The sequence below is a fragment of the Verrucomicrobium sp. BvORR106 genome (genome assembly GCF_000739655.1).
Taxonomy (GTDB): domain Bacteria; phylum Verrucomicrobiota; class Verrucomicrobiia; order Verrucomicrobiales; family Verrucomicrobiaceae; genus Verrucomicrobium.
Genome location: NZ_BATR01000044.1, coordinates 1 through 51,030, shown reverse-complemented (window position 1 = coordinate 51,030; position 51,030 = coordinate 1). Strand labels below are relative to the sequence as shown.

At 61.4% G+C, this 51,030-nt stretch carries 38 protein-coding genes; 20 read left to right on the top strand and 18 right to left on the bottom strand.

Annotation, left to right across the window (positions count from 1 at the left end; all coding sequences use genetic code 11):
• The 3 genes from BV106_RS06775 to BV106_RS06765 all read left to right on the top strand — a co-directional run.
• Nucleotides 1-3,963 (top strand): hypothetical protein (locus BV106_RS06775; RefSeq protein ID WP_038162402.1); only part of this gene is annotated, 3,963 nt, incomplete at its 5' end.
• Nucleotides 3,960-4,538 (top strand): hypothetical protein, encoded by a 579-nt coding sequence (locus BV106_RS06770; protein ID WP_038162400.1) that lies wholly within the window; start codon nucleotides 3,960-3,962, stop codon nucleotides 4,536-4,538. The genes BV106_RS06775 and BV106_RS06770, both read left to right, overlap by 4 nt.
• A gap of 63 nt (nucleotides 4,539-4,601) precedes the next feature.
• Nucleotides 4,602-5,288, top strand: coding sequence for a metallophosphoesterase family protein (locus tag BV106_RS06765; RefSeq protein WP_038162396.1), 687 nt, complete (start codon nucleotides 4,602-4,604; stop codon nucleotides 5,286-5,288).
• Here the strand turns inward: BV106_RS06765 and BV106_RS06760 are convergent.
• Nucleotides 5,280-6,191, bottom strand: a complete 912-nt coding sequence (locus BV106_RS06760; protein ID WP_038162393.1) for a LysR substrate-binding domain-containing protein — start codon at nucleotides 6,189-6,191, stop codon at nucleotides 5,280-5,282. The genes BV106_RS06765 and BV106_RS06760 overlap by 9 nt on opposite strands.
• A 126-nt stretch (nucleotides 6,192-6,317) precedes the next feature.
• On the opposite strand from BV106_RS06760, the gene ilvD reads away from it, so the two are divergent.
• Nucleotides 6,318-7,994, top strand: coding sequence for a dihydroxy-acid dehydratase (gene ilvD, locus BV106_RS06755; RefSeq protein WP_038162390.1), 1,677 nt, complete (start codon nucleotides 6,318-6,320; stop codon nucleotides 7,992-7,994).
• A 469-nt stretch (nucleotides 7,995-8,463) separates the two neighbouring features.
• On the opposite strand, the gene BV106_RS06750 is transcribed toward ilvD, so the two are convergent.
• The 8 genes from BV106_RS06750 to BV106_RS38145 all read right to left on the bottom strand — a co-directional run bounded on the left by BV106_RS06750 (nucleotide 8,464) and on the right by BV106_RS38145 (nucleotide 15,977).
• Nucleotides 8,464-9,840 (bottom strand): aminopeptidase P family protein, encoded by a 1,377-nt coding sequence (locus BV106_RS06750; protein ID WP_038162387.1) that lies wholly within the window; start codon nucleotides 9,838-9,840, stop codon nucleotides 8,464-8,466.
• A 175-nt stretch (nucleotides 9,841-10,015) separates the two neighbouring features.
• Entirely contained in the window at nucleotides 10,016-11,020 is a 1,005-nt protein-coding gene (locus BV106_RS06745; protein ID WP_038162384.1) for a patatin-like phospholipase family protein, read from the bottom strand.
• A gap of 203 nt (nucleotides 11,021-11,223) precedes the next feature.
• A complete protein-coding gene (locus tag BV106_RS06740) occupies nucleotides 11,224-12,507 on the bottom strand; it encodes an SGNH/GDSL hydrolase family protein (RefSeq protein ID WP_051945277.1) in 1,284 nt (427 codons plus the stop codon).
• A gap of 148 nt (nucleotides 12,508-12,655) precedes the next feature.
• Nucleotides 12,656-13,048 (bottom strand): hypothetical protein, encoded by a 393-nt coding sequence (locus BV106_RS06735; protein ID WP_038162381.1) that lies wholly within the window; start codon nucleotides 13,046-13,048, stop codon nucleotides 12,656-12,658.
• A gap of 152 nt (nucleotides 13,049-13,200) precedes the next feature.
• Nucleotides 13,201-13,671: a hypothetical protein gene (locus tag BV106_RS06730; protein WP_038162378.1), complete on the bottom strand. Its 471-nt coding sequence runs from the start codon at nucleotides 13,669-13,671 to the stop codon at nucleotides 13,201-13,203.
• Nucleotides 13,655-14,503: an RHS repeat-associated core domain-containing protein gene (locus BV106_RS06725; protein ID WP_038162376.1), complete on the bottom strand. Its 849-nt coding sequence runs from the start codon at nucleotides 14,501-14,503 to the stop codon at nucleotides 13,655-13,657. The genes BV106_RS06730 and BV106_RS06725 overlap by 17 nt, the downstream gene beginning before the upstream one ends.
• A gap of 30 nt (nucleotides 14,504-14,533) precedes the next feature.
• Entirely contained in the window at nucleotides 14,534-15,760 is a 1,227-nt protein-coding gene (locus BV106_RS06720; RefSeq protein WP_265595402.1) for a hypothetical protein, read from the bottom strand.
• Between the two features lie 94 nt (nucleotides 15,761-15,854).
• The gene (locus tag BV106_RS38145; protein WP_265595401.1) at nucleotides 15,855-15,977 is read right to left on the bottom strand and encodes a hypothetical protein; all 123 of its coding nucleotides are present in this window, start codon (nucleotides 15,975-15,977) and stop codon (nucleotides 15,855-15,857) included.
• Between the two features lie 99 nt (nucleotides 15,978-16,076).
• Between BV106_RS38145 and BV106_RS06715 the strand changes: the two genes are divergently transcribed.
• Nucleotides 16,077-16,625, top strand: coding sequence for a glutathione peroxidase (locus tag BV106_RS06715; protein ID WP_265595400.1), 549 nt, complete (start codon nucleotides 16,077-16,079; stop codon nucleotides 16,623-16,625).
• 128 nt (nucleotides 16,626-16,753) lie between these two features.
• Nucleotides 16,754-17,038 carry a hypothetical protein gene (locus tag BV106_RS06710; RefSeq protein WP_038162372.1) on the top strand — a complete coding sequence of 95 codons (285 nt, stop codon included), beginning with the start codon at nucleotides 16,754-16,756 and terminating at the stop codon, nucleotides 17,036-17,038.
• A gap of 67 nt (nucleotides 17,039-17,105) precedes the next feature.
• Here BV106_RS06710 and BV106_RS06705 read toward each other — a convergent pair whose 3' ends face one another.
• Nucleotides 17,106-18,566, bottom strand: a complete 1,461-nt coding sequence (locus tag BV106_RS06705) for a hypothetical protein (protein ID WP_038162369.1) — start codon at nucleotides 18,564-18,566, stop codon at nucleotides 17,106-17,108.
• A 195-nt stretch (nucleotides 18,567-18,761) separates the two neighbouring features.
• Nucleotides 18,762-19,160 carry a hypothetical protein gene (locus BV106_RS06700; protein ID WP_038162366.1) on the bottom strand — a complete coding sequence of 133 codons (399 nt, stop codon included), beginning with the start codon at nucleotides 19,158-19,160 and terminating at the stop codon, nucleotides 18,762-18,764.
• A 115-nt stretch (nucleotides 19,161-19,275) separates the two neighbouring features.
• On the opposite strand from BV106_RS06700, the gene BV106_RS06695 reads away from it, so the two are divergent.
• Complete coding sequence (locus BV106_RS06695; RefSeq protein ID WP_038162364.1) at nucleotides 19,276-21,936, top strand: DEAD/DEAH box helicase; 2,661 nt, start codon at nucleotides 19,276-19,278, stop codon at nucleotides 21,934-21,936.
• A gap of 158 nt (nucleotides 21,937-22,094) precedes the next feature.
• Here the strand turns inward: BV106_RS06695 and BV106_RS35165 are convergent, their stop codons facing one another.
• Together BV106_RS35165 and BV106_RS06685 are read right to left on the bottom strand one after the other, a co-directional pair.
• Complete coding sequence (locus BV106_RS35165; RefSeq protein WP_051945276.1) at nucleotides 22,095-23,672, bottom strand: serine/threonine-protein kinase; 1,578 nt, start codon at nucleotides 23,670-23,672, stop codon at nucleotides 22,095-22,097.
• A gap of 41 nt (nucleotides 23,673-23,713) precedes the next feature.
• Nucleotides 23,714-26,053 carry a PEP-CTERM sorting domain-containing protein gene (locus BV106_RS06685; protein WP_038162362.1) on the bottom strand — a complete coding sequence of 780 codons (2,340 nt, stop codon included), beginning with the start codon at nucleotides 26,051-26,053 and terminating at the stop codon, nucleotides 23,714-23,716.
• 610 nt (nucleotides 26,054-26,663) lie between these two features.
• Between BV106_RS06685 and BV106_RS06680 the strand changes: the two genes are divergently transcribed.
• The 13 genes from BV106_RS06680 (at nucleotide 26,664) to BV106_RS06620 (ending at nucleotide 43,314) form a co-directional block, all read left to right on the top strand.
• A complete protein-coding gene (locus tag BV106_RS06680; RefSeq protein WP_038162360.1) occupies nucleotides 26,664-27,635 on the top strand; it encodes a S1/P1 nuclease in 972 nt (323 codons plus the stop codon).
• Between the two features lie 439 nt (nucleotides 27,636-28,074).
• Complete coding sequence (locus tag BV106_RS06675; protein WP_081891560.1) at nucleotides 28,075-28,851, top strand: prepilin-type N-terminal cleavage/methylation domain-containing protein; 777 nt, start codon at nucleotides 28,075-28,077, stop codon at nucleotides 28,849-28,851.
• On the top strand, nucleotides 28,848-29,474 hold the full coding sequence (locus BV106_RS38140; RefSeq protein ID WP_038162355.1) for a hypothetical protein: 627 nt from the start codon (nucleotides 28,848-28,850) through the stop codon (nucleotides 29,472-29,474). Before BV106_RS06675 ends, BV106_RS38140 begins: the two co-directional genes overlap by 4 nt.
• Before the next feature lie 58 nt (nucleotides 29,475-29,532).
• Nucleotides 29,533-30,564, top strand: a complete 1,032-nt coding sequence (locus BV106_RS06665; protein WP_038162352.1) for a prepilin-type N-terminal cleavage/methylation domain-containing protein — start codon at nucleotides 29,533-29,535, stop codon at nucleotides 30,562-30,564.
• Nucleotides 30,561-33,680, top strand: a complete 3,120-nt coding sequence (locus BV106_RS06660) for a hypothetical protein (protein ID WP_038162349.1) — start codon at nucleotides 30,561-30,563, stop codon at nucleotides 33,678-33,680. The genes BV106_RS06665 and BV106_RS06660 overlap by 4 nt, the downstream gene beginning before the upstream one ends.
• Entirely contained in the window at nucleotides 33,664-34,530 is an 867-nt protein-coding gene (locus BV106_RS06655) for a hypothetical protein (protein ID WP_265595399.1), read from the top strand. The genes BV106_RS06660 and BV106_RS06655 overlap by 17 nt, the downstream gene beginning before the upstream one ends.
• Nucleotides 34,531-34,575: 45 nt before the next feature.
• Nucleotides 34,576-36,366 (top strand): FAD-dependent oxidoreductase, encoded by a 1,791-nt coding sequence (locus BV106_RS06650; protein ID WP_038162345.1) that lies wholly within the window; start codon nucleotides 34,576-34,578, stop codon nucleotides 36,364-36,366.
• 130 nt (nucleotides 36,367-36,496) lie between these two features.
• Complete coding sequence (locus BV106_RS06645; RefSeq protein WP_038162344.1) at nucleotides 36,497-39,388, top strand: tetratricopeptide repeat protein; 2,892 nt, start codon at nucleotides 36,497-36,499, stop codon at nucleotides 39,386-39,388.
• Nucleotides 39,385-40,458, top strand: a complete 1,074-nt coding sequence (locus BV106_RS06640; protein ID WP_038162340.1) for a hypothetical protein — start codon at nucleotides 39,385-39,387, stop codon at nucleotides 40,456-40,458. Before BV106_RS06645 ends, BV106_RS06640 begins: the two co-directional genes overlap by 4 nt.
• A 47-nt stretch (nucleotides 40,459-40,505) precedes the next feature.
• Nucleotides 40,506-41,303 (top strand): MotA/TolQ/ExbB proton channel family protein, encoded by a 798-nt coding sequence (locus BV106_RS35160; RefSeq protein ID WP_051945274.1) that lies wholly within the window; start codon nucleotides 40,506-40,508, stop codon nucleotides 41,301-41,303.
• Nucleotides 41,304-41,345: 42 nt separating this feature from the next.
• Nucleotides 41,346-41,789 carry a biopolymer transporter ExbD gene (locus tag BV106_RS06630; RefSeq protein WP_038162337.1) on the top strand — a complete coding sequence of 148 codons (444 nt, stop codon included), beginning with the start codon at nucleotides 41,346-41,348 and terminating at the stop codon, nucleotides 41,787-41,789.
• A 10-nt stretch (nucleotides 41,790-41,799) separates the two neighbouring features.
• Entirely contained in the window at nucleotides 41,800-42,252 is a 453-nt protein-coding gene (locus tag BV106_RS06625) for a biopolymer transporter ExbD (protein ID WP_038162334.1), read from the top strand.
• A 12-nt stretch (nucleotides 42,253-42,264) separates the two neighbouring features.
• Nucleotides 42,265-43,314 (top strand): hypothetical protein, encoded by a 1,050-nt coding sequence (locus BV106_RS06620; RefSeq protein WP_038162332.1) that lies wholly within the window; start codon nucleotides 42,265-42,267, stop codon nucleotides 43,312-43,314.
• A gap of 16 nt (nucleotides 43,315-43,330) precedes the next feature.
• Here the strand turns inward: BV106_RS06620 and BV106_RS06615 are convergent, their stop codons facing one another.
• The 5 genes from BV106_RS06615 to BV106_RS06595 form a co-directional block, all read right to left on the bottom strand.
• On the bottom strand, nucleotides 43,331-44,407 hold the full coding sequence (locus BV106_RS06615) for a hypothetical protein (RefSeq protein ID WP_265595398.1): 1,077 nt from the start codon (nucleotides 44,405-44,407) through the stop codon (nucleotides 43,331-43,333).
• A 235-nt stretch (nucleotides 44,408-44,642) separates the two neighbouring features.
• The gene (gene dxs, locus BV106_RS06610; RefSeq protein WP_038162327.1) at nucleotides 44,643-46,529 is read right to left on the bottom strand and encodes a 1-deoxy-D-xylulose-5-phosphate synthase; all 1,887 of its coding nucleotides are present in this window, start codon (nucleotides 46,527-46,529) and stop codon (nucleotides 44,643-44,645) included.
• 32 nt (nucleotides 46,530-46,561) lie between these two features.
• Nucleotides 46,562-46,933 (bottom strand): exodeoxyribonuclease VII small subunit, encoded by a 372-nt coding sequence (gene xseB / locus BV106_RS35155; protein WP_051945272.1) that lies wholly within the window; start codon nucleotides 46,931-46,933, stop codon nucleotides 46,562-46,564.
• Between the two features lie 110 nt (nucleotides 46,934-47,043).
• Complete coding sequence (locus BV106_RS06600; RefSeq protein WP_038162324.1) at nucleotides 47,044-48,843, bottom strand: hypothetical protein; 1,800 nt, start codon at nucleotides 48,841-48,843, stop codon at nucleotides 47,044-47,046.
• A gap of 91 nt (nucleotides 48,844-48,934) precedes the next feature.
• A complete protein-coding gene (locus tag BV106_RS06595; protein ID WP_038162321.1) occupies nucleotides 48,935-50,368 on the bottom strand; it encodes a sigma-54 dependent transcriptional regulator in 1,434 nt (477 codons plus the stop codon).
• Between the last annotated feature and the right edge of the window lie 662 nt (nucleotides 50,369-51,030).

Here is a 51,030-nt window from a genome sequence, read left to right as displayed (position 1 = left end):
CGCGGGCTGGATGTGGCCATCCACATCATGGAGGACCTGCTGCGGGCGGATCCGCTGAACGAGTCCATCATCTCCATGCTGGCTCCGCTGTATCTCGAGGACGGCCGTCGTGAAGAAGCCACCGCCATCTGGGAGAAAGCCGCGCGGGATGCCAGAGGCACCGCCGCTGGGCCACTCCTGGAGCGCTATGCCGAGGTGCTGGTGTCCCAGCGCAAGTTCAAGGAATTTACCGACGTGCAGATGCGCCTGCTGGAGAACGAGGCCGACGTGAAACGCCGGCGGGAGATCTTCCAGCGCGCGGTGGAGCGCCTCATGTGGGCGGACATCGTGCAGGGCACCCTGCCGGACGACCAGGTGCAGCTCCGCCTGAAGCTGCTGCTTTCCGCGCTGGAGGAACGTTCCCGCCGCGCCCCGTTTGACGGCTTCTGGCACGAGGCGCTGGCCGCCGTGTATGAGCGCCAGGGCGATGCCACCCGGGCGTTCGAGGAAATGAAGCACGCTTACTACACCGCCCCGGAGACACCCTTCTCCCTGGAGCAGCTGCGGGCGGCAGCGATGCGCGTGGGTGATATCAAGAGCGCCATTTACTTTCAGAAGCAGATTGCCGCCGCCGCCTCGGCCAAGTCCGGTGCCGAAGAGTGGCGCGAGCTGGTGGAGTTGCTGGAGCAGGACTTCCGCATGGTGGAGGCCGACCAGGCCCGCCGCCGTCTGGAGGCCAAGTTCTCGCAGGATTCCGCCGCGCTCGAAGAACTGGCCCGCTACTACGTGGAGACGGGGCAGGACGAAGCGGCCCGCCGTGTGCAGGAGCAGGTGGCCCGCGTCCGCTCCTGGGACGTGAAGAACCTGCTGCGTCTGGCCCTGCAGCAAAAGCAGCTGGGGGACAACAAGGCCGCCCAACGCACGTTGCGACAGGTGCTGGGCGCCGCCCCTCCTCCTGAGCCGAAAAAGACGGACAACGTGGCCGTGGAGCGCCTGCCCTGGCCCCTCATGGATGGCCGCAAAGGGGCTGCCACGGCACCCACCACCCTGCTCAGCGCTCTGGACAATGTCCCGGGTCTGGAGCAGCAGGAACGCGACCGCCTCCGTCAGTTCCTGACCATGCCCCGCAGCGAGTTTTCCGAGGTGCCGGATGACGTGAGCGCGATCCGGTTGCGGGCCGTGGAAGAACTGGCTCGCATGAATGCCGGCAAGTCGGGCTGGGCTCAACTGGCCCCGGGTGCCGTGCTCTCGGAGATGGAGAAGGCCTGGGCTCTGTTCTACATGGGCGACGGCCCCGGTTTCCGCGCCGTGCTCGCGCAGAAGTCCAGCAAGGCAGACTCGCTGGAGCTGCGCTTTCTCAAGGTCTGGATGGGACTGCGCTCCCACGGCATGGCCGACATGCTGGCGTGGGCCCGCCAGAAGGGTGTGGGCGAAGCAGCGATGCAGCAGCGCAAGGGCCTGCTCCAGGCAGCCACCCATCTGCTGGCAGAAGATGAGATGTTTGAGTTCACCCCCGGCGACCTCATCGCGCTCGGGAAATCGGGACTGCTGAGCAATATCGAACTCATCGACATCGCCCGGAAACTGGAGAGCCGGCAGCGTTACCCTCTGTCGATCGAATTGCGCCTGCTGGCGCTGGAACGGGATCCCACCCCGCAGCCGGTGGATGTCCTGTTCATCGCCAATCTGGCGGAAGTGATGGGCAGAACCGCTGCGCAAAAGCAGTACCTGCAGATGGCCTGGAGCATGCCGGTCAAGGCCGGCCCCCCTCAGGCATTTGACCCCTTCCTCTACAGCTTTGTCAGGCTGTTGCGCCTCTGCGAGACGCCGACAGAACGGGAACAACTGGTCCGCCAGAGCTGGGCGCGCCTGCGGGCGCTGCCGCCTTCAGGACAGGGGACCTTGCGGGAGACCATCGTGCTCGGCACCGTGGGCGCAGAGCAGGCGGCCGCCGCGGAGATGGCAGCCTACTTCAGCAATGGATTCCTGGCGGCCCAAGCCTTTGTGGAGCCCATGCTGGGTGGCCGGCTGCCCCCCGGCGCCCAAGCTCCCGGCCCAAGGATTGATGAAACCACCCATCTCCGGCACTACTGGGATGACCTGCGGGAATGGGGCGATCTCATCCGCCAGGAGGGCCTGGCGGGCCCGCTCGTGCAGGTGGAGCGCACGCTGGATCAACGCTTGGGCGGAGTACCGCTCGGACCGAAGTCCAACTATGAATTCGGCGTCTGGCGCAATCTCACGCTGGCACGCCGCATGAGACCGGTCAGCTACCCGGAGCGGGTGCGCATGCTCAAGGAGTTCCTTGAGGCGGATGACCAGGTGGACACCCTGCTGGAGCTGGGCCCGTTCCTTGAATCTCAGGGCTACGCGAGAGAATGCATGGAGGTGTATCGCCGCCTGCCCGAGCGCGCCCCGTCGAATGTGGAGTACTGCGAGCAGTACCTGCGGGTGGCGGAGAACTCCTGGGAATGTGAGGCCGCCATCCCCTTCATCGAGAAGCTGTTTGTCGCCGAGCCCCAGTTCAAGCCGCAGAACCTTGCCGAAGGGCTGCTGGAAGAGAAGCACGCCCGGTTCCTGGCTCGCCTGCATGATGTGACCCGTTTGCGGCTGCTCTCCTTCCGCGGCACCGCCAGCGTCAAGCCCATGCTGGGCCGAGTGCCGGATGAGGTGCCCTACCTGCGGGAGCTCGCCCAGTTGCTGGAACGGCTGAATGACAAGCCGGGCGCTCTCGCCGCCTGGGAACAGCTTTACAGTCTGTGGCCTCAGGACATGGATGCCGCCCTCCATGCCGCCACTATTCTGGCTGAGCAGGGCAACAAGACGCGGGCGCTGGAGCTGCTTCGCAAGGTGGACTACACCAACCTCTGGAACGACCCCATCCGGGAATCCCTCCTGCTACGGGTGAAGCTGGCCGCATCCACCGGGCTTTGGGACGAGGTCCGCCTCATGATGAACGTGGTCACCGGCACCGCCGGGGGCAAGAACGGCACCGTGCCCCACACACCCAGTGTGGTGGCCATCAGCAAGGTCCTCGTGGACCATGACCGCCGGAGTGAGGCCCAGAGCCTCCTGCTCCGGGCCGAGCGGGCTTCCAAAGACACGCTCGACCGCTTCCGCCTGCGGCTGACCCAGCTCAAACTGGCCGCCGAGGACCCCACCTGGACCCCTGCCCGCGATGTGGCCCGCATTCACAGCCTCCTGTTGCTGGAGAATCTGGAGCCCGAATCCATGAGCGAGTTTTCCACCTTCCTCACCAAGGAAGGCGCCGGCTCACGGGGGGGCGCCTGGGTGGAGGTGCTCAAGACCTGCCCCGCCCACGGGACCACACCCGCCGTGGCCTTCTGCAGCCTCGCCTCCCGACTCTCTGAGGCAGAGGTGCTGCCCAGACTGGTGCGCCCCTGGCAGGAAGCTTCCTCCAAGACAGCCCTGATCCAGCGGCTGGCGGTTCAGACGCTTCTGGCGCAGAACCGGCCTCTGTGGGCCCGGCAGGTGGCGCTCACCGGTGAGGGACGCGCCTTGGCCGATTCACCCGTCATGGTTGAGGTGTTCGCCGCCCTTCAGGACGAGCACAGCATGAAGGAACTCTTTGCCCGAGTGGTACGCATGGCCTTCCCGGGAGGGAGCGACACCCAAGCCTTTGCGGAAGCCTTTGCCAAGACGGGACAGACCGGGCTGGCAGAAGAGTTTTACGCGCTGGCGGTCGAACGCCTCCGCTCCAAAGGGGAATCCCTGCCCAAGGTGGTGCAGAGCTACGCCCAGTTCCTCATCCGGCAGCATCGGTACGAGGAGGCGGAATCGGTACTCTTGATTGAACATCAGGGCATGACGGAGGGTCTCCCCGCTCTCCTGCTGGACCTGTATCAGGGCTGGAACAAGCTTGACCGACTTCCCCAAGAGCTGGCAAAATTCCACCTCCCCGACGGGATCATCAGTGAAGTGCTCTTCCTGCGGCAGAGCCAGACCCCCCTTCCTCCTTCATGAAGCACCTTTCCCTTGCCCCCCTTTTCAGCTCGCTGCTGCTCTGCCTCCTACCCTGTGCCTGTGCCAGCAAAAGCCAAGGATCCCAAGCCGTGAGCAAGAAGGAGAAAATGGGCCAGACCATGTCGGAGCGCATGGGGAAATGGGACATGGGCAAGCGCAGCAACTTTGAAAAGAGTCTGGGTACGGCAGGCAGCAACAAGGGCTTCAAAACTTCAAACTTCCACCGGCAGAGCGACTTCCACACCGGCTCTTCCTTCTCTGGGGCGGACGACAAGTTCAACGCCAAGAGCTTTGGCCAGTCCCACAAAACCGCATACGACCGCAACAAGGTCTTCTCCGGAGCGGACGACAAGAGCAAGCTGGGCAACAGCACCTACAAGACCAACGAAAGCCGCTTCAGCCGGCAAGAAACCCGGGATGCAGGAAAGACCTCCTCCCTGGATGATGATGTCTTCCGCACGCACGACAACCGCATGGGCACCAAGGGCCTGGAAAACAGCAAGCGCCCCATCGTGGAGGACCGTGGCCCTGACTACTCAGAAGGCCAGATCCGCTCCCTCCTCAACAAAGGTTGATGAGGTGAGCAGCAAGTCGTTTGACGCACCGGGAGCCCCAAGGAATCATGGGCTCTGAACCTCATGCGTACCTTTGCCATCGGAGACATTCACGGCTGCCAGACTGCCCTTCAAGTGCTGGACGAGGAGCTAAAGTTTGGTTCCGACGATGTCATCGTCACGCTGGGCGACTACGTGGACCGCGGACCCGACTCCTGTGGGGTCATCGACCACCTCCTAGGGCTCTCCCAACGGGCCACCTTGGTGCCACTACGCGGGAACCATGAGGTGATGATGCTCAAGTCCCGCACTGACTGGAAGACACTGGATGCTTGGAAGGACTGTGGCGGGGCCGAGACCCTCGCCTCCTATGGCACCACGCTGCTGGAAGACGTGCCGGAACACCACTGGGCCTTTCTCGAAAGCACCCGCCCGTGGCATGAAACGGCCAAGGAGATCTTCGTCCACGCCAATCTCCGGGCTCACCTGCCCCTCGACCAACAGTCTGAGAACGTGATCTACTGGGAGCGTCTCATCATCTGCCATCCGCACATTTCTGGCCGGCGCATGATCTGCGGCCACACCCCGCAGCACGAAGGGGTGCCGCTCAACTTCGGCTACGCCGTGGGGATAGACACCTACGCCTACGGCACTGGCTGGCTCACCTGCCTGGACGTGGATTCCGAAGACGGCACCTACTGGCAGGCCAATCAGCTGGGCGAGTTCCGCACCGGAAAACTCATCCCGGTGAGCCGGATCGGCTCAGTCTGACGAAAGCAGTTCCAAGAAGGCCTTCATCGCGGGAGTAGTCGAACCACCGGCCGGGTGGGCAAACACGTGCGTGATCACGGGTGCCTCCCTGAGCCGCACCACCTCCACACTCCCACCCAGCACATGGGCCAGGCTTTCCGGGAGAAAGGCCACGCCTGAGCCCGCGGCCACCATCACCGCCACCGCCTGGGCCCGGGGGGATTCCAGCACAATCCGGGGGCGGAACCCTGCGGCGGAGCACAGTTCCCGCAACAGGCTGGCAAAGACCGGGGCTGCCTCACTGGAAACCGCGACAAACGGCTCCCGGGCAAATTCCTTGATGGAGATCGGTTTGCGGGAGGAGTTGGACCCACTTGGCCCCAATCGATGGCCGGATGGGACAAATGCCACCAGAGGCTCCTCCCGCCAGGGGACATGCTGCATGCCTGCCGGGCGGTCTTTCTCATCGGGCATGAGTCCGACGAAGCCCCCATCCAGCGTGCCCTGCATGATCCCCAGCCACTGCTCTGCCGGCGGCATGTCATGGAGCATGACCTGCACCTGAGGATGCAGCTGGCGAAAGCGCCGAAACGTCTCCACCAGCTTTTCACTCAAGACCGCACTGACAAATCCCAGACGCAGCCGGGCTGTCTCCCCCTGCACCTGCCGACGCACCGCCTCTCCCGCCCGGAGCAACTGCGGCAAGATCCCCTTCGTCTCATCCTGAAACACTGCCCCAGCTGCTGTCAGCGCCACCCCTTTCTGCGACCTCTCAAACAGCGGGGCGCCGATCTTCTCTTCCAGCACCCGGATGTGCCGGGAGAGCGGTGGCTGGGCCAGATGCAGCCGACGTGCCGCGCGCGTGAAGGAGAGCTCCTCCGCCACCGCCACGAAGCACTCCAGTTCGCGCAACGAGTAGTCCATATCAAAACGGTATCATACCACGACCAAAGCCGTCATTCCAATATGGCAACGCCAGGCCAGTTTCTACTCATCCACACCTCTGCTCTTCACCCCCTCCCTCATCACTCCTGACCCCTGCTGCCTTCCATGAATTCCCACACCATCAAAAAAGGCGCCCACCGCGCCCCGCACCGCAGCCTCCTCCGTGCCACGGGGGCCATTCAGAGCGAAGCCGACTGGGACAAGCCCTTCATCGCCATCGCCAATTCCTTTGTGCAGATCATCCCCGGTCACGCCCATCTGGACGTGGTGGGGCGCAAAGTGCGGGAAGCGGTGCGCGCTGCTGGCGGCGTGCCTTTTGAGTTCAACACCATCGGGGTGGATGACGGCATCGCCATGGGTCACGGCGGCATGAAGTACTCCCTCGCCTCCCGCGAGATCATCGCTGACAGCGTGGAGACGATGCTCCGCGCTCACTGCTTCGACGGCGTGGTGTGCATTCCCAACTGCGACAAGATTGTGCCAGGCATGCTCATGGCGGCGGCGCGCGTGGACATTCCCACCGTGTTCGTTTCCGGCGGCCCCATGAAGGCGGGGATCCAGCCCTCCACTGGCAAGGCCCTGAACCTGACCTCCGTGTTTGAAGCGGTGGGCGCCCTCTCCGCCGATCGCATCACGGAAGAGGAACTAACTGAGATCGAGCAGCATGCCTGCCCCACCTGCGGCTCCTGCTCTGGCATGTTTACCGCGAACTCCATGAACTGCCTCTCCGAGGCGCTCGGTCTGGCCCTGCCCGGCAACGGCTCCATCCTGGCCACCGACCCCGGACGCGACCGCCTCTTTGCCGAGGCAGGCCGCACCATCGTGGAGCTGGTAAAACACAACCTGCGCCCCTCCCATATTCTCACCCGTCAGGCATTTGAAAACGCCCTGGCGCTGGACATGGCCATGGGCGGATCTTCCAACACCGTGCTGCATACGCTGGCCATCGCCCGTGAAGCCGGGGTGCCGATCACCATGGCGGACTTCAACACCTTCAGCGATCGCGTGCCCCACCTCTGCAAGGTGGCCCCTTCCGGCATCCATCACATGGAGGACATCGACCGTGCCGGCGGTATTTCCGCGATCCTCAAAGCCCTGAGCCGCAAGCCTGGGGTGCTGCATCTCAATGCCCTGACCGTGACCGGTCGCACCCTGGGGCAGACCATCGCCGATGCCGAAGTGAAAGATGCCGAGGTGATTCGTCCCATTGAAAACGCCTACTCGGAACGGGGCGGACTGGCGGTGCTCTTTGGCAACCTGGCCCCTAACGGCAGCGTGGTGAAAGCAGCCGGCGTGTCCCCTGCCATGATGAAGTTCACCGGCCCGGCTGTGATCTTTGAATCCCAAGACGAGGCCAACCAAGGCATCCTCACCGGCAAGGTGAAATCTGGCGATGTGGTGGTGATCCGCTACGAAGGACCTCGCGGCGGTCCGGGCATGCAGGAGATGCTCGCCCCCACCGCCGCCATTGCCGGTCGCGGCCTGGGCGACTCCGTAGCTCTCATCACGGATGGCCGTTTCTCTGGTGCCACCCGCGGCGGTTCCATTGGTCACGTTTCCCCAGAAGCCGCCGCTGGCGGCCCCATCGCCCTGGTGGAACCGGGAGATCTCATTGAGATCGACATCCCCGCCCGCAGCATGAACCTCCTGGTGGATGAGGCCACGCTCGCCGAACGCCGCGCCAACTGGCAGCCGCCTCAACCGAAAGTGGCTGCGAGAGGCTATTTGGCCAGGTATGCCAAGCTAGTGAACAGCGCGGACACGGGTGCGGTGCTGGAGTAGAAACGCAGATGGGCGCGGCACTGGCCGGTTCAAGGAAAGTGGAAGAGCCGGCGGCAGGATTCTTCAGCCTGCCTCAGCTCCCAACAGGTTTCAGCGCATCCCCTCTGCCGCCGACCTCCCAAAGCCGGTGTAGTTGACGACGTGAGGAGACACTAATTTCCCGGTCTGCAATGATGCGGCTGGAACCTAGACCAAGGATCCAACGAACACTTCAGGGCAGGCGAAAGCGGGGCGTTTGGTGGGCGGACGTCTGTGTAGCGAGATCTAAGTCACAGAAGCTTCAGCTGATGTCTCCTCACGTCGTCAGCTACGATCGGTGTTGGGCCTTCCTCAGCAGAAGGAAACGCGCTGGAGCTACTGTGGCTTGAGGCAAGCTGAGGAGTCGCCGCCTCCCCTTCAGCCCATCACTCAACCCTCTGTGCCCTCTGCGCCCTCTGCGCCTCTGTGGTTAATCCTGAAACTCATCATCTCACTCCCCTTTCGCCCCCGCCTTCTTCTTCACTTTCCTGCTTCCGCTTCCATTTCCACCTGCGCTCCCACTCCCGCCCGCCATCAGTTCCTCGATCTCCTCCACCTCAATCGGCATCGTTGGCATGAGGTCCGTGTTCCCTCTGGCGGTGATGACGACATCGTTCTCGATGCGCACGCCGATGCCTTCCTCGCGGATGTAGATCCCGGGCTCCACGGTCAGCACCATGCCCGGGGAGAGCTTCTGCCACATGTTGCCCACGTCGTGCACATCCAGCCCCAGATGATGGCTGGTGCCGTGCATGAAGTACTTCTTGTACGCCGGGCGGCTGGGATCGCGGTCCCGGGCGGTCTTCACGTCCGAACGGGTCAGCAGTTTGAGCTTGATGAGCTCCTCCTCCACAAACGCGCCGACCTCCTCCTGATAGGCCTTGATCTGCACGCCCGGTTTCAGGAGCTTGCGCGCGTGCTTGTGGGTGCGGAGCACGGCGTTGTACACGTCCCGCTGGCGGGGAGTGTACCGGCCGTTCACCGGAATGGTCCGGGTGAGATCGGCGTGGTAGTTTCCTAACTTCGCGCCGAAGTCCAGCAGCAGGAGATCCCCGTCATGGCAGCGGGCGTTGTTGATGATGTAGTGCAGGACACAGGCGTTCTTCCCGCTGCCAACGATGGGGCTGAAGGCGTGCCCCTGGGCGCCGTGGCGGATGAACTCGTGGATCATCTCCGCCTCCACCTCGTACTCCATGACCCCGGGCTTCACAAAACCCAGGATGCGACGGAAGGCAGACTCGGTGACGGCGATGGCCTCCTTCAGTGCGGTGACCTCGGCCGGGGCCTTGATGATCCGCAGCTCGTGCATGAGCGGGGCCAGACGCTCATAGCGGTGCAGAGGAAACTCCTGCTGACAGCGCGTGATGAAACGACGCTCCCGGGTCTCCACCTCCACGGTGGCACGCAAGGATTCATTCGTATTCAGGAAAACCTGCTTGGCCTGGCACATGGCCATGCGGAAGAAGCGGTCAAACTGGTCAAGCCAGTGGATGGAGCCCGCGGCCACCCCGCTGGCGGCAGACGCCTGGTCCTTGGTCAGCCGTTCCCCTTCCCATACCGCGATCATCTCGCTGGTCTCGCGAAGAAAGATCATCTCCCGCATGGAGGGATCCGGCGCATCCGGGAAGAGCATGAGGATGGTCTCTTCCTGGTCCACCCCGCTGAGGTAGTAGAGATCACTGCTCTGGACGAAGCCCAGGGTGCCGTCCGCGTTGGTGGGATACACGTCATTGGCATGCAGGATGACCAATGAACCCGGCGGCAGGGATTTGTAGAGACGCTTGCGGGATGCGGCAAAAACTGTCGGGGGCATGGGACGGTAGCGCATGGCGGGGAAGGAAGACTCAAATGACAAACTTCAAACAACAAACTTCAACCATCGCAATGAGGCGATGCTGGAATACGGAGTTCAAAGGGATGTCGGGCGCAGCAACGCTGGGACGCGATTTACCATGCGGGCGGTCCCCTGCCGCACGTGCGCTGTGACCGTCTCCGTGGTGGAGCTATCGTCCGGCCACGGTGGCTGTGGAAAAGCCGGGCAGCATCTGCTCTTCGCCGCCGCGACAAGCATGCCGGATCTGGCTGAGGATGGGATTGTGCACGGCTGCCGGTACCGCATCGGTGCTGACCGCTGGCTGGCCCGCACCTTCCAGAAGACGCGTCACGGCTTTGGCACCGGACTGATAACCTGCCTCCAAGAGCAGGGACCGGACCTTGCCCGGCAGCAGGCCAGGATGCGGGGTCTCGGTGACCACCTCGATCACGCGCTTGCCCGACTCCCGGGCCTGACGCATGCGCATCTGGTGCAGAGTGCCGTTGATGGTGTCGTGAGAAGCGGCGAAACCGGTGGCCACGGAGGGCCAGCGCGGGACACACTCCGTGCCACGGACGTGCTCAATCCGGTGCAGCACAATGGTGTGGATCTCAGGATCCTCCAGCCAGTGATCAAAAGGGATCTCCAGGGCCACGCCACCGTCGCACCAGCGCATGCCATCGATGACCTGATTGCAGAAGAGCCCGGGCACGGCGCAGCTCGCCATCACCCACTGGGCGATGTCGCCCTCCTCCACGAGCACGCACTCGCGGCGGGTCAGGTTGGTCACGGCCAGTTGCACGCGCGGATGGGTGCACTCCTCCAGCCGTTGCTTGGGCAGATGTTTGCGGAGGAACTGGACAAAATTGTGCCCGGAAAGGATGCCCGAGCAGACCAGCGTGCTCACCACGCCAGGAAACCGCAGCGGTGCCGCCCAGTCCAGAAAGGCCCGCCGCAGCCCACGCTGCATGACAAACGCCTCCAGATCCGCCCCCTGCAGCCCGACCCCACAGAGCGCTGCCGCCACCGCTCCGGCCGAGGTGCCGGACATGTGCGAGGGGAAAATGCCCTGGTCATGCAAGGCCCGCATGAAGGCCGTGTGCGAATAAAAGCCGAAGAACGAAGACCCCAGTGCGACTGCCAGCCCCTTGGAGGCCGGAGGTTGCAGTGGGGAGGTAGTGGGCATCGAGCTCATGATTCGGGACGGAAGTGGGCCGGTAGAATGCGCGGAAGAAAGGTCTTTTCAAGGCGGGAGTCGCGGGAGCCCCCGTTGCCCATGCATGTTCAATGCCAAAGATCTGTGACACGCCCCCGTCCACCCTGAAACGGAACCGGGGACGGAACTGGTCGTTCCGTCCCCGGCAGGGTGACTGAGAGGGATGGATTGCTCCCGGGCAACTAGCGCACTGGCTCCACCTTGAGCGTGTGCTTCACAGGGGCCACCTTGGTGCGCACCTGGGCGTCCAGCTTTTCCTGCTTGGCCAGCATCTTCTGCTTCAGGGTCGAGATCGCGGCGGCGAACTCGGCGTCCGTCTTGATGTCCTCCGCGAAGTTGCGGAAGTTGGTGATCATGCCCTTGATCATGGGGGTTTCATACCCCTGCTTGGCCCCGAGGGCACTCAGCAGGCCCTGGAAGGCTGCGTCGAACGGGGTCTTGGCGAACTCCGCCGGAAGGTTGATCCCGGCCGTGAGTTGCTCCTTGGTGAATTCCTTGGACTCCGTGCCCCAGGTGACCTTGGCCTTGGGGGCGTCCAGGTTCTTCACCTTCAAGATCAGGCGGTTCAGATCCTGGTTGAAGCTGGTGTAAGGGAGAATGCTGCGGGTGCTGCCGGAGCCGACGGCATTGGTATCGAAGCAGAACGGCCAGGTGGCGCTCTCCAGCTCCACGGTGCCGTCCTTGCCGCCCAGCACCTTGTGCCCGCCGATGGCGGAGCCAGTACCCTTGAGATCCACCGTGATCTCGCCGATGTCACCGCTCACGCCGAGACCTTTCAAGAAGGACTGGGCCATGAGGAGATGGCCGTTGGAGTTGGGGTGCACGCCATCACGACCACAGACGTCGTACTCATCACCCAGACCTGCTTTGGCCTTGGCCATGACGCTCACCATGTTGTCATGCACGTTGGCAAAGGAGTACTTGGACTCCAGAGCCAGCTTCTGATCAATGTCCCGCAGGTGGGCAAGGTTGTCATTGTACTGGGCCGGGGTGGCACCCGCGCGGACGAAGTACTTCGTATCCACGGCACCGGGAGAGCCCACGACCACGTTCTTCACGCCCAGCTCCTGGAGCTTGGCCAGCACGAGCCGCATGTTCTTCTCATAGTCCGCCCCGATGGCATCGGCGAAGGGTACGTAGCGCCCATCATTCATGCCGTAGCAAAGGGTGGCGACGGTCGGATTGAAGGCGGTCAAGTCATTGATGGCGCGTTGCGCAAATCCGCCAGCGGTTTCCCCACCCCAACCGAACTGGAAGACCTTGATGTCCTGGCGACCGAGACAGGCCAGGAGGTACGCCTCGATGTAACGGGAGTACAGCTTCTGCTCCGTGATGGAGTCTCCAATGATGGCCACGCGGGCATTGGGAGGAAGCTGGGAGACTGCGGCAGGCTCACGGGCGGAGAGCACCGGAGCCAGACCCACGAGGAGCAGCGGCAGGGCGAGGAAACGAAGATTCAGTTTCATGTGAGAGGTGAGAAGGTCAAAACGAGCACGATCCACGGCCCAATTCGCCGGAGGCACACAAACGCCCGCCAACCGCGACCTCGTTCACGATCAGACGTTTTTTCATCTTCAAGTTGCCCGACGGCGACATGAAGGACCTCGCTCAGGGTTATTTCCGCGCCAGCTGTCCCTCGATCCACCAGCGTCCGCCCTGAAACTGCAGACGGTAGGCATCAGACGCGATCTTCCGCCCTTCAACGACCACTGCCACCTCGACCTCTGCCGTGGTGTCGGACTGGGAGCGGGTGATGAAAGTGGGCTCAGCATCTGGTGGTGCCTCTGCCCCATTCCCCCACCCCACGCTGCCCCCTGCGAAGCAGCGCTCTGGCTGGAGCCAGTAGTCCTCGGCTACCAGTGAGGCCTCCTGCATGAGCAGCGTCATCTGGGCCAGGCCATTGATCTTGCCCGCGTCCGCCATGGCCTTGAACTTCAGCGCCTGCTCACGCATGGCCCCCACATAGGCGGCCACCGTCTGCTCGGGAGTGAGGATGTCTTCTGCCACGGGAGCAGCCTAGCGGGTTCGCCCCGACAGAAAAACTGAATTCTCCATGCAGGTCTGGGGCTTGAAAGTTTACCCCGGAAATCCCGTGTTGTACCCCGCATGAAGAAACTTTTGCTCGTTCGCGTTAGGCAAACGGTTTTCACAACTCACTCTCAGTGTTCAACGTTGATAATGATATCGTTTCCATCAACCTCTATTCGCGCTTCTCGACCACTAGGTTCCCTGAGGACTACATTCACACGTGCGAGATTGCTTTGTGTCTTGGCGAATCCAAATTGGGAAAACCACTCCTCACACTGCTGCATCATTGCGGGATCATATTTGGGGACATGAATCAGCAAAATGTTTGCGCTCTTGCCAGTCGGTTCGCCTGGAGAGTAAAAATAGTGTTTTTCGCCCGGTATGAGGTCAGGAGGGAACGCCCTTACAGCACGACTTCTTAGCAGCAGTTCACCCATGAGTGTTCCGCGATGCAACTCAACTGTGGAGTCAACGATAAACATCGCGTAGGCAAACAACGCGACGCACGCAATTCCCGCAATGAGCAGTAGTGCGCCAAGAATTTGAAGGAGCCGTTTCACAGTCAAAAAAGAAAGAGCATCCTTTTCATCGACCTGCTTCATCAGTTTCTCGCTTCCAGTCATCCCAACTCGTTCCCTTGACGGCATCCTGTATAGTGTCCAACTGTGTAGGCCACGGCCCATGCCGCCCTTCGCATGGCGCGCACGCGTGGTAAATGGGCTTAAAGGTGTGGTTTTTTCCTAGTTGTCCGTCTACGCCGTAAGTATCGTCCCAAAGCTCCAAGGACTTGTCTTTACCAATCGCGCGACACATGAGGCGAATCGTCAATTGGGACATGCCCTGCACTGTGCGATAGAAGCCGATTAGGTTCGATGGCAAATCCTCCTCCGAGAAGCCGGAACTCTGCCCCATCCTTGATTGCGAACCTTCGAAACGGACCGAGACATCTTTCCAAATTGACAGGGCTGCGGACTTTTTTCCACTCTCGTCAAGGCCATTGCTCACGAAATACATTCCTCCCCCGAACGGCACTCGAATCCCCAACCCGCCTTGACTTTGCACTGCCCATACGGAAAATCCATCCCTACCTCGTGAGCGGACAGCATGTGGTCTCAGACCGTCGTGATTGACTTGCTTCCAAAGTTCTCGCGCATTGTCTGGCCCCGCATGGCTCCAGTCAATCCAACCGCATGCGCACGTATACTCCAATCGACGCGTGAGGATGTCGGCTCGCCCGGACAATCCATTGACGTCAACGTCGTTTATCGGATTGTTTGCCACAAAACCGTAGAGGTTCAGTCCTCCTTGTTCCTCAATTGGATCGCGAGAGAGCCATGTGCCAGTGGCTGGGTTGTAGTATGCCAAGAGGTCTTGCCCAACCAAGAGGAATCCAAGCAGCACGGCAAAGCGGAGGCAGGAAAAGATGACATTCATGAATTTAAATGATCCGGGTTGCAGAGGAGTCTATCGAGGAAATCTTCCGGAGACTGGAGTGTTCCGACGGAAAGCAGGATTTTGTGCAGGAGGTGCGAACATGCGTCGTTGGCTCTGTGCATTGAAGGCTTCTACCTCTCCGATATTTGAAAGAGGGGCGTCGTCGAAGCGAGGCCCCGAGGGGACTTGCATCGCAGGAAATATTCCCATCGCACCACCATACTGGTTGCAGGCAATAGCCAGTCCCGCTCCATAATCGGGATGTCCTGGGTGCAGCAAATTCGCCTGCGCATGGGCAATCAGAGCCTCAATGCTTCTCCGGTGAAATTGCAGCACCTGACCACGCAGGGCGAAGAACGCGGCCAGTTCCTCGCGCGGTGAAAGTGAACGCAAATACCAGCCTTGTTTTACTTCCTCATCAGAAATGGGAAAGGGCCACTTCTGATAGTGGGCATCAGGGTAGCAAGTGATGCCATTCGTGCATTCAAAGTTGCGCCGGGTCTTGCCATCATCCCACCGTAGGAAAAGATGCCCTTTGGCGGGGACCAGCTTCAAAGGGTAGCCAAGCTTTCGTCCTACAGCGACAAGCAGCACCGGCATGGAAGTACAAGTGCCCATCCGATGTTCTCCGAGCAACCCTGAGAGAAAAACATCGTCGGCTTGTTCATAGAAGGACTGGTCTTGCAGGCTTTCAGCAGTTGCGGCTGCGATTTTCTTTGGATTGTAGCGCAGGCTGAAATCCTGCCCCAGAACCGTATTGAGCATCACGATGCGATAGAATTCCTCGGAGTTCTCAAACCCGGCCGGATCGGAAGTGAACTGGTGGAAATTTCTTGCCGTCTCGGAACGAACTGCTTGGACCATCTGTTCGAGGTTCTTCAAACCGTCTTGAAGAGTGACTGCACCATGTCCGGGCAGCCCTTCCGCACACAGCAAGTTCATCAAGGCGATGTCCACACCCGCCAGTTCGCTTTCGGATAGTTCAGCAAGCCGTCCCATAGTGAGAGGTGGCCCGCTTCCATTTGTGTTCACCGCGACAACGGGAGGAACAGCCTTGGGGGACTTTTTGTCTGCGGCAATCCAAAAGGCAATTCCAATACCGAGCACCATCCCTCCCAGGAAAATTCCGGCAGTCCAAAGCGGGGGAGACTTCGCGGTGGAAGCAGCAGGCGATGAAGGAACGCCTCCCGCAGACTCTGCAGCCTTGCGGTTTGTTCGTTCTAAAGCGCGGCGTTCGCGACGAGCGTCTCCCATCACGAGCACTAGGCAACGAAATCACCTAACGGCAATAGAAAAAAATGTAGCTCGCATGAATTCAAAACCATGCTTCGGCAGCTTGCGCCAGCCCTCACTACGCGCCACTGTTACGCTTGCGGCTCGCCAGTTTCACAACCTGATGAAAAGCTAGACTGCGGTTGGGTTGCCCCACATAGGCGGCCACCGTCTGCTCGGGAGTGAGGATGTCTTCTGCCACAGGAGCAGCCTAGCGGGTTCGCCCCGGCAGAAAAACTGAATTCTCCATGCAGGGCTGCGGCTTGAAAGTTTACCCCGGAAATCCCGTGTTGTCCCCCGCATGAAGAAGCTGTTGCTCACCGCTGTCCTGGCCGTCACCACGGCATTCGCCGCCGACGCCCCCTCCCTCTACGACATCCCCGTCAAAGACATCGAGGGCAAAGATACCACCCTGAAACCCCTCGCCGGAAAGGTGCTGCTGATCGTCAATGTGGCCTCCCAGTGCGGAAACACGCCGCAGTATCAGGGCCTGCAGGATCTGTACAAGAAGTACGGTGACAAGGGCCTGGTGGTGCTGGGCTTCCCCTGCAACGACTTCGGCGCCCAGGAGCCTGGCTCGAATGCGGAGATCAAGGAATTCTGCTCCACCAACTACAAGGTGACCTTCCCCATGTACGACAAGGTCCATGTCAAAGGCCCGGAGCAGCACCCCCTCTTCACGGCGCTGACCGGCCCGCAGGGAGCTTTCCCCGGGAATGTGAAGTGGAACTTTGGCAAATTCCTCATTGGCCGCGATGGCAAACCCATCCAGCGCATTGAGCCCGGCACGGAACCCGATGATCCGGCCGTGGTGGCAGCGATCGAGAAGGCGTTGGGCGAGAAGGGCTAAGCGTGACCCGCGGAGAGGTGGGCCCGCAGGCCTAACAGTTGGCCCTACCTCTTCGCTCCTAACCCTTACCTTGTGACGCTGGTCATTCCCCCTTCCCATCCCGCCGCTCCTATGATAAACCAGCGGCCATGATTAAGTCTTTCATTCAGGCCGCCGCGCTCTGCCTTGTCGCTTCTACCCTTGCCAGCTGTGCCCTCGCCCAGATGCCCGCACGCATGCTCCAGGCCGTGGGCCGTACTTTGAAAATGGCCGACAACCAGAACGCCCCTGTCTCCACGCCAATCCGTCTGCAGCAGCGTGAGATCGAGGATAACCGCGTGCCCGCCAATCTGAACCCTGTCCCCGCCGAAGCTCCCGTGCAGTCCCGCGTGGCAGACGGTGCCTCCAAGACCACGGCAGAGAACCCCTCCTGATCCGGGATCCAGAGTCTGTCTCCCGCTGGCTCTTGTGGATAACTAACAACTTTCCGGCTGCTCTGCCTCAGGGCAGCCGGCGATCATCCGGCCAGCCCCCCACCTGCTCCTGGGACTGCAAGGTCTTGCGAAAGAGCATGCCTTCGACGTCCTGAACCACGCGCAGGTCCACGGCGTCACGATCCGGACCTGCACCTGCGGAGCCAATCACAGACTGCCAGACGGTGGAGATGGGTTCAGGCTTCACGGGCACCGGTGCGGCAAAGAGACGCCGTGTGACGGCACCCTCCGGCAAGGGCACGCGCAAAATCACGCCTGCTGGCCCTGCGGACGACGGCCCCGACCCGACTACTCCTGTCTCCTCGTCGTCAGATTCCGGAGCGTTGTCCCGTGCCTTTGGCCGGGTGACCAGATCTGCCCGGGACGACGTCTTGGTGCGCCAGTGCAGGTGGGGACCTTTGATCGAGAAAGCTGGCAGCCGAATGCCAGCCACCAGACGGGGCACCTCGGCCACCCGCACCTCATTGCCCGCCACGCCTGCCTTCATGCCGGGGGTGTGCCCATGTCGTGTGAAGGCCTCGATGGGACTGCGCGATGCGCGGGACGAGAGATAGAGATTATTCAGGAACTGGAATTCGAATTTCTTCCCTTCTCCGGTGCCGGAGCCCTTCTCCACACCGGTGGAGTAGCGGGAGCCACTGCGCCCGTAGTCGAAGATCACGTTGTTCACCGCTTCCATCTGCACGGTGTAGCGGTCCTTGGGCCGGAGATCGTTGCACTCAAACTGCGGCCCTCGCATGACGAACCGGGCAAAGAGACAGTGGTGGATGCTCAGAGTGCTGGCACTCGCGTTCACCCCGAAGGCGTGGTCATCCCCATACGGATGCAGTTCCTTGCGCCCCAGCGGCTCACTCAGGATGCACCACTGCACGGTCACGTTGCGACAGCGGGTGATGCCGATGAGCTCGTCACAGCTCCAGGAGAGCGAGCAATGATCGATGAGCACCTGGTTGGTGTTCTTGAGCGTCACGCAATCCAGGCCGTTGGAGCCCTTGGGCCGCTCCCGTTTTTCCGCCTTGTTCCGGCGCAGTACGTTCTCGTCCCCCAGGCGGATCCGGAGATGCCGCAGGATGATTTCCTCGACGCCCTCGAACTCCAGGCTGCCGCCACGGATGGTGATGCCGCCGTCAGGAGCATCGGTGCCATCCACCGTGAGGAAGGAATCCTTCACCTCGATGCGGTCTTTCAGCGTGATGGTGCCGCCGACGCTGAACTTCACCACGCGCGGTCCCTTCTGCCGGAGCGCCCAGCGCAAGGTGCCCTTCGCCGGCTTTTTGACATCGTCATCCAGACGGGTCACCAGCAGCACCCGCCCGCCCGAGCCGCCTTCTGTGGCAGCTCCGAAGCCCAACGGCTTGCCGCCAGCAGCACGGAGAGGGACTACGGCCAGGGCTGAACTGGCGACCGCCAGCACGAGACCGAGGCACAAGCACACCGGGCCCAGACGGGAGCATGAGGCAGTAGGCATAGGGCGGAGCGGTCAAACCGCCTGGCTAAACGTTAAGTTGGAATGCGGACGATGCCCCTCAAGAGAATGCAAAATCTACCGCTCTCCAATGCAAAAACGATCCTCACCCGGCGACCGGCGCAAGAACATCAACATTTGCTCCACCCGGCGGGTCGCCTGTCCCATCCCAGCCGGGGGTGATCTAAAAACGCGTGCTTACTGCGGGCTGGCCGGAGAGTAGGCGGGATCCACCTCGTCCTCAGCGCTCTTTTTGCCACCCACGAACGGGATCCACTTGAGCGGCTTGGCGAGGGTCTTGCCCACGGCTCCTGCGGCATTGCCCACCTTGCCAGCGCTACGGCCCATCTTGTTCACCACGCTGTTTTGCTTCTTCACCTGCTCCTGCTGGGCGGCGATCTCAGGATTGGGCTCTGAGGGTGGCGGCACCACGACGCGGGACACAGGACGCCAAGTGTTGGAGAAGGGGTCGAATTCCTGCGCGCCCACCGGGGCGGATTGGGAGACGGAAGACTTGGAGCCAAACATGGAGCAGGCGCTGAGACCGGCGACTAGAGCCAGGCAGGCTGCGGAGTGGGCGAGACGGGACAGATTCATCGGCGCGGAAGCTAGCGAAGGTTTTGCCGTACACAAGTGACTTGCTACGGCCAGCAAAGACGGGCAAGACGTAGCCCTCTGGCGGATTGGCCCTGTTCCCAGCCATGTTGGACCGATGATTGACTCCCTGCACCCGGCTCTCGCTGCCTGGTTCACCGGGCGTTTTGGCAAGCCCACCCACGCGCAGGAGGTCACACTGCCGCATGTGCTGGCGGGTCAGTCAGTGTTGCTAACCTCCCCCACGGGCAGTGGGAAGACGCTGGCGGGATTCCTCGGGGTGCTGGACGGCCTGCTGCACCGCCTGGACAAGGGGCAGCTCCCCCATCAGACCCTGGCCATCTACATCTCGCCCCTGCGGGCGCTGACGTATGACATGCAAAAGAATCTCTCGGAGCCCTTGCGGGAACTGGGGCTGGCCCGGGACATCCGCATCGGGCTGCGCAATGGAGACACCCCAGCCTCGGAGCGGGCGAAGTTCCGCAAGCAACCGCCCCACATCCTGCTGACGACCCCGGAGAGTCTGGCCATCCTGCTGCCCCAGGAAGGTTACCGGGAGATTCTCAGCGGCTGCCGCCATGTCATCGTGGATGAACTGCACGCGCTGGCGGAGAACAAGCGCGGCTCTCATCTCAGTCTGACGCTGGAGCGGCTGGAAAAAATGGTGACCGCCCCACCAACGGAGGCGGATGCAGAGCCAGCCCCGGCCGGGCTGGTGCGCATTGGCCTGAGCGCCACGGCGGCTCCCCTGGATGAGCTGGCAAGATTCCTCTGCGGAACCCATCGCGACTGCGCCATCGTGCAGGGCCGGGTGGAGCGAAGACGTCGCGTGGAGGTGCTTTCTCCCCTGCGTCGGGAGCCCTACCCTCCTGCGGGATGGACGGCCCAGCGGGTGATGAAGGATCTGGCGCGGCTGGTCGAGCAGAAGCGAAGCACCATCATCTTTTGCAACACTCGCAGCGGGGCGGAGAGCATGTCCCTCCGACTCAAGCAGGCGCTGCCAGAACTGGCCTCAGTCATCGAGACCCATCACTCCTCCCTCGACCGGGACCTGCGCCTGGAGGTGGAAGACCGACTCAAGGCGGGCGAACTGCGGGCCGTGGTGTGCTCGACCAGCCTGGAGCTGGGCATCGACATCGGAGCCGTGGATTGCGCCGTGATGATCTCCACGCCCAAGGGCGTCAGCCGGGCCATCCAGCGGATCGGACGAAGCGGGCACAACATCCATGAGGAAAGCCATGGCGTGCTCGTCGCCACGAACGTGAACGACCTCATGGAGTGCGTGGTGTGTGCCGACATGACCCGCCGCACCCAGCTGGATGCCATCCGCGTGCTGCAGAAGCCTTACGATGTACTGGCCCAGCATCTGGTCGGCATGGCCATGCAAAAGGGCTACACCCGCGACACGGCGTACACGACGGTGCTCCAGGCCTGGCCCTACCATGAGCTCAGCCGTGCGGAGTTTGACCGGGTGCTGCAGTATGTGATGGGTGGCGGCAAAAGCCTGGAGGAGAACTATCGCGAGGTCTTTGGCAAGATTGTCGAAGATCAACAGGGCCTGCTGGTGACGCCGAACCGCAAGGTGGAGCGGGACTACCTGGTGAACGTCGGCACCATCGCGAGCGAGGGAGCCGTGCGCGTGTACCTGGGCAGCCGCAGGCTCGGGGAGGTGGAGGAGAGTTTCGTGAAGAACCTCAAGTACGGCGACATCTTCGTGCTGGCCGGGCGCACGGTGAGGCTGGTGGAGACCGGGGTCATGGAAATTACCGTCGAGGCCGCCGACGGCCGTCTGCCCACTGTCCCCAGCTGGAACGCCAACAAGATGCCGCTCGCCAGCGGTCTCGCCCAGGAGGTGACGCGGCTGCGCACCCGCCTCGCGGCCCGGCTGGAGGCGAACGAGCCGCCCGCGGAAACGTCCGACTGGCTCGTGGAGGACTACCTCATCAGCAGCGTGAATGCGGACGCTATTGTGAAGCACTGCCGCAACCAATGCCGCTTCTCCGCCATTCCCACCGATTCACTGTTTCTCATCGAACTCTATCGCGAGCCCGAAGATGATGGGGAGGATTTCCGCGAACCGGAGCCCAGCCTCATGCCTCCCAAACGCGGCGCGGGCCGGGCCATGCGGAAGCCGGATCCAGAGCGCTGTCACTTCTTCTTCCACTCCCTCATCGGCCGGTCCGCCAATGATGCACTCTCCCGCATCATCGCCCACCGGGTGAAGGAGGCCGTGGGCGGCAATGCCCTGGTGACGATCGACGACTACGGGTTCCTCCTTTCCGTCCGTCAATTTCAGGACCTGGGTCTGGAGGAATGGCGCGATCTGTTTCATGCCGAGAACCTGGAGGCAGACCTGCGCAGCGCCCTGGCGGAGAGCCAGCTCGTGAAATGGCAGTTCCGGGGCGTGGCCCAGACCGGCCTGATGGTGCCGCGCAACCTGCCGGGGGCGGAGAGACGTCTGAAACAACTCCGCTGGAGCGGAGAAATTTTGTTCCAGGTGCTGAGTAAACACGAACCGGACCACCCACTGCTGGAGCAGTCGATCCGGGAGGCCACTCATGTGTTCCTCGACCTGCCGCGGGCCGCCCGCTTTCTCCAGGAAGCCCATCAGATGCAGTGGCAGCTCATCGAGGTGCCCGTGGTGACGCCCTTCTCGTTCGGCATCTATGCCAGCAAGATCAAGGAAAGCATGCTCCTGGAGGATCCGGAGGAGGCCATCGAGAGGCTCTGGAAAAAGTTTGAGAAGGCCGACCACCGGCATGAAGAGCCCCTGGAATAGGACGCCCCCAAACCGGCCCCTTCCCGCCACGGCTCGCCCATCGTCGCGCCAGCGTCTTGGAGTGCGTGCGGCTCGACGCCGCTTTCGCACCCCTTGTGATAGGATCGAACCCAAACACAGCAGCAGGGCACTTGACCCAGCTCAGCCAACCCCCAACCTCAATCCACTCTGACCAGTGCCGACTCCTCCTTGATATAGATCAGCAGTCCGCCATTGAGCTCCGTCACGACGCCGCGCGCCCGCACTTTCGCGCCCTGTAGAGACTCAAGCCGGGATTTAGGAAATATTGAATCCGTCTCCGCCGTTCGGAAAGCCAGTGAGATGGTTTCTCCGGGTTTCCTGGCAAAGTTCAAGTAGCGGGTTTTCCCCGACTTGCTCTCTCCCACGCTCACGATCACGCCCTCCACCTCCACCGGCTGGTTGAGGCTCGCCCGCAACTGTTCCAGGGCATGGGGATCCAGTGGCGCACCCGTTGCCACCATGGCTGGCGGAGGAGAAGGGGCGACAGGAGCTGGCGCTGTTGTTTCCTGCATCGCCACCGGCGGGCTGGCGGGCATCTGATCCGCCACCGCGATCATGCTGGCGACAGGTTCCGGTGGGGAGGTTGCCTCTGGCGTCTGCGTCTGCTCCGGAGCAGACTCGCCCGAGCCGGAAGCGGCCACTACTTTGACGGGACGATTCGAGGCTGGCGCAGGCTGGTACTTTTTCTTCGACTCCTGAAAGTGCCAGTACCCGAATGCTGCCGCGGAAAGCAGGAGGCAGCAGATCACGGATACCGTGATCGACGTGGCATGACCTGCGGAAGGGGTCTCTTCTGGCTGGGGCAGGCGCACCGGCTGGATCACGGGACGGATCACTTGCGGGTTCGCGGAAACGGAAGACTTGGGCAGAGGGCGGGCCGGGGGTTGCAGGGCCAGCTTGAACAGCGCCAGGGCCTGCGCCGCGCTGTCCGGTCGGTCTTCAGGCAGGCGGCTCATGAGCCTGAGCACCCAATCGACCACCGCGGTCGGCAGATCCGGCCGCCACTCGGCCAGCGGCCCGGGGGTATGCGTCAGGTGAGCGGCCATCACCCCGGCAGCACTGTCAGCCGTGAAGGGATAGTTGCCAGTGAGGGCGTGGTAGAAGGAACATCCCAGCGAGTAGAGATCCGTGCGCTGGTCAAGGGTGCCGCGTTCGAACTGCTCGGGAGCCATGAAATAAACCGTGCCCATCACGCTCCCCTCCACGTCTGTGGTCTGCGTGGTGGGGGCGGGGCAGTACTTGGCGATGCCGAAGTCCAGCAGCTTGAACCGCATCTCACAGGTGGGCAGCCATACCAGCATGATGTTGGAGGGCTTCAAATCCCGGTGGAGCATGCCGCGGGCATGCGCGGCGCCCAGACCGCCCAGGGTGTCCTGCACCAGGGTGGTGAACTCCTCCAGGGGAAGCGGCGCGCCCTCCACCACCTGTTCCAGCGTCTGGCCTTCCAGATACTCCATGACCACATACGGCCCGTCTTCATCCGTGCCGATGTCATGGATCGTCACGATGTTGGGATGCTGCAGGGCTGACAAGGACAGGGCCTCCTGTCGCAGCTGACCTGCATCTTCATGCGTTTCACTGGCACCTGCAGGACGCATCAACCGTTTGATGGCCACCGGACGCTGGAGCTGTAGATCCGTGGCTTTGTACACCACCCCCGACCCGCCCTGACCGAGCTGTTCCAGGAGCTCATAGCGTGAAGTGACAGCAGTCATGGCGGGAAGGGATGGGTGATGGTGATGGTTTGATCGTGAACTTAAACTACGGCAAGACGCTCCTGACGGCGACGGCGGCGCTGGATCAGCATGAGGCCACCGCCCAGAAGCAGCAGTACCATGCGGCCCGGCTCCGGCACCGCCGAAAGAGTGATGCGCCCGTCCGTGCCCAGCGTGTTGATCCACTCATAGCCAGCGATCTCCGGAAGCGTGATCGTGCTGTAGTTCACGGTGCGGTTGGCCTGCTGCACCGTGCCCCAGTCAATGAGCTGCCAGAAGGAACCGTTGGCCCAAGGCTGGGTGCCAAAATTGAGGTCCGCATTGTTGATCACCAGGGTGCCGGACAAATTGACGGACGTGGTGCCACTGCCGAAGGCCAGCTTGTCCGATGACCCCGCCTCGCCGCCGTTGCTGCCGGAGAACAGATCAAACTCCATGGTGCCGGAGCTGGTCAGGTTGCCAGAGATGGTCATGACCCGCGCCGTGGTGTCCCCCGTGCTCCCGATCTTAAGACGGCCATCGGAGTTGATCGTCACCGCACCCGTGAGCGTGCCCCGCCCCTGGAGAGTCGGCGTCGTGCCACCGGAGGCATTGCCATCCCCCACCGTGACATTGCCAGTGAAGAGGTTGTTGATTTCTGTGGTGACGGACTGGGCGAGAGTGACGGCATAGGTGTTGGTGCTCCAGTTGCCGTTTAGGATCAGCTTGCCCGTGCCGCCAAGAGTGATGCCTGTCACGGTTCCCGTACCAGAGTCCGCCGCCCTGTCACCGCTGAGAGTGGTCGTATTCATGGTGTTCAACTCCAGTTGCCCCGTGGTGCCTGTACCACGGAAGAAGCCCACCGTACCGTTGATCTCCATGTTGCTACCGTCAAAATTTGCCGCCGCACCTGCACGCCCCCCAATGCTGAGGCTGTTGGCCAACGCATTCTCTCCCGTCAAATCCGTCACTGCATGCAGGGTGCCGTAGTTGAACCGAAACTGAGCGGTGGTGCCCAGGCCGTTCTTATGTCCAATCTTGAGTGTGCCGCCATTGGTGGGAGCGGCAGCTGAAGAGCCCAACTGGAAACCAAGGGAGAGTCCTGCGTTGTCTCCAGTAGCTTCCAGCGTACCAGCGCCGGCCTTGATGATCCGGCTTCCTGTCAGGGTGCCTTGCAAGGCCAGCACAGCTGCCGCGTTGCTCACGGTGATGGTGCGATCAACAGCCCCGAGGAGGAGGTTGTTCTGAATGGTTGCCGTCCCTGTCTGGTTGGCCGTGATGTTGGCCGCGATGGCGTCATTGCCCTTCAGAGTGGCATTGCCTGAGAAGGTGACTGCGCCCAAGTCGTTGGTGGCACCTTGAAGATCGACCGTGCCGGAATTGGAGAAGGTCATCGCGGTGAAAGTGGCTCCTCCATTCACCGTCAGAGTTTTCCCGTCAGCCACATCAAGCCCGCCACTGCCGGCGAGCTCTCTGGCGGCGTCCAGACTGATGTCCTCCGTAGTGGCAAGTGTACCCCCTCCGAAAACAATCTTGTTGCTGACATCCCCGAGATTTTCTTCGGTACTGATCTGAAGCACCCCACCATTGATGCCAATATCACCAATCAAGGTGGAAGAGTTGTCACCACCCAGCACCAGCTTGCCCAGACCAGCTTTGGTGAGGCCGCTGAATCCCGAAATGATGCTGTTGATTGTCGCAGTGTGGCCTGCGGTAGCGACTGAGATTGTCGGCGAACCCGATGATCCGACAAGCCCCAGTGCGCCACCTTCGAGAACATAGCCATCGGATGCAAACTTAAGATTGTGATCGTGTTCAATCACCCCAGCTGAATCATCCAGTGCTATCGTTCCTGCTGTACCACCAAAAACCAATTCCTTCGTCGGATCAAACGCCGCCGGCGTTCCGGTACCAACGTCGTTGTTCCAGTTGAGGCTGGACGGAGTCCAAACACCACTTCCGCCAACACCTGCCGAGGCTCCATTGCTGTCCCAGTAGTTGACAACCGAAACTGTGGCCACGTCCCACTTCAGCGACAGATCCTTGATACCAAACATACCGTCAGTACCGCCGTCATTTGAATCCAACCACCGAATAGTGATGGACTGTCCGACTCCGAGGTTGAGCCCGAGAATGTCCACATCAAATGCAGCGGTCTTGGGAGTTGTGAACACGGTCGATGTACCATTCCCGTCATTGAATGGCCCCAAACGGAGAGTTAGTGCACTGACATCCACCGCGGGTCCTGAAGCCACGGACGCCGTCAACGCCTCATTGAGGTTGCTGCTGTTGTCCTTGAAGACAATGAGGCTCCCCTCAAAGGTCAGCGAATTGAGGATGGACCCCGTATTATTGGTAATGGTCAGCGAAAACCCCGGGGTTGCAAAGCTGCCGGATGCCACAGACGCGACTGCATTCTGGCTCCCGATCCCATAAGAGCCGCCAGCTTGTGAAGAACTGATCGAACCAGTATGATTTGCGATGGGGTTGCTCCCAAGTGTGAAGTCTGTGTACAGAACAGAGTGTGTTCCGGCATCGCCAACTGTCAATGATACCGCGGAGGCCACAGTGCCCGTCAGGATGACCGACAAAGCCACAAGTCCACTGACTAACAGGGACTTCTGGATGTGACCCACCTTTCTTGGCGTGCTATTTCGATCTGCGGATCTTCTTGATCGGCACATTTCTTTGTCAGAGGAGTAAACAAACTTGTCCATGTGTGGAGGGCTTTGGGGATGGATGAGCGCATAGCTAGTTCCATTCGCATGGCACCCCCATCAACCAACGTTCACGTCACCCTTGAGTGAGTTACTCCACGAACTTTCACATCCACCAGAAGTTACCGTCACATTGCTTTCACACGCCATGAATCCATCTTACGCATGCAACAACTTCTTCACCTTGGCAGTGTTGTTTCCGTCACCCGACTTCCCCTAGGCTCTTCACCTGCTGATCAACTCCCGTGCAGATAACACGAAATCTGTCCGACAAATCCACTTCACCCATCTCACTGTGAAACCCATCGCCGCTCTCGTCTGCACCTTGTCGCTCTTTGCCGCCTCCATCACTCCCGCCTCAGCATGGTGGGGCACAGGTCACATGGTTGTCACCTCCGTGGCATGGCGTCAGTTGAGCCAGCAGGAACAGGAGCAGGCACACGCACTCTTGAAGGCCCACCCCAAATACAATGACTGGATGTCATCCTATCCTGCGGACGTTCCAGGATTGAGCAAGGGCATGTATGCCGCCATGGCAGCCAGCCTCTGGGCCGATGACATCCGCGACAAGAACAACCCTGCCACTCACCCCGAGTGGCACTACGTCGACTATCCGCTGGTGCCGCCACTGTTTCCCAAAGAGCCAGCCCCCAATCCCACCAACGATGTGCTGGTCGGCATCAAAGAATGTGAACGCGTGATCGCCAGCCCGACAACATCCACCCGGGAGAAGGGTGAGATGGTCAGCTGGCTCATTCATCTGGTGGGAGATGTTCATCAACCGCTTCACTGTGCCTCGTTGACCAACAACGACTTCCCTGCACCTGAAGGGGATCGTGGAGGCAACAGCACCTTTGTCCGACCGGACAAGGACGCCAAGGCCATCAACCTTCACATGGTGTGGGACAGCCAGTTGGGCGGGGCCCGGGTTGCTGATGCGGGGAGTTCCCGTGAAGCACTCAACAAGGCCATTCAGCTTGAGGCCGAACATCCCCGGAGCGCCGCTGCAGAGCTGCAGAAGAATCCATCCCCCGTCTCCTGGAGCCTTGAAGGAAGAGAACTCGCCATTCAGGAAGCCTATCTCCAGGGCAACCTGCGGTATGCCGTTGGGAAACAACTCAATGCACCGGTTCTGCCCGAAGGGTACACCAAGAAAGCCAGGGCGATCTCTGAACGGCGCGTGACTCTGGCGGGATATCGCCTGGCGGACATGTTGAAACGGCTGCTCGTGATGTCCACGACAGGACCGCAAAGCGCTTCCAACTGAAACGGTATATCAGGCTCGTTCGCTTGGAGAAACTGTAACTCGCTACATCAAAGTCACAAGGGCGTCACGTTTCCTGCCGGCAAACCGGGGGCGTGACGATCCGTCGTATTCAGCAGTTGTTGCGATACATCTGGCGAACGCGAGACGAGCCTCTTATCACGCAATATCCGTGCATAGCTGGAAGATCTCGCCCCCGCCCGGGTCGATTCGGCGCGTCGGTTCAATGAGTTACGGTCAACAAACGCAATCGCAGGAGATCCGCCCCGGTCTCGCACAACTTTGTTTTCCCATGGAACAACTCACGCTCCATCGGATCCCAGACGTCTCCATCAACAGGTGATGTAACATGTCACGAAAGGCTTACATGCCCTGTGTTTACATTCCCCCTGGCGGAACGTTATAAGCTGCGGCCCTTCCTTCCAACCCCCACGGCCCGTTCATGAGACCCCCTCGCTCAGGCTCATTTGGTTGTTACCTGCAACCGCATCTCCGCACCCGCTCCGCTGGCATGACGCTGGTGGAAGTCACTGTTGTGATGGCGATCATCGCCATCCTGATGGGAGTGAGCATCGCCGGCCTCTCCAACATGTCCACCCCCAGGCGGAAGACAGCAGTAACTTCGCTGAAAGGGACGCTGGACCAGGCTCGCGCCCACGCCATCGCCACGCGCAAGTATGTGGCACTGATGGTGGTTGACGGGGTGCCGCCAGAGTCCGTTGAGCCGTTGAACCTCTCCAAGTACGCAGTGTTTGAAGTGGGTGCTCCCGGCACGGATGGTCAGTACGCCACCATTTCACAACAAGTGACGGAATGGAAAAGTCTGCCCGACGGAGTTTGTTTTGCCAAAGGTCTGGCAGGAAAACCAACGATTTTCGACCTCCCTCTGACGCTGGACCAATACAGGGTCCGTGGCATCTCAGGTGCCGGATACCCGGAGGTCGAGCTTCGCTTCATGTCCGGCAATGCCACCCAGATGCTGCCAGGAATCGTCTTTGCTCCCAACGGGGCCGTGGCATCCCCCCGGCTTTCAGCTGTGGTGCCGAATCTGGATGTGCTGCTAGTTGAAGGAAATGTGGATTTAGCCGGAACAGCTACCAGCGTGGCCCCGAGCCACAACCCTCCAAGAATTGAAGGTGTCCGCATGACCCGCCTTACCGGCATCAGCCGGTACTACGATGACACCGCTGCGGGATTACCAACTCCAAACGTCCCATGAAGATCATGACTTGCAAACCCGGGCCGGGTTCTCGCACCCAGCTCTCCCGCCTGGTGGCCAGTGGTTTCTCTCTTATCGAAGTGACCATCGCCATGGGCATCTTTGGTGGCTCCATCTTGGTGCTGATGGGCCTCACTGCCATCACCACAGAGTTCGCCATGACCAACCGCGAAATGACAGCGGCCAGTCAACTCGCCGCAAAGGTGTTCACAGACCTTTCCCAGCCACAAAGCGGTGCCGCAAACGATGACCGTAACCGCACCCTGAACCCTGCCACCAGCCCGACAACTCCGTACGGCGTCCAGATTGCGCCTGCGACAGAACGGTACGACAACACGCCGTTCACATGGGTATTTTCTGAGAACCTTGCTGCCATCTCCGTTGGTGGCACGGATTCGTCCACCCTGTATGAAAATGGTTCCGATCAGCTTGATGGCCGGTACCTGGTGGGCCTCTCGTTTGCAGACGAGTCCCGCTATCAAACCCCAGCAACGCCCCCCGTGGCCCCGCCCGCTGGCACCGGAGTTGTCAAAAGGGTCATGGTCAGCGTCGAAGCCCCCGCGAATCTCGCCCGGCAGTACCGCCGCAAATACGAGTTCTACAGGATTATGGAGTTCCGTTGATCCGGACACTCCCGCGAGCCGCTTCCGCCTCTGCATTCACTCCTTCATCCCCTCTGGCATGACTACTCAACCCCTGCGCCCGCTCCGTGGTTTCACCTTGGTGGAAATCATGGTGGCAGCATCGGTATCTTCAGTGCTCCTGCTCCTGCTTGTGCAGGTGCTGGGTTCCTCACAGGATCTCTGGGTGAACTTGCGGCGCAAGACGGACGCAGCCCAGGAAACCCGGTCCCTTCTCGGCCTCATTCAGTCAGACGTCAAAGCGATGTTCACCCGTGGTGACCGCAAGAAAGGGCTGGTCCCGTTTTATATCGTTCCCGGCGGGCCGGGCAGCCCTTCGGTGATCTCTTTCCTGGCCGTCCAGGACCAGCTTTCTCAAGATCCCTCCTCCCAGGCGGCCACCACCCCCAAGAGCGATCTTTGCATTATTTCCTACAGACTCGACACCACGCATCCAGACCGTCCGCTGGTCCGAACTTTCAGTGACAGCAACGCCACCTACAAGGCTGTGAAAGCACGCATTGACGGCTTCATCAATGCAGCCGCCCCCACCGTCACCCCCCAGGTGCCCACAACGCCGAGTCTGGCAGACCAGCCCTGGAAAGACGCCAGCATTCCCTCCGGCACTGGCACCTCCGTCCCGGAGGCAGTTTCCGAGAACCTGGGAATGCGGGTCATGGCATTCGAGGTGGTTCCCATGCGGCTGCGCCGACAGGTAGCTTCACCAACAGGAGCTCCCATGACCCCTTTGCAATTGCAGAACATCCTTACTGGGAGAATCGCCGGCGTAGCCACAGATCCCTGGCCCCGGCCCAACCTCTCCCCGGAGCACGTCGGCCCGCTGCCCAAGTCAGCTGAGTACGATCCCGACTACTCCGCACCGGATGTCATCGAAGTACGCCTCGTCGTCGCGGACGCTGCCAAACTGGCCCGCATGACGCCTTCCACCATTGCCACGCTCGGCACCAATGCCCAGCGGGACATCAGCGACGGCAAGCTCGATGGATTTGCCGGTGCCGATCAGGTGCTCACTCCTGCCGAGCTCCAAGGGCTCTCTTTTGCCAATACTTCCGTCGCCATCAACAAACCATGAAGCTGCCATCCCCTGCGTCATCGGCGCAGCGCCGAAAGCGAAGCCAGAAAGGCTTCACCCTCATCGCCACGATCATGATCTTGGCGCTTCTTGTCGTGCTGCTGGTCGGCTCGTTCGCCACCAACAACACGGAACTTGCCGTTTCGCGTTCACACTTCAACGACTACCGCACCACCCTGGCCGTGGAATCCGCTTTCCGGGCCGCGACGAGGAAGGCGTTTCGCCAGATCGAAAAGTCGGGGGACTTCGTCGTATTCCGCCGTCAGCAGACAGGCTCATCCGCCTCTCACCTGCGCCCCGTGGTCTATCTCACGGCGGCCTACGATCCCGCCACCAACCAGTGGCAGTATCAACCGCTCATCAGCGGTGCCAAGACTACCCTGACCACCCCCACTCTCGTACCCAGACCCGGTGGCAATACTCTGGAAACTGCCGTCATGGACACCGGCGAAAAGTTCAACGAGTTCACGAAGTTTATCCCCGGCACCGGCGCTGGAGGCTGGTCGGACACACCGCTGGCACCACGTTGGGAGTACCTCGACTTTCGCCCTGACGCCGCAGGCACAGCTCCACTTACCGCGAACCCCAATGATCCACGGGCGAAGGGACAGGATCTGCGGGTGCGCTATTGCTACTGGGTAGAAGATCTGGCGGGCAAACTCGACGGCGATCTGGTGGGCAACACCAGTGGGCCCAACTCCACTCACCTGCGCGGCCAGCTCGCGAAGAGTGAGGATCAGCTTCGTCAAGTGGCCCTTTTCACGCTCTTTCCCCCCACGCCAGGTGTGCCGGGCACCACGTTCCCGAACCTGGACAACAGCACCACCTCCCTCCAGGACAACGACCTCATCAACAAACGGCACTATGCACTGACCAACGACACCTACAAACAGGTCGGTATGAGCACCTCGGCGGCCGAATTGATGCTCAAGAAGAACATCAACTTCAGCCTGCCAGCCGGCATGGAACATGAGGTCATTCCAAGAAAGGCAAGCATTGCTTCCTCCATGTGGGGCAAACCCAAGCTTGCCATCAACAAACTTATCGAAAGGGCTGAAAGCGACACTTCGGCCACAGGCTCTGGCGAACGCCATGCCGCCATCACCGAGCTCGCGGAACATATCAAAAGCTCGCTGCCCAACTTTGCCAGAACCCGGGCCGGGGGCAATGTGATGAACACGGGACTCAACAGTGCTTATCAAGGTGCACCGTACGGCAAGCTCATGACGGAGGACGAGTATGTTTACTCCCTCGCTGCGAACATCATCGACTACGCGGACCGGGACCAGACTCCATCTGTGGATCCTTCCTGGGTCAAGAGCACGACCACAACCGGCTACGGCCTGGGTGATACGAATGTACCCAAATACCGTGGCATTGATTTGCAGCCATTCTGCGTTGGGTATGCTACTCGGTTCCTGAACTCCGCTTGGGACGACTCTTCCGTCACCATGCAGGTCTCCGTCTGGGTGGCACTGTGGAATCCGACAGATCGTGAGATTGAAGGGGATCTGGAGGTCCGCTTCACGGAAGGGCGTACCGTGGTGAACTGCATGCTACAGGGCGAGAACATTGCTGGAGGCAGCCGACCAGTGTTGCCGCACCTGAATCTCCCTTTGAAACACATCAGTCTGGGACCCAACGAATGCATTCACGTGCCATGGTATGATGTTCATACCCTTCGGGCCACCGGTCTGACGAAGGCCCGTATCCAAGATCCCAACTTCCGCATGTGTCCGGACGATGCAGCCGGGATCCAGTCTCTTTTCGACGGCGGATACCAGATCTTCTGGAATGGCAAGCTGGCCGACCGCACTCGCAGACCTGACGGCATCAACCGCCCCTACAGGCAACCGAGCAGCACGAATGACAAAGCTGGACTGGGCAAATGGTTCTTCGCCAGCTCGGGTATTGGCGACAGTTCGCAACCCGCGGGGGATCCTCGTGGCACGCTCTATACGGCGGGTCTGGCATCCAGCGGCGGTGATGCATCGGGCAACCGCGGCTACTACTACCGGGAGGCCAAGTACATTAACAACTGCTTCTGGGGCGGTGGCGCGGTGAAGAGCACCTTTGGTGACAGCTTCAATCCTGCTCAATGGCTGAGCGATCCTGGGCATCAGGTCCAGTCCAATCAGTTCAACTCTGCTCCGCTGGAAACTGAAACGCCGGACATCCACCTTCAACAGCGGCCGGTGACAACGCCTCCTCTGCCCGAAAAAGCACCCTCCCACTTGAAACACCCGATCGATGACTACCCGCCCAACTATACGGGCCCGGGGTACTACGAATCACTCGCTGAACTGGGCAATGTCTTTGACCCGAACGCATGGACTCGCGCCTCTGGGGGTGGATCCCAACACTTTCAAGGTGGTGGCAGCACGCTGCGCATCGGGTCTCCCGAGCTGACCCCGTTTAACACTCCGGGAACACGGGCCTCAGATCTCCTGGACATTCTCTGTCTGGATGAAAAGAGGACTTTCAAGGGCTTGGTGAACATCAACAGCGCCTCACCGGAGGTCATCCGTTCCCTGGTCGCAGGAGTCGAAATTCGCAGCGAAAGAGCCATCCTCAACGGGGTGGAAACCACCACGGACGGCATCATTCGCAATGGAGGGGCAACCAGCGGCGCGGTGTTCCACCCTTGTAGCAACATCAACACTGGAGCGGGCAGCGTTTTGGCCAAGGGCATCTCAGACCTGGCCACTGCCAACCCTGGCACCGTACTGGCCACGCCGGGCGATCTCTCTGCTCTCATGGTTGCCAATCCTTCTTCACCCACCACGCAGATCCCCTACTTCGGGAATGTGAACACATGGCCGACTGTGGCCACCGCAGACATTCCCAGTCCGCCAACCATGCGACCCGCGGTGGTCGGGGCGGACCCAAGTCTGGATGATCGTGGTCGTGAGGAGTTCTACCGGCGTCTTCTGCCGCTGGTCACTTTCCAGAGCCGGACCTTCAGGATGTATCTGGTCACCCAGGTGCTGGACAAGAACAGCAATGTGGTCGGCATGCGCCCCAAGGTCTTGGATATTCTCCTAGAACCTATATACGACACCGCCGGCAAAGTCATCGGTCAGGACGTTCAGATAGCCTATGAAAAGAACCTTTGATCTCGTCGCCATGCGCACTCTCATGCTCCTCGTGCTTGCCTGCAGCCTGACGACCCGGGGCTTGCTGGCACAATCGCCCAGCGAATCTGCGCCACCGCCGCCGTCGGCCTATGTGAATGTGGTGAACGTCACCGGTCTGGAAGGTGAGGTGACGGTCCTCACCAATAACAAGCAGGATGAATCCCGGGCTCTGTCCAAAGGCGGTGAAACAGGAGAATGCGCCGTCACGCCCGGTTCTGTGACGGTCAAGGTGTCTCATCCCACATGCCCTGCCGATGTGGAGCAGAAGTTCGTCTTGAAGGTCAACGAGCGGCTCAATCTCCTGGTGCACGCGCTCGTCGTGAAAGGAGAAAACGGCAGCGCCCCGATCACCAAGCTCGTTCTGCTCCCGCTTCAGCATCTTCCTTCGCCAGGCAAAACCACGCTCACGCTGCTCAACTGCGACGCTCAGTCACGCGCCCAGTCTCTGGCATTGAATGGAGCGGAGTTGACGCTTGAGCCCCTTCAGCCCATGCACCTGACCGAGCTGGCAGCCGCTGGCAGGTTTACCCTGACCTTCAAGGGCAGTGAGATCATGGCTCCTTACGAGCCTCTGACAGAGGACCACGTCTATCTCGTGGTCTACGTGGACCTGGAGAACCCACGATTGAACGGAGTGGTGATCACTGATCGGAAACGTGGCACCGTCGATGAAGAACTGGATCTGAAGAAGAAGGAAGTGGCCCAACGGATCGCCCGCGAGCGCAAGGCTGCGGAATGGGTGCTGAAGGAACTTGAACGCAAGACCCAGGAAAGGGCAGAGGCCCGGGCACAGCGGCAGAAACAACGCGCTCCCGAAATCAAAAGGTGAGCTGGGCCGCAGCGATTCACCCCGACGACTTACTGATCCGTCCTCATGATTCTTTCCTCAGTCCCCCTTCGCCTGATCCCGCTGCTGGCGGCATCTGCTTTTGGCCTCACCGGTGCAACCGCCGCCACCTATGAATATGACGTGGTGGTCTATGGCGGCAGCCCCGCAGGCATTGCGGCCAGCATTCAAGCAGCACGAATGGGGCGCAAGGTGGCATTGATCGAACCCTCCCGTCATCTGGGCGGTCAGCTCACGAACGGCGGCACCGTCATGGAGCCGAAGTACTCCCATCTGGTCGGAGGCATCGCCCGCGAGTTCCACCATCGCATCTGGAGCTGGTATACTGACGATGCACACTGGACCTTCCAGAAGCGCGATTCTTTTGCGGGGTTCTCACCCGCAACATCAGAGCCGGACAACCAGCGGATGTGGACCTGTGAGCCCCATGTGGCGGGGCGGGTGCTGGATGACATGCTTCGCGAAGCCCGGGTTCACGTCATTTTGGGGCGTTCCCTGAACGCGAAGGATGGCGTGGCAAAAGAGGAACGACGTCTCACTTCGATTCACCTTGGAGGTGACGATGTGTATGCAGGCAAGGTCTTCCTCGATGCCAGCCACGACGGCCAGCTCATGGCCCAGGCGGGCGTGACATTCCGCACCGGCAGGGAGGCCAATGTGACCTATGGAGAGACGCTCAATGGCATCCGCCCCGTCGATGCCGAAGGCAAATGGGCCAAGTGGAACCTCGACGCCCATGTCATTGAAGGGGACGCCAAGAGTCCGCTCCTCCCTGGCGTCGCCGCTTCCGCCGCTGGTGAAGCGGGTGCCGACAGCCCCGCCCCTCCAACAGCCACGCTGGCGCTTTGTGTGACCAAAGAAGCTGCGAATCGCCTGCCCTGGCCCAAGCCCGAAAAGTACGATCTCGCAGACTATGAACTGCTCGTCCGCGTAGCGGGAAAGCTGGATGCCAAGTCACTGTTTCACCTTGAACCCCTTCCCAATGGCAAGGCGAGGTTGGTTCCTGGACTGGAACTGGCTCCGCTGTTCAACACCGCACCGGCAGAACTGCCCTCCGCCGATCGCCAGACGAATCGCACAAACACACGCCGCCAGCGGGAGCATCTGATGGGCCTGTTCTGGACCCTCGCGAACGACGAACGAGTTCCAGAGCCCATTCGCAAGCGGTTGCAGGAGTGGGGCCTGTGTCGGGATGAATGGCGTGACCAAGGATCCTGGCCATCGTCTACAAGCGTGCCAGGCATCCGCCGACTCGTCGGAACCTTGGTGCTGACCGAAAAGCACCTGCGGGGTGAGGAGTCCTCCGGAGACCCGGTGGGGATGAATTTTGGCAGCGCTCAATGGAGCCCCTCTCTGCCTTTCGCCACAAAGGAAGGTCGCATCGCCATTGAGGCACCCACAAAGCTGGATTTCCCTCCCCAACCGGTCGGCTTCCAGGCGTTGTTGCCCAAACCCGAAGAGTGCACCAATCTTCTGGTTCCGGTTTGTGTGAGCGCCTCCCACGTGGCCGAGGCCGCATTCCGCAATGAAGTGGTCCTCATGGTGCTGGGTCAAAGCGCTGGCACCGCCGCCGCCCTGGCTGTCGAGCACAAGGTGGACGTGGCCGAACTCGAGTACTCACTGCTCCGGTCGCGACTCGTGGCCGACGGGCAGGTGCTTGAGGACGAACTGCTGCGACAGGAAGTCCATCAAAAAGTGACCCGTGAAAAAGCCGCGGCTGAAACGGTGCTCAGCGAACTGGATCGCAAAACCCAGGAGAGGTCGAACGCTCGTGCGGCAGCGCAGGAGAAACGCAAACAGCAGGAAGCAGGCCGCTAGACCGTCGCTCGATACCGCTTTGAGCGCCGCACTGGTTCTATCCCTAACATCGCCCTTTTCCTTCTGACAAATTCTTAACCCGGACCGGCTTGCCACTTCTGCCGCTGTATCCAATAGATCGGCCCCCGCCATGCTGAAGCCCACCACCTCCTTCATCCTGCTCCTGTTGTGGTGGCTCAATTTCGCACTACCCCGCCATGCTGAAGCCCAGGATGCGACGGAACTGACTCCCACGGAGCTCTTCAATGCGGCGCGTTCCGCATTTGATGCAGGGGACTGGGCCCAAGCGGAAACGCTCTTCACCAAGTTCATCGACACCTACGGAGGCGTGGCGGAGACAGCCGAGGCCGCCAAGCGCATGAAGCCCCTTCTTGTGAGCACCAAGCTCCGGCAGAAAAAGTACGCCGAGACGCTGCCGTTGCTGGAAGAGGTGCTCAAGGATCCGCAACTTGATCCCGGCTCCAGTGATGAGCTTGCCTTTTGGAAAGGCATCTGCCAGTTCCAGGTGCAGGACTTTGATGCAGCCCAAAAGGCATTTGGAGAGTTCTACGGGGAGAAACTGCCCTACGTCGTCCGCCTCAACGAGGTCCAGCGGCGAGTGCATGCCGGGCGCAGGACAGAGTCCGTGGTCCTGTACGGCATGTGCTTCATTATGAAGGACGACTTCAAGGGCGCAGCCACTTTCTTCGGAAGCCAGATCGCCCCGCTCCGTCAGGTCAACCGCGAGGCCGCGGGCCGGGCCACGGTACTCAGGCTCCATGCCCTGCTGGAAAGCAATGATGATGCGGCAGCGCTGGCGCTGGTAAAAGACTCCGCCCCGCATGTTCAGGAAATTACCCAAGCGGTGGCCTACCACACCCTCTGTCTGCAGCTCGGCTCCCGCCTGCTGGAGTCGGGAAAGAGCTATGACGCGATCTACGTGCTCCAGAGGATCTGGAACCGGGAGAAACTCCTGAGCACGCAGCAGGCCTCCCTGGCCTCCTTTACCACGCGACTGGAGGTGGCCAGGAAGACGCCTGGTCAGGAGTATCTGGCGTTTCAGTACGAGTCTCTCATCTCCCGCATCCAGCGCGAGCTGGAGCAGTTCGAGAAACTACCCAGTTTCGATCCTGCCCTCAGGCTTCGCATCGCCAGCGCCTACCGGGATCTGGGGCGCTATCGTGAGTGCGCCCTCATCCTGGATGACATGCTGCAGCGCATGCCGCCCGATGACGTGGTGAAAAAGGCCACTCTCAGCCTGGTGCAGTGCTGGATGCAGATCCAGCGCTGGGACAAGGCCGTCACCGCCGCGGACACGTGGATTGAGAAGTTCGGCCCCACCAGCCCCGACGAACTGCCCACGGTGCTCTTCCTCAAAGCCAGCGCGCTGCAGGGCGACCATCGTCCAGACGCCGCGGAGATGATCTTCGCCGAGGTGCACCAGAAACACCCACAGCACGAGATGGCAGCACGAGCCCTGTTCATGGAAGGCATCTGCCTGCTGGAGCAGGATCTCAACCGGGAGGCGGAAGATGCCTTCTCTGAGCTGCCCAAGAAACATCCCAACGCCACGGATCTGATTGAGGAATCCTTCTACTGGACGGGGATGGGCAGATCCTTCGACAAGCAGCACGCCCAGGCCCGCAGCCAGATGGAGGCGTATCTGAAGCGCTACCCCCAGCACGCCCGCTACACGCAGGATGCCCAGTTCCGCATCGCCTTCTCCAGCTTCGGCCTGGCTGAGTATCCACGCGCCATCCGCGAACTCCAGTCATTCATCTCCGCCAATCGTGGCTCCCAGTACGCGGAGGAGGGCAAACTCCTGCTGGGAGATGCTCTCGGGGCCGAGGGCCGCATTGACGAGGCGATCGCCGCCTACCAGACCATCGACCGGGTGGCCAATCCCCGCTTCCACGAGGACGCCTGGTTCCGTACCGGCAACATTTACAATCTGGCCGAGCGCTTCGACGCCATGCGCTCCCACTACGAGCGGTTCATCCTGGAGAACCCCCGCAGCATGCGCATAGCGGAGGCCGTGTACTGGATCGGATGGACCTACGACAGCGCCGGGAAACGCGAAGAAGCCCGCACTGCCTACTGGGACGCCATCGAGAAGCATGGCAACACGGCCGACACTCCAGGGGTGGAAGACATTCTGACCGCCCTGCCCAGGCTCTATCCCGGTCCGGAGGGAAGGCAGGAACTACAGGTCCGGCTGGGTGATCTGACGCAGAAGGCAGCCACGCTGCGCCCCCTCCTGGCTCTGCGCACCGGATGGGCCCGCGCGGTGCTCTGGCGCAAGGCAGATCCTGACAACTGCCGTCGCTGGCTCCTCGAACTCGCCCCCCGCCTCAACGCGAAGGAGCACAGCCCCCGAATCGTGGCGGACGTGGCGGACGCCCTGCGCGAATCCGGCCGGCTGGACGAGGCACGCAAGCTCTACGTGGATCTGCGCAAGTGGCATCCGCGAGCCTTTGAAAAAGACCGCGTCTTTCTCGGCCTCGGCTTGATTGCCCTGTCAGAGAAGAAACCTGAGGAGGCGCTCAAGGCGCTTGCCCGGTTCGAGACCGAAACCCTCAACTCCCCGCTGCTTGGGGAGGTTGCCTCCATCAAAAGCGGGCTGTTCGTTGACCAGGGCAAATACAAAGAGGCCCAGGCCGAGATGGAAAAGATCCTGGAAATGCCCACCGTGCCGAGGCAGCTCAAGGCCACCACCCTGCTCAAGCTGGGTGACCTCATGACCGCTCAGAAGCAGGACCTCAAAGCCACCGCCTACTTTGAGCGCGTGTACGTCTCCTATGGCAAGTATCTCCCTGAAGTGGCCCTGGCCTACTTCAAAAGAGCCGAAGCACTGGACCGCCTGAATGAACCGCGCAAGGCGGAGGCCGTTTACCGTGAACTCGCAGAGCGGCTGGAACTCTCCGCCCAGCCCGTGCACCAGAAGGCGATCGTCCTACTGGACTCGCGGGATCCCTCCTGGCGGGATCGTCGGCCTGAGGAAGGCGCCGAAACACCACAGGCTTCCACCTCCTCCATTCCATGAGAACGCTGTCCGCCCTCAGCATCTGCTTTTGCCTTGGACTTGCGGCGAGCCAGCTCTCTGCTCAAGCCCCCACTGGCCCCAAGTCCGACGTGGTGGTGCTGCAAAACGGTGCCGCCGTACCCTGCCGCATTGTCAGCAGCACCGCCGAAATGCTGCGCATTGAATACCGGCCTGCGGGAGCCGCGGGCCTCATGACCCGCGACGTGCCCTGGACAGAGATCCGGTCGGCCGATTTTGTCATGGATGAAGAGTTCCACGCCCTGTTGCGCACGACAGATGCCGCCAGGGACGGAGCCCGTCTGGCCAGCCGCTGGGAAACGGTCCTGCCGCTGTTGGCCCGCCCCAATCACCCCGGTGGCGACTTGGGCCTGGCCTTTGCCAGCGCCTGCATGGCCAGCCCCACCCCAACCGTCCGCGCCAAAGCTCTGGAGATCTGTGACGTCATCATCTCCAACGACTGGAATCCCCAGCGCCGGGCCCAGGCCCGCTGGACCAGGATACAGACGCTTGTTGCCTTGAACCGCTCCCAGGATGCCCTGGCCGAGTCCAGAAAGATCCTGGCTGACCACAGCACCGACGAATGGCTGGCAGTGCGCGTGCTGCTCTTCACGGGCAAACACAGCTTTGAAGCGCTGAAGCAAATCCAGTCAGAGAACCCGCGCTGGGAGGAGGACGATCTCGTGGTGCCGGAGCGCAATCGGTTGTTTCATGAATCGGTCGAATGCTCCGTCAAACCCTCCCTCTTCCACGGCACGCAGGAGGAGTCCGCCACTGCAGGGCTGTGGCAGGCCGCCGCTGTGCTTGAGTTTGATGGCAACGTCTCTGCGGCCGCTGATTGTGCGCAGGACATCCTGCATCTCTATCCCAAAGCCAAAGAGGCCGGGGAAGCACGCGAGTTTCTGGTAAAGCACAAGCTGCCGTTGGAGGTGCCTGTCACCCTTCCAGAGCTTCCCGAGGAACCCGCCAAGCCCATGGAGAAGCCCGCTGCTGAAGCCTCCAAGGAGCCGGAATCCGCCCGCCGCAAACGCTACGCGAAACCCGAGAGCAACAGCAAGCCCCCCGCTCCCTGAACCCAGCGCCCATTGTCCTTCCTTTATTTCCTGTTTCCCAAGCCGCCATGAAGCACCTGCTCCGCCCCACCCTTCTCCCGCTGGCCATTGTCGGCGGCATGTTCCTCATGTTCAGCTCCGTGAGCTTCACGGTGGCCCAGCAATCGGCACCGACAGGTGCCGAAGCCCCGGCCCACACCACGCACAAGTCCGACAAATCCCTGCTGGACCTGTATAAGGAAGGCGGGCCCATCATGCACGTCATCGCTGCCTGCTCCGTCGCCACCCTGGCGCTGGGCCTCTACTGCCTGCTTACCCAGTCCAAGAGCAAGCTGATGCCCAATGACATGGTCACCACGCTGCGCAATCACCTGCAGCAGCGCGATGTGCAGTCTGCCGCCCAGTATTGCAACAGCCGCCCGGGCCTCTTCGGCCGCGCCATGCTGGCGGCCCTTGGGAAGATCAACTACCACCGCCATGATCTGGGCAAGGTGGGCATGGAGAATGCCGTGGCGGACGAGTGCTTCCGCGAGGAGACGAAGATGATGGTGACGGTGAACTACCTGAACACCTTCGCCGTCATGGCCCCGATGATCGGTCTGCTCGGCACGGTGGGCGGCATGATCACCAGCTTCTCCGCCCTCACCGCCGGCAAGGCGGAGGCCACGGAGCTGGCAGGCGGCATCGGTGAGGCGCTCGTGGCCACCGCGGGCGGCCTCATGCTCGCCATCCCGGCCATGTTCATGTACTTCTACTTCCGCGGCATGGTGCAGAGCGGCATGGCCGACGTGCACAAGACGCTCAATGACCTGGTGGACACCCTTTCCACCGCAGCTCAGAACGCCGAAGCCGAAGCCGTCGCCTGATCCGGATCAAGAAGCCGCACGCCACGCACCTGACCGACCACCATGTCCGAGCATCACAATGACGAGGAAGTCGCACGTCGCCCGCTGAAGCGGCTGCATGTGGAGGAGGTGGGTCTGCAGATCGCCCCCATGGTGGACGTCACCATGCTGCTGCTCTTCTTCTTCATGCTCACCGGCAAGCTGACCCAGGGCATGAAATTGATGCAGGTGGATCTGCCCAAGGCCGCCACCGCCACGGAGCAGAAGGAAAAAGGTGACCGCGATGTGCTGAACATCGACGAGCACGGCCAGCTCTTCAGCGGGGACCGTCAAGTCACCGACAAGGAAGCCGTGGCCCACCTCAAGAACCGGCTCAAAGAAGTGCCGCCGCTCAAGGTCTATGTGCGCGCCGACAGCCGCACCCCGGCCAAACGCATCAAGCAGGTCATGAACATGGCTGCTGAAGCAGGGGCCGTGACCGTCATCTTCGGTGCCCACAACAAATAGCTCCCCTGCCATGGCCGTCCCCCGCCGTATTGAACATCCCCAGGTGGAACTGCAGATCGCACCGATGATCGACGTGTGCTTCCTGCTGCTCTTCTTCTACATCCTGACCTCCAAGCCGACCAAGCCCGAGGGAGACATGAGCATGACGCTCCCGGGCACTGTGGCCCAGACGGAGGCCGTGGAGATCCCAGACGAGCAGCGGATTGAGATCGATGAGAAGGGTGTGGTCCTGCTCAACGAGATGAAAGTGGGCGCCCCCGGCGACAAGGACATGCCCCAGCTGATCTCCACCTTGAAGCGGTTCAAGGAAAGCGCCGATGCCGCCCGCAGCCAGGCCCTGGTGACCCTCGTGCCCCATGACGACGTGCCCCACCAGCGCATTGTGGATGTGTTGAACGCCTGTGCCCGGGCCCACATCAGCGCCGTCACCTTCGGCGGGGCCGTGGAGGCCTCGGTTGAGTAATTCCTAATACCCATGCAAGCCGCCCTCTCTGCCCCCGCCAGCCACAGCCCCCGCCGTCGCGGCCTGCTGGTCACCGTTTTCCTTGTGGCTCTGGGGCTGCACATCGCCGGCCTGTTCGTGGCCGGGGTCTGGATTGTGGCCCGCTATTTCGCCGAACCTCCGGCCACCTTCACCGTGCCAACCCGCGACATCCGGGTGCCGGTGCAGAGCCGTGAGCACAAGATGACCATGGCCAAGCACGAGGCCATGGCACCGAAGCCCACCTTCAGCGACCGCATCGTCAGCACCCGGCCCACTGCCTTCTCCCTGCCTGAGATGCCCAGGATCGACATGGACCAACTCCTGCCGCTGGATCCGAGCCAGATCGTATCCGACCAGATCTCCGGCATGGTGGGCAGCGGCGGCTTGGGTTCTGGCATGGGCAGTGGTGGGGGGCGCGGCAGCGGCGGCATGGGTGGCACGGGGCTCAGCTTCTTCGGCATCAAGACCGAGGCCCGGCGCATCCTCCTCCTGTTTGACGTTTCCGGTTCTGTGGTGAACAAGGCCAAGGCCTCGGGAGTGCCCTTGGAGCGGATCAAGGAGGAAACTTCTGAACTCATCAGCAAGCTGCCCGTGAACTGCCGCTACTCGATCATCCAGTTCGTGCGCAACTTCAAGCCCTTCAGCGAAGAGCTGGTGGCCGCCAGCCCCACCAACAAGGATCTGGCACACCAGTGGATCGAAACCCAGTGGGACGAGAGCGGCATGATGCCCGCCGGTGGTCAGGGGGTGAAGTCCACCATCCCCAACGGGCTTCCTTTTGTGCTGGACTACGCCTTCAGCCTGAAGCCCGACACCATCTTCTTGATCTCCGACGGGAGCTTCGAGCAGACCACCCCCACCGATGGCAACCGCAAGGTGCCGGGCGATGAGTTCGAGGCACAACTCAAGCGTCTCCAGGCCGCCGCCGGTAAGGAGGTGCCCATCCACTTCATCGGCTTCCAGATGCGGCCGGAGGACAACGCCACCTGGCGTCGCCTCGCCCAGCGCAGCGGGGGCAAGTTCCGGGAGATGGGGCGCTGACCTTCAGCGCCTCCGTTCAAGCAGCGTCGTTCTTCACGGCGCCCTCTGCCCGGAGGGCGGCTGGGATGCCCAGGGAAAAGAAGTAGTTTTTCGTGGAGGCCATGAAGTGAAACATCTTTGTGTCAGGATGGGTTCCGCGAAGTTTCATTGCACCGCGACCAACCCGGTAGTCTTCCGGGAGCGGTCGCGCCCGGCCGGAGCGGTGGGCGAGCATGCCAAACAGCGTCTGCTCACTTAGGATCGGGATGGTCACGCCTTGCTCTTTCATCCGGCCCAGCCAGCGCTCTATCACGGCATAGTCCAGGATCTCGTCCTTGTTGAAAGACATCACCCCGGAGTTGAACAACGGCTGGACGTGCGTCTCACAGGCGCGCTCCACGCGAGCCTGTAGATCCGGAAGACGAAACTCCGAGGCGATGGTCTCCAGTGGTTCGCGGAAATGCTCATTGTACTGGAGCCCCGACTCCGGTTGCTCCAGGGCCTCCAGCAGCTCGACCGGACGCGCGACGGTGATGACATCACTGTCCAGCATGAGGATGGATCTGGCGCCGGCGGTGCACCCCAGGTTGAAGAGCTTCAAGGAGAAGTCGAACTGGGTGCGGGCCTCCCGGCAGAGCGGCAGGCCTTCAAAGTACTGCCGGGCGCGGGCATCCGTCTCCTCCCGCGACAAGACCGTGAGGCACGGGAACAGTGCCTTCAGTCTTGAGACACTCGCATAGGTCAGGGACCCGTCATCGTGAACGATGATCTTGTAAGGCACCTCCACATATCTCACGAACGACCAGATGGCCCACTCCGCCATGACCACGTGTCCTTCACAGAGCATCATGTGAATCTCAAACCGGGGCTCACCGTCCTTCACGGGCAGATCGGCCAGTTCTTTGCTCAGGCAAAACTCCTGGCGGCGCATGTACTGGGACAGCGCCCAATACGGCACCTGGGGCCAGCCCGTGTAGAGTAGCGCCCCATGAAAAAGCCTCCTACCCAGCACGTAGCCCCACTTGGGGGCCAGTGCCGCCAAGCCCCGCTTAAATCGGGACCAGGTCCGCTTGGCAGAGCGGACGGAGAGCGGGCTGACACTTGCTACATTCACGATTCAGAGGCGGCTCCTTCATGCCACGGGTCACCAACCAGGGAGGTCCGCATTCCGACTCTTGGCAAGAACGCCGCACAGTAGCAAAGGCATGGCCATCCTTCACGCACGTTTTTTTGGAGTGTGCACTTTCCGGATGGAACACCACATGCTGTGGAGAAATAAGAATTATCCGAAAGCATGCCCCAAAAGAAAAAGGCCGCCTGGTCTCCCAGACGGCCTTCCTTGAAAAGAGCTACTGCAGCAGGGCGAGGATCTTCTCCACTGCCGCCTCGGCCGTCATGCCGTGCTTCTTGCGGAGGATCGCGGGGGTGCCGTGCTCGATGAACTCATCCGGCCAGCCCACGCGGGCCACCGGCGTTTTGATGCCAGCGTCGTTGAGGTGCTCGATGACGCCGCAGCCGAAGCCGTTGCGCAGCACGTGATCTTCAAAGGTGCAGATCACCTTGCACTGCCTGCCGAACTGCTCAAGGACCGCCGTATCCATCGGCTTGATCCAGCGTGGGTTGATCAGAGCGGCTTCGATACCCCGGGCTGCCAGCAGCTGCCGGGTCTGCTCTGCCACCTCGAACATGGAGCCCAGGCCGATCAGGGCCACCTGGCCTTGAGACTCGACCACTTCGGCCTTGCCGATCTCCAGGAGCACGGGCTTATCCTTCGGGGTGACCCCAGTGCCGCTGCCACGCGGGTAGCGAATGGCGATGGGACCGTCCTCGTAGTGGGCCATGGTCCAAAGCATGTCCACAAACTCGTCCTCATCCTTGGCCTGCATGTGCACAAGGTTTGGCACAGGACGCAGGTAACCGATGTCAAAGAGACCGTGGTGGGTGGGGCCGTCATCACCGCTCAGGCCGCCGCGGTCCATGCACAGGCGCACGGGCAGCTTCTGGATGGCCATGTCATGAATGATCATGTCATAGGCCCGCTGCATGAAGGTGGAGTAGATCGTGAGGAACGGCTTCAGCCCCTGCGTGGCCAGACCACAGGCAAACAGGGCGGCGTGCTCTTCCGCGATACCCACATCATAGTAGCGCTCGGGGATCTCTTTCTTAAAGACGCTCAGCCCCGTGCCTCCCGGCATGGCGGCCGTGATGGCCACGATCTTCTGGTCCGCCTTGGCAAAGTCCGTCACGCTGCGCGCATAGATCTGCGAGAACGTAGGGGTGCCGCCAGCGATGGCCTCGCCGGTCTCGATCTTGTACTTGCCCAGCCCGTGGAACTTGCCCGGATCTTCCAGCGCCGGTTTGTAGCCGCGGCCCTTCTCCGTGATGATGTGCAGGAGGACGGGTTCGTTCTGCGTCTTGAGAAACTCAAAGGTCTTGACCAGCAGCGGCAGGTCATGCCCGTCGATGGGACCGTAGTAGCGGAAGCCAAACTCCTCAAAGATGACGGAGGTGGAGGCGCTGGGCTGGGAATTGGTCGCCAAGAGGAAGCCCTTGGCGCTCTCTTCCACCTTGCCCGCCAGACGGCGGATCACCTTGCCCCCGATCATCTCCAGCAGGCCGGCGGCCGTCTGGTGCAGATGCGCATAGGTGGGATGGGTGGCGATGTGATTGAAGTACTTCGCGAGGGCACCCACGTTCCGGTCGATGCTCCACTCGTTGTCGTTGAGCACCACGATGAGTCGCTTGGTCTGCGCGGCGGCGTTGTTCAGCGCCTCAAACGTAGGGCCGCAGGTGAAGGCGGCGTCGCCCGCCACACACACGACGTGCTCGTCAGAGCCACGGAGGTCACGGCCGACGGCCATGCCGAGGGCGGCAGAGAGGGCGGTGCCGGCATGGCCCGCGCCATAGGAGTCGTGCTCGCTCTCGGAGCGGAGCAGGAAGCCGTTGAGCCCCTCGTACTGGCGGATGGTGTGAATGCGGTCCCAGCGATGGGTCAGCATCTTGTGCACGTACCCCTGGTGGGCCACGTCAAAGATGAACTTGTCCTTCGGCGTGTCAAAGACGCGATGCAGGGCCAGAGTCAGCTCCACGACGCCCAGGTTGGGCCCCAAGTGCCCGCCGGTTTCCGCCAGGGTGGTGATCAGGGTCTGGCGAATCCGTTCTGCCAGCTCGGGCAGTTGCTCCTGAGGCAGTGCTTTGAGGTCGGCAGGCGAGTGAATGTCGGGCAGTTCCGGCATGGTAGTATGATCAAATAAGCTGGGCGGGCTGGCTAAAACAATCGGATCTCACCTTCGTTCGACTCTTCTTGGGCCGGTTTTTTTCTCGGCACTCGGGTCTTCGGGCTGTCTTCTGAAGCTGAATTGCCGCTGGCAGTGGGAGCAGTCGTCTCCTCCAAGGCGGCGAAATCACTGAGAGAGACGCGGCCACGGCCATCCAAATCGGCAGTGATCATCTCCACCCGCTGGCGGGCGCTCTCAATACGGGAACGGCACTGGCTCAACAGCCGGGCACCGCGCTCATAGCTCTGCACCATCTCCTCCAGAGGCATGCGCTCGCTCTCCAGCGAGGACACAATAGCCTCCAGCGACTCCATCGCTTCTTCAAAGCTAAGGTCTTCGGGCAGGCGTTCTTCTTCGGTCATGGTGCGGCGAGTCGGATACTTTGCCGCTTCGCGCCATCCTCGCAAGCGGAATGCGCTGTCACCTGAGGCCCCCTTTCTCCAACTTGAGAAGGCGCGGGGGTGGCCCCGGCCTACTTTGCCGCCTCCACCTCCCAGCGACGCCGGTCCGACATGAAGGACATCTGGACGAGAAAGCGGGCCCCCACCGGCTGCCCCGCCAAGGGAAAGATCTCCTTAAACGGGAACTCGCCCGTACTCAGCGTATCCAGCCCCAGCCCGATACCAGAGCCCCGATACACCTCTGGAGCCCAGGCCCGGTACTCGCTGGAGAAGACATCGGTCACGTTTGAGACCTTGGAAGAAAAGGGAGTGAAGAGCATGCCCGCCACTTCCTCCCCGTGCGCCTTGGAGCGCTCCCGCATCTCGTTGAACTGCGCCACCTCCATCGGGAGCCACACGGCCTTGCGGTCCGCGTACCACGCGACGGCCCAAGGCATGTCGGTGTACACCAGTTCCCGCTCCTCCACAAAATCCTTCACCTTGGCGATCCGGTCCGGCAGATAAGGCGGCCAGTGGGCGAACTGCCCCTTGTTATAGAGGCCCGCCAGCACCTCCAGGGGCAGAGCGCGGGCCATGGGCAGGATGCTGATGAGCACGGCGGCCACCACGAGAGCGTTCTTCCCCCACCACCCGGCGTGGGTGAAGCCCAGCCGGGCCCACAACACGGTGAGAAACGCCAGACCATAGGCCGCAAACAGCGGGATGAAGATCTGGTGGAGCTGGTTTTCATCGAACTCCTTCTCCGGCAGTCCCACCAGGCTCATGCCCACCAGGGCCATGCCCCACACAATCGCCAGCGCCCAGCGCAGGTTTCTGGTCTCCCCCCGCTTGAAGGGGTGGAGCAACGCCAGGAAGAACATCCCTGCTGGCAAAATGGAACCAAGGTGGAGGTACAGCGTGCCCAGCTGGTCGATGAGGTTGCTCAACGTCTTACGAAGGAGGAAGCCGACATCCACCGGCGGACTGATGCCTGAGAAGTCCCGCAGCAGCCAGGTGTCACCAGGCATCATCAGAGCCGCCTGAAGCATCGCCTTGCTGGAGCCCAGGGCATCTCCCCCCACCATCTGGTTACGCCAGCCCCAGGCCCCCAGCGCCAGCACGGAGGGCAGCAGCACCGCCAGCGCCAGCGCCCGCGGCCGCAGCCAGAGGGCCGCAGCCACCGTCAGCCCGATCATCAACCAGATCGCCATCCAGTGCGTCATCACCATGCAGGCGGTCACCAAGCCCAGTCCCACCGCATAGCGAGCCACACCAGGGCGGCCCTCCAGCACCGCCTCCATAGCCCCCACCAGCCAATAGAGCGCCAGGCTGAAAAAGAAGAGCAGCAGCATGGGAGTCAGGCCAATGCGCCCCACCTCCCAGAAGTACTGGCACAGCAGCATCAGGATCACCGTCCAGCCCGCGATCCAGGCATCAAACACCCGCTGCACGGTCAGATACGTCAGCCCGATGGAGGCCACGAAAAGCAACAACGAGGCCCCAATGATGACCCGGTCCAGCGGGTAGATCCGCGACCCCTCGGGGAAGGCCCAGTGCCCCTTGAAGGTCTGCATCAGCGGCACCATGAGCAGGGTCGGCAGAGGCGGCTGGTGGGTGTCCACCATCTGCTCCAGAGGAGCGTCTTTACCCGCCTGCAACTGCTGCTGCCAGGCGTAGGGCCGGATCAGCTTGGTATGGAAGCCATTGCCGCGGACGATCTCCCGGGCCACTTGCGCCGCGTCCATGGTCGCAGGGGAGGAGATGCCCCTGAAAGTGGCAAAAAGCTGCACAAAAAACAAGGCCACCAGCACGGCAAAGAACACCAGTACCACTCCCCACGAAGGCCCGCTAACCCCTCCACCGCGGCTGGTTTGATCTTGAGAGTCCATCATCCTGATTCCGGATCGGCGTGGTTTGAGGTCTGATCTGCGCCCAGCATGAACTTGATCCCGCGAATTCCAAGACAATTTGGCGGAAACAATTTCAATCGCGCAGCCGCCGGATCTTCTTCACCCGGTTCATTTCCTTGAGCTTGCGTTGGAGGGTGCGCCGGCTCAGACCCAACACCTCAGCCGCTTCAGTCCGGTTGTCTCCCGTCCGTCGCAGCGCCTCCTCAATGAGCGCCCGCTCCATTTTCTCCAAGTTCAGGTCGTCACCGATGGCGAGGGTTTCAGGAAGGTCCCCCTCTCGGGCGGTCCCGCCTGCGGCAATCGACGAGGCACCTGCACCGGCCCCTGGTCGAGACTGGAGGAGATAGCCGGGCAGATGCTTCAAACCCACCCGCGGGGTATTGCACATCACGACGCCATGCTCCAGCGCCGTGCGCAGTTCCCGCACATTCCCCGGCCAGGAGTAGGCCAGCAGCGCCTGCAGGGCCTCATCCGAGAGGGGCTTGAACGGCTTACCATTCGTCTTGGCCAGCTCATGTAAAAAGGCATCCGCCAGCACAGGGATGTCACTCTTGCGCTCCCGCAGAGGCGGCAGCTTCACCTGCACGACGCGAAGGCGATAGTAGAGATCTTCGCGGAACTTGCCTTCCTGGACCAGCTTCCAGAGATCTTTGTTCGTGGCGGCCACGAGGCGGACCTCCACCTTGATGGGCTTGTTCCCACCCACCCTCTCGATGGTGTGCTCTCCAAGCGCCCTCAGCAGCTTGACCTGGATATTGGCGTCGATCTCCCCGATCTCATCCAGGAAAAGGGTGCCCCCATCTGCCAGTTCGAAGCGACCAATCCGACGCTCTGTGGCCCCGGTGAAGGAGCCTTTCTCGTGACCGAAAAGCTCGCTCTCCAGCACATTCGCCGCCAGAGCTGCACAGTGCACCGTCACCAGCTTCGCCGCCGGGCGACCACTCAGGTGGTGGATAGCCTTGGCCACCAGTTCCTTGCCGGTGCCGCTCTCGCCCTCGATTAGAACGGTGGCCTTGGTCGGTGCCACCTGCTCGATGACCTCGAACACTGGCTTCATCACCTCGCTCTGGCCCAGGATGCCCTCGATGGAGAACTTCTTCTCCACCTGCCGCTTCAGCTCGGAGTTCTCCTTCTCCAGCGTCCGGCTGCGCAGCGCCCGTTTGATGAGGATTTCCACCTCATCCAGGTTCAGCGGCTTGGTGACAAAATCGTACGCCCCGCGCTTCATCGCCTCCACGGCCGTGTCCACGGAGCCGTAGGCGGTCATCATGATGCAGATGGGCGCGTGGGGCAGCTTCAAGGCCTGCCCGATAAGGTCCATCCCGCTCTCCCCACCCAGGCGGAGGTCCGTGAGCATCACATCCACCGGATCCCCTTTGAGGATCTCCATCGCCTCGGCGGAGTTGCCCGCCACATAGACGTCGAAATCATCCTCCAGCGACAGTCGCAACCCCTCCCGGGTGTGCTTCTCGTCATCGACAATGAGGATGGTGGCAGGCGTGGTCATGGGGTTGTGAGCGCGAGCGCGTCAGAATGGCACAAAGCCCGAGAATAGGAAAGGCGTCAAGGCAGGAGATGGCTTTGGCGCGAGGACGTGAGGAGAACGAATCGGACTACTCCTGCTGCGTCGCCTCGGGCGTAGTCCGGATGTGCCATCCGGCTCAGTCGCCTCGGGGTTTCAGGAACAAGCTGCTAGCTCAGGTGGACCGCAGCCCGGCTGGTTGCCTTTGGAAGGCGATCAACGGTTCCTTATGACACCATAGACACCTTTTTTGGTAGTTCACCGAGAAAGAGAGGGGGGTGTTTTTTGGCGTAACTTGGAAAAAGGGTGTCTATGGTGTCATAACCGCGGTGGGAAATGCGGTATGAGGATGGCTGAGGCAGGGAGATTGCTCGTCTAGATGCCGGCGGCGTGTTGAGGAGCAAGTGGGTCTGGGGTGATTACCATCAACCTCTCCGCTCCCAAACCGACGGGGACCGTCGGACTACTCCTGCTGCGTCGCCACGGGCGTAGTCCGGTTGTCCCAACCGGCTCAGTCGCCTCGGGGTTTCAGGAACGAACTGCTAGCTCAGGTGGACCGCAGCCGACGGGTTGCTTTTGGAAGGCAATCAACAGTTCCCTATGACACCATAGACACCCTTTTTGGTAGTTCACCGAGAAAGAGGAGG

Bases quoted from the DNA above. Each gene is read 5' to 3' on its own strand.
- BV106_RS06770 (WP_038162400.1), top strand. From the start codon at position 3,960: ATGAAGCACCTTTCCCTTGCCCCCCTTTTCAGCTCGCTGCTGCTCTGC.
- BV106_RS06765 (WP_038162396.1), top strand. From the start codon at position 4,602: ATGCGTACCTTTGCCATCGGAGACATTCACGGCTGCCAGACTGCCCTT.
- BV106_RS06760 (WP_038162393.1), bottom strand. From the start codon at position 6,191: ATGGACTACTCGTTGCGCGAACTGGAGTGCTTCGTGGCGGTGGCGGAG.
- ilvD (WP_038162390.1), top strand. From the start codon at position 6,318: ATGAATTCCCACACCATCAAAAAAGGCGCCCACCGCGCCCCGCACCGC.
- BV106_RS06750 (WP_038162387.1), bottom strand. From the start codon at position 9,840: ATGCGCTACCGTCCCATGCCCCCGACAGTTTTTGCCGCATCCCGCAAG.
- BV106_RS06745 (WP_038162384.1), bottom strand. From the start codon at position 11,020: ATGAGCTCGATGCCCACTACCTCCCCACTGCAACCTCCGGCCTCCAAG.
- BV106_RS06740 (WP_051945277.1), bottom strand. From the start codon at position 12,507: ATGAAACTGAATCTTCGTTTCCTCGCCCTGCCGCTGCTCCTCGTGGGT.
- BV106_RS06730 (WP_038162378.1), bottom strand. From the start codon at position 13,671: ATGAAGCAGGTCGATGAAAAGGATGCTCTTTCTTTTTTGACTGTGAAA.
- BV106_RS06725 (WP_038162376.1), bottom strand. From the start codon at position 14,503: ATGAATGTCATCTTTTCCTGCCTCCGCTTTGCCGTGCTGCTTGGATTC.
- BV106_RS06715 (WP_265595400.1), top strand. From the start codon at position 16,077: ATGAAGAAGCTGTTGCTCACCGCTGTCCTGGCCGTCACCACGGCATTC.
- BV106_RS06710 (WP_038162372.1), top strand. From the start codon at position 16,754: ATGATTAAGTCTTTCATTCAGGCCGCCGCGCTCTGCCTTGTCGCTTCT.
- BV106_RS06705 (WP_038162369.1), bottom strand. From the start codon at position 18,566: ATGCCTACTGCCTCATGCTCCCGTCTGGGCCCGGTGTGCTTGTGCCTC.
- BV106_RS06700 (WP_038162366.1), bottom strand. From the start codon at position 19,160: ATGAATCTGTCCCGTCTCGCCCACTCCGCAGCCTGCCTGGCTCTAGTC.
- BV106_RS06695 (WP_038162364.1), top strand. From the start codon at position 19,276: ATGATTGACTCCCTGCACCCGGCTCTCGCTGCCTGGTTCACCGGGCGT.
- BV106_RS35165 (WP_051945276.1), bottom strand. From the start codon at position 23,672: ATGACTGCTGTCACTTCACGCTATGAGCTCCTGGAACAGCTCGGTCAG.
- BV106_RS06675 (WP_081891560.1), top strand. From the start codon at position 28,075: ATGAGACCCCCTCGCTCAGGCTCATTTGGTTGTTACCTGCAACCGCAT.
- BV106_RS38140 (WP_038162355.1), top strand. From the start codon at position 28,848: ATGAAGATCATGACTTGCAAACCCGGGCCGGGTTCTCGCACCCAGCTC.
- BV106_RS06665 (WP_038162352.1), top strand. From the start codon at position 29,533: ATGACTACTCAACCCCTGCGCCCGCTCCGTGGTTTCACCTTGGTGGAA.
- BV106_RS06660 (WP_038162349.1), top strand. From the start codon at position 30,561: ATGAAGCTGCCATCCCCTGCGTCATCGGCGCAGCGCCGAAAGCGAAGC.
- BV106_RS06655 (WP_265595399.1), top strand. From the start codon at position 33,664: ATGAAAAGAACCTTTGATCTCGTCGCCATGCGCACTCTCATGCTCCTC.
- BV106_RS06650 (WP_038162345.1), top strand. From the start codon at position 34,576: ATGATTCTTTCCTCAGTCCCCCTTCGCCTGATCCCGCTGCTGGCGGCA.
- BV106_RS06645 (WP_038162344.1), top strand. From the start codon at position 36,497: ATGCTGAAGCCCACCACCTCCTTCATCCTGCTCCTGTTGTGGTGGCTC.
- BV106_RS06640 (WP_038162340.1), top strand. From the start codon at position 39,385: ATGAGAACGCTGTCCGCCCTCAGCATCTGCTTTTGCCTTGGACTTGCG.
- BV106_RS35160 (WP_051945274.1), top strand. From the start codon at position 40,506: ATGAAGCACCTGCTCCGCCCCACCCTTCTCCCGCTGGCCATTGTCGGC.
- BV106_RS06630 (WP_038162337.1), top strand. From the start codon at position 41,346: ATGTCCGAGCATCACAATGACGAGGAAGTCGCACGTCGCCCGCTGAAG.
- BV106_RS06625 (WP_038162334.1), top strand. From the start codon at position 41,800: ATGGCCGTCCCCCGCCGTATTGAACATCCCCAGGTGGAACTGCAGATC.
- BV106_RS06620 (WP_038162332.1), top strand. From the start codon at position 42,265: ATGCAAGCCGCCCTCTCTGCCCCCGCCAGCCACAGCCCCCGCCGTCGC.
- dxs (WP_038162327.1), bottom strand. From the start codon at position 46,529: ATGCCGGAACTGCCCGACATTCACTCGCCTGCCGACCTCAAAGCACTG.
- xseB (WP_051945272.1), bottom strand. From the start codon at position 46,933: ATGACCGAAGAAGAACGCCTGCCCGAAGACCTTAGCTTTGAAGAAGCG.
- BV106_RS06600 (WP_038162324.1), bottom strand. From the start codon at position 48,843: ATGATGGACTCTCAAGATCAAACCAGCCGCGGTGGAGGGGTTAGCGGG.
- BV106_RS06595 (WP_038162321.1), bottom strand. From the start codon at position 50,368: ATGACCACGCCTGCCACCATCCTCATTGTCGATGACGAGAAGCACACC.